A 56256-nucleotide genomic window follows, 5' to 3' on the forward strand; every position below is an offset into this window, starting at 1 on the left:
AAGAGAATCTAACTCTTCCTTATTGGCGCGCGCGAAACGCGGTCCTGGTGCCGGTGCCGCCGGAAGGCGGACGCCATGATCATCGCGCTCCTCAATCAGAAGGGTGGCGTCGGCAAGACGACGCTGGCACTGCATCTGGCCGGTGAATGGGCCGGGAGGGGCAAGCGTGTCACCCTGATCGATGCGGACCCGCAGGGTTCGGCGTTGGACTGGTCGCAACAGCGCGCGCGTGAGAACGGCGTCCGGCTGTTCGGCGTCGTTGGTCTGGCGCGCGATACCCTGCACCGGGAAGCGCCGGAGCTGGCACGCGACGCCGATCACATCGTGATCGATGGGCCGCCACGTATTGCCGGGCTGATGCGTTCCGCGTTGCTGGCCGCGGACCTGGTGCTGATCCCGGTGCAACCATCGCCGTTCGACGGCTGGGCCTCGGCCGAGATGCTGGCGCTCGTCGCCGAAGCGCGCATCTACCGGCCGGCCTTGGCGGCGCGCTTCGTCCTCAACCGCTGCGGTGCGCGCACTGTCATCGCCCGTGAGACCGCCGAGACGCTCGCCGATCATGACCCGCCGGTGCTGGCGACAACCATCGGCCAGCGCGTCGTCTTCGCCGATGCCGCACAGTCCGGTCGGCTCGCCTCCGAAATCGATCCCGACAGTCAGGCCGCGCGCGAGATCGCGGCACTCGCTGCGGAGATCGGACGGCTGGTGACGGGAAGGACATTGCCATGAGCGCCCACCCGATCCGTCGCCGTTTTGCGGCCCGGCCCGCTGATCCCGAAAGCTGGATCAAGGCAGCCGACGCCCCGCGTACCGACGAGGAGGCCCGCTTCACCGCGCGGCTGACCATCGACATCACGCCCGAGCTGCGCGGCCGCATCAAGATCGTCGCCTTTCAGCGCGGCATTACCGTCGCCGACATGCTGCGCGATCTGCTCGCGCGCGAATTTCCACCGACCGCCGATGGAGATCGCCCATGACCGGCGCCACCGCTTCCCGTTCATATGTCGGTATCGCACCGCACACCCAGCCCGCCGACGCTTTCACGCAAGTCGAACTAACGCACATCGAGAAGCGGCTCGAGAACTGGATCAGGTTCGGCCGCGAGGTCCGCGAGCGAGTGCTCGACCGCAGCCACCGTGTTTTCTTCTTCCGGCCCTGTAGCCTCTTCGCCTTCGTGCGGTGGGCGTCGAACGACTTCGGCACGATCACGTCACGCATCGACATCGTGCGTGCGGTAGTGCCAGGCGAACCGTTCCAGACGCTGCCCTTCGTGCGTCCCGGCGGCGAGATCCTGCTCAGGATCGAGGGCTGGCCCAAGGTCGAACGCGTGCTTCAGCACATCGACGCCATCGAGGCGATCGGCATCGACGCGACCGAGGTGTCGCCCGATCACTGGCGGCACGTCCACAACCGATTGACCGTTGGACACGAGCCGCGCGCCTACACCGTCGATCAGCACCAGGCGTTTCTGTTGCGCCGGAGGGCCGAACCATGACCCGGTTTGGCTACGTCATGGTGACGTACTTCTCCGTGATGGGCGTTGCCGTCGCATCGTTCATTCCCACGCCGTTGCGCCTCGTCTGGAACGCATCCGCGAGTGTTCCGATCGGCCTTTACGCTCTCGCGCCGACGCCGGACCTGGAGGTCGGTGATCTCGTTGCTGTGCTTCCGGACAAACCGCTCGCCGACTTCATGGTGGAGCGTGGCTATATCGGCCGCGGCGTGCCGCTGTTGAAGCGCGTCATGGCCCTACCGGGACACGAAGTCTGTCGCACCGGGCGCACCATCACGGTCGATCATGTGCCGCTCGGTGACGCGCTCGATCGCGACCGCGCCGGCCGCGATCTGCCGGTCTGGCAAGGGTGCCGGACGGTCGCGCAAGACGCGTTCTTCCTGATGAACCCGAACGTGCCCGACAGTCTGGACGGCCGCTACTTCGGCCCGATCCCGGCGCGCACCGTCATCGGCAAGGCGACACCGATCTACACCGACGAGGAGGGCGACGGTCATTTCGTCTGGCGTGCCCCGACACGGTGAGTGCTGCACCACCGTTCACCCCACCACCAGTTCATGGAGGTTCTACATGCCGCAAATCGGCGAGTTCACGCGCGAAACCACCGGCTTTGTCGGGCGCGTCCACACCTTCACGCTCTTCCGCGAGATCACTATCGTTCCGGCAGAGCCGTCCGATGCCGACAACGCGCCGGACTACCGCGTCCACAACGGCAACGAGGAAGGGCCGGAGATCGGCGCGGGCTGGAAGCGTACAGGCGAACGGGCCGGGGATTACATCGCGCTCGTCATCGATGACCCGGCTTTGCCGCAACCGATCCGCGCGAACCTGTTTCGTGACGACGACAGTGGCGCATCCTGGTCGCTGCATTGGAACCGTGCCCCAAAGCGCGGCGAGCGGGAGTGACAACATGCGACCCGTCAGCCGGCGCGCGAGCGCGATCCTATTGCGATCGGTCATCCCTTTGTTCGCGGTAAAGCCGTCTCATCCCTTCGTCCCGCTCGACGACCGGTCGGCCGGCGCGCGCAGCGAAGGTCAAGGGCGATCGAAGATCGGCGCATTGCGCGCACCCTTGACGGCAGCGAGCACGCTGGCAGGCTGGTGTCGCAGTGGAAAAGGCGCGCCTGTTCGAATGGCGGTCATTCTTCTCTCGGGCATGCTTTACGGCGTTGCGATCCCGGCGATGGCGCTGGCGCAGCCTCTGCCTGTCGTCCAACCGTCATCGCGCGATCCCTATGGCGATCACATCGCCGAGGCGGCGCAGCGCTTCGAGCTTCCCGCCATCTGGATTCGCGCGGTGATGCGCGTCGAGAGCGACGGTGATCCACGTGCCACCTCGCCCAAAGGGGCGATCGGGCTGATGCAGATCATGCCGGAGACCTGGGCCGAGCTGCGCGCGCGTTACCGCCTGGGCGATGATCCCTATGACCCGCACGACAACATCGTGGCGGGAGCGGCCTACATCCGAGAACTGTTCGACCGCTACGGTTCGCCGGAGTGGATCTCGGCCTACAACGCCGGTCCCGGGCGCTACGAGGAGGCGCTGAAGGGCCGACCGCTTCCGCCAGAGACCCGCGCTTATGTCGCCGCCCTCGCGCCGATCATCCGCGGCAACGAGACCACCGGCGAGGACATGATCGCGTCCGCCGATCCGCCCTCCTGGACCCGTGCTCCGCTTTTCGTCGTGCAGCCTTTGAGCAAGGCGACGGTCCCTCCCGTGCAATCCGACGAGCACAAGGACGACATTCCACAGGCAGTCGACGTGCGTGATCTCTCCGCCATCGTGCCGCAGTCGGTCAGTCTGTTCGTTGCACGAGTGGGCACGGGACGGCAGCCATGAGTCTCGCGGTCGAGCCGGATGCGCAAGCGACTTCGGTGTGCAGAGGATGGCGCTGGCGTCAGTCACATCTTTGGAGAGGAGGGGCAGAACGGAAAGGCAGGCGGGAGGGCAAGATTAAAGCGGACGGCACCCCATGGGGCCGATCCGCAGGGCAAGCCCTTGTCTGCACACTGTGTGGGACGGCACCGTCGCCGGACCGCCATGGTGCCGTGACGCGTGAAAAAGCCCGCATTTCCTGCGTTTCTCGTGGCACTCCTGTCCGCAATCGGCAGTTTCAGGCGGATCGGCCATGAGCGGCGATGACGAAAACCGCTTCCGGCCGAAGCCTGGCCGCGTCCGATCTGACGGCGCGAAAGCTGGACAGGCCAAGAGCTTCCTCAGCAAGGTGCGGAAGGTCACGCGCCAGCAGCAGGCGGCGTCCGGCCGAAGCCGGTCGGCAAAGGACAGCGGCCTTGGGCGGGCGGCGAAAAACAGGAGCGTTGTCGCTTCTGGCCGGGGCGTGCAGCGCGGACGCGGCGCGGCCTTCGTGCGCGCCCGCAACCTATCGAACGGCTGGAGCCATCGCCAGCCCGGCAGCCGCCGCGTCATCGTCAAATCCCGGTCCGTCCGGGGCGCGGGCCGGAACGGCAAGGCCGCCGCCCATCTGCGCTACATCCAGCGCGACGGCACGTCCCGCGATGGCGAGCACGACCAACTCTATTCCGCCACCGAGGATCACGCCAACGGCGGCGCCTTCCTCGATCGCGGCAAGGATGATCGCCATCAGTTCCGTTTCATCGTCTCGCCCGAGGACGCCGCCGATCTCGCTGACCTCACCGGCCATATCCGCGAGTTGATGGCGCAAATGGAAGCCGACCTCGGCACCAAGCTCGATTGGGTCGCGGTCAATCACCACAACACCGGCCACCCGCATGTGCATATCATCGTCAACGGCCGCGACGATCTCCGCGAGGATCTCGTCATCAACGGCGACTATCTCGCCAATGGCATCCGCGAGCGCGCGAGCGAACTGGCAACGCTGGAACTCGGCCCCGTCACCGAGATCGAACTGCGCCGCAAGCTGATGGCGGAAATCGATCAGGATCGCTTCACCCGCATCGATCGGGCGATGATCGACGAGGCGGACGGCCAGTTCCTCGACCTGCGCCCCGAGCCGGGCGATTTCTCGGGGCAGTCGGATCGCACCATGCGGCTGCGCCGGCTCGGCAAACTGGGCGACATGGGCCTCGCCACCGAACATGCGTCTGGCGTCTGGGAGTTGAGCGAGAGGCTGGAGTCGACCCTGCGCGGGATGGGCGAGCGCGGCGACATCATCCGCACCATGCAGAAGGTGCTCCGGGCCGACGGCGCCGAGCGCGACCCGATGAGTTTTCAGATTCACGATGACGCGCCCGCGACGCTGATCGTCGGCCGCGTCATCGACAAGCATCTCACCGACGAGTTGGGCGAGAACCTGACGCTGCTGATCGATGGCATCGACGGACGCACGCACCATGTCTCCGGCGTCGACCCGGCGCGGGTCGAGGACGCCCACATCGGCAGCATCATCGAGATCGGGCCGGCGGAGAGCACCGGCCGCCCATCCGATCGCGCCATCGCCGGCATGGTCGAAGACGGCCTCTATCGGCCGAGCCGCCATCTTGAGCAGGCGCGGTTCGAAGGGCGTGTGCCGAACGGCGATTATGAGGGCTTCGTCGATGCCCATGTCCGTCGGCTGGAGGCGTTGCGCCGCGCCGGGATCACCGAGCGGATCGACGCCGATCATTGGCGCATCCCGGCAGATTTCGAGGCACGCGCCGCCGTCTATGATGCCGGGCGTAGTACCCGCGCCAATATCCGCGTCCTTTCCGCTTTCGACCTCGAACGCCAAATTGGATCAGACGGTGCAACATGGCTCGACCGGCGGCTGGTGGGCGCGGGGGAGTCGGATCTGTCAGCGTCAGGGTTCGGCGAACAGGTGCGCGAGGCGATGGATCGCCGCCGTGAAGATCATATCGAGCATGGCGATGCCGCTCCTCAGCCGGATGGCAGGATCGCGTATCGGCGCAACCTGATCGCCACGCTTCAGGAGCGCGAAGTCGCCCGCGCGGGCGAGGAGCTGGTGGCCAAGAAATCGCTGCCGTTTCGTGCCGCTGCCGACGGTGAAACCGTCACGGGCACCTTCACCGGGACCACGCAGCTATCTAGCGGTAAGTTCGCGATCGTCGAGAAGTCCCACGAGTTCACCCTTGTCCCGTGGCGGCCGGCCATCGACCGCCAGCTTGGTCGCGAGGTGTCGGGCATCGTCCGTGGCGGATCGGTTTCGTGGCAATTGGGGCGGCAGCGAGATTTAGGCGTTTGATGGTTCCGCTGGCCGTCTTCATCTCTCTGCAGTCGATGATCGAGCTTCATTGAGAAGCCAATCTGCAAATGCGTGAAGCGGTCCTTCGCTCAGCCGCATCGCCTCCGGCATGACGAGGCAAAAGGTCTTTGAGATCGACGTTCCCTCCGGCCAAGGCGCGACCAGCCGACCGTCTGCAATTTCCGCTTCGACATAGAGACGCGGCACCAGCGCGACCCCGAGGCCAGCGAGTGCGGCCTCGATCAGCATGGCGTGGAGGTCATGGCGCGCGCCGATCGCCGGGTTGGTCAGTGTGATTCCAGTCTCTTCGGCATAGAGCTGCCAGGCGTCCGGGTTCTGACGGCGATGGAGGCGCGGCAGTCTGTCGAGAGCTGTCGCCGGGTCCTGCCGCGCGATGAGCGCCGGATGGCAGACAGGAACCAGTACCTCGTGCAGCAGGCGGTGTGTCCGCATCCCCGTCCAGGCTGGGTGCTCGAAATGGATGGCGGCGTCGAACCCGCTACCGGAGAGAATGAACGGTTCCATCCGCTCGGCGAGATGCACGGTGATATTCGGATGCCGTTCCTGAAACCGCTTCAGACGCGGAATGAGCCAGCGGGTCGCAAACGTCGGCAGGGTCGCGATGTCGAGGCTCGCGCCGTCCTCCGGCTGGCCCATCAGATAGTGACTGTCGCGTTCCAGCCGGTCGAGCGTCTCGCGAACCTGCGCCGCATAACGTTCGCCGTTCGGCCGGAGCCGCACGCGATTCCCGACCCGCTCGAACAGTAGGATGCCGAGAAAGGCCTCCAGCCGGCTGATCTGGCGGCTGATCGCGCCTTCAGTCAGGGCCAACTCGTCGGCCGCCCGCGCGAAGCTGCCGTGACGGGCCGCCGCCTCGAACGCCATGAGCGCGGAATGACTGGGAATTTTGCGGCGCATAGGCGTCTCCACGGAATGATCGAAATGTGACCCTCCGAACCATGACTTATAGTCACTGAAGGATGATCCGATATCGCTATATAGCCGAGGATCGCACGCCTAACATGATCAAATATCAATGATAGGCAAGCCGGTCGCCTCCCACGCCCGGCCAAGGATGGTCCGATGATTTACACGGTGGAATGCAGCTTCGCCGATCCCGACAGCGAGGCGGAGTGGAACGACTTCTACAGCCTGGACAAGCTGCCGGCGCTCATCTCGGTGAGCGGCTTTCACACATCGCAGCGGCTCAAGGCACTGAGCGGCGGCTGCCCCGTCTATCTCGCGCTGCACACGATCGACGGCCACGACGTGCTGACAGGCGAGGAATACCGCCAGAAGGGCGGCGGCAATTTCGCGCGCTGGCAACAGCACATCACCGATTGGCACCGCAATCTCTATGACGGCCTGGACCGGGCGTTGGCTGTGGGGGCTGACGAAGTGCTGGTGGTGAGCGCCACCGGCCCGCAATCATTGATCGGGTTGGGCTTGACGCCATCCGCCATGCAGGCGGTCGAGCTGGAGAAGTTTCCGGCTCAACGCTGGCTCGCCAAGATGGACCGCACCCGGCTGCCGGCAATCGATCGGCTGCCGGACGACGTTCATGTCTATGAAGCGATGACAGCGCAGTTGACCAAGGGCGATGACAGTGCCGCCGGGCAGGGGCGCTAGATCGCGATGCCCAATGTCACGATCTTCTTGCCCGCGGACGCCATGCCGTCGGACACGCTGCTCTCGGATTTGACCGACCGCTGCACCGAGCTTTGCACCGGCACTCTCCGAGCAGAGCTCGACAACGTGCATGTCATCTACGTTCCGGTTCGGCACGGTCGCGGCCATTCGGTCTTCGTGGACATCCGCTACCGGCTCACCGCGTCCCGCACGCCGCCAGTCATGGAGCACTTCATGGAAGAACTCGACAGCGCCATCCGGCGCGCGACCGGCTTCACCGCCCGTATCCGTTGCTTCGGCTATGCGGCCGCAAGCCTGCACGCCCGCAACTGATCCACGCTTTGGAGATACGCGATGTCGCTTTCGATTTTTCCCACCCGGCAGATTGGCGATGTCGCTATCACCGCAATCAGCGATGGGTATCTGACCGCCAACCTCGATCTTCTCTCGAACATCGACCCAGCCGATGCGCTTCGAATGCAACGCGACGCGGGAGCACAAGAACCGGCTGCCATCCACATCAACTGCTATCTGATCCGTAGCCATGGCCGCACCGTGCTGATCGATGCCGGTGCCGGCGGAATCAAACACTGGGGCGGCAAGCTGGTGACAAATCTGCTACGCGCGGGCGTCGATCCCTCCGCCATCGATGCGATCCTGCTGACCCATGCTCATCCCGATCATATCGGCGGGTTGATGCGGACGTCTGGACAGGCTGCGTTCCCCAATGCTGAGCTTGTCGTCCACGAAAGCGAAGTCGCGTTCTGGCGAGACGACGGCAATTTGGCCCGCGCCAGCGAGCGAGCGCGGGGAAACTTCCTCGTCGCGCGTCGAGCGTTTGACGGCTACCGCGACAGGCTGCGCACCTTCGAGAGCGGCGAGGTAATGCCCTGCATCACGGCGATACCGTTGCCGGGACATTCGGCGGGACATTCGGGCTATCGGCTCGACTCGGGCGACGAAAGCCTGCTGGTCTGGGGCGACATCGTTCATTTCCCGCAGATTCAGGTTCCGCACCCGGAGGTGTCGATCGCGTTCGATCAGGACGCGATACTCGCAACCGCGACACGATTGAGGCTGCTGGACTGTGTGGCGGCCGACCGAATCCTGATCGCCGGCATGCACCTCGCCGAACCCGGCTTCGCGCGGATCACACGAACGGCTTCCGGCTATTCGGTCGCTTATGAATGAGCGTATGGAGCCTTGATCGAGGGCCGTGTCCGATGAAGAGTAGCAGGCTGAACGAGGTGTGTGAGACGACTTCAGGGACGCTCGGCGAAAAATCACCCGCGAGCAACTTCGCAGCGTTCCGCCCGTTTCCCTCCACCACGCCGTCGTCGTCGCGGAAATCGCGTCCGGCATCGCACGACCCGATGCTGCCATGCGCGCGGCGGGCGCAACAACGGATGGAGCAGAAGCCCGATCGGCCAAGACCGGATCATCGCACCGCACCACGCGACGATGCCGGGCAAAGCCGGTTGCGGGCCTTCGATGTCTCTCTGGGAATTTCATCAGTGGCGAGATCACCGGCCACCGAGACTCCCACCTCCGTCAACGGCCAGAACCTGACCGGTGATGAAACTCGCCTCTTCCGACAACAGAAAGCAGATCGCGACTGCAACCTCGGCCGGAGTTCCCAATCGTCCCATCGGAACCGACGACAGGACTTGCTGTTCGGCCTCGCTGCCAATCGGGCGGGTCTTGCGGAAGAGCTCTGTTTCGATCGGACCGGGCGCGACGGCATTGGCGGTGATGCCAAAAGTTGCAAGCTCGAGCGCCCATGTGCGTGTACAGCCGACGAGGGCCGCTTTGGCGGCTGCATAGGCGGTTCGATCGCGTGCCCCATGGATCGCCCGGCTGCAAATGTTGACGATACGCCCGTAGTTTCTGGCTTTCATGCCCGAGACGAGTATTTGCGTGGCTTGGATAGCGGCGCGAACGTTCAGGTCCATTACAGCCTGCAACGCGATCATGTCTATGCTACCGAGCGGTTGGGGGGAGGCGATGCCGGCATTGTTGACGATGCCGCCGATCTCGAACTCCTCGGATATGCGTGACAGCACCTCATCTGTCTGCCTCGTCTCGGTGAGATCGCAGCCCAAGAGCGTTCCCGGGAACGAAACGTCTTCGACATTGCGCGCGATCCCCACGACATGATGCCCGCGCTTGGTGAGCATATCCGAGACGGCCCTGCCGATACCTCTTGTCGCACCCGTTACGAGAATGGGAGGACGCGCCTGCGTCAAGGTAGGGCTCTTTCAGACCGCGAATGTCCGCCACGGCAATCACCGGCGGGCTCCGCTGGGGAATGGACATTTTCGCGACACGGGACAAAGCCCTTGTCCTGGCGAGTTGGTGCCCCAATAGGGGATTGGAACCATGGCCCTGCGGCTAGCACCGGAGGCAACAAAAGGGACTGCCGGATCACTGCTAACGGCCCTCCGAATAGCGCTTCAAGCGTTCATCAAGCGTTCCGGTGTGAAGTTCGAACATGTGGTTGTCGTCGCCGTAGAAATAAATCGATTGCCCTTCACCCGGTACACGCGATCGTCCTTCTCGAACTTCCAGGCCGAGCGAGTAAACACGTTGTAAATATTCGTCATATTCTTGATTTGAAATCTTGAATGCGACATGGTTGTACGTTCGCGATGGAAGCGGGTCTCCTTCCATCGTTGCGACCCATACGGGTTCAGCACCTTCTCCGATGAGGAAAAATCTCTCTCTGGACAAAGAGAATGTTTCCGCATCGCTATCATAAATCATTCGGGCATCGAAAATACGTTCGAGAATAACCTGCATGCGATCGAGGTCGCGGACGATGAATGTCATGTGACTGAGGCCCTGAACCAAGATTGTGCTCCCGGATGAGTGTGATGTTTTGGTGGAGATCCTTGTAGAACGCAGTGGATGCTCGATCCGAAGACTGCAGGTGCCGTGAGTTGGCCTTGTTCGGGTGGACCTCGATGGCGTGGCATCGCTCGCTCGCCCGAGGCCTGTGTTCGCGGCCCGCTCACCCATCGCCTCTCCCGTTGCAGGAGCTTGCGAAGCGTAGACCCCAAGCCTAATGGGCTATGCCCTCTCGATCAAAAAGCGCCATTAACGTCCCAGTCATCGTCGCGACGAGCTTTTCCTGCGTGCCCCGAACGGCATATGCCTGAGCATCGCAAACTGTAATGGTACGACCTGGCCTGAGTACGTGCGCCCGAAAAAGAAAATGGTCGCCTTGAGCCGGCGCAACCAGATTTATCTTGAATTCAACGGTCAACACCGCCGCGTCCTCAGGCATGAGCGAGTAGGCAGCATACCCACACGCCGAATCGAGGGCGGTTGCAATGACACCCGCATGCACAAAACCGTGCTGTTGAGCATATTCCGTCGAAAAAGGCATGCTGAGCTCGATTTCGCCAGCCGACAGGCTCACGATTTGAACCCCCAAGGTTGCCATCGCATTCTGGCGCTTAAACCCAGCCAGAACGCGTGCCTCAAAATTCGGGTCTTTTGGATTGAATTGAGTCATCGGATACCTCGTCGGCCGTCGTGGAATTCGCAACGACGAGATTTATCCGGCCTTGCAGATTTGGGTCTTGGAAAAATCGGACAACACTCTCGGTTAGTTGCTTTCGCGCCAAAAAGCGGAACTGCCTCGGTGACAAGCCCGTGTGGCGTCTCACCTCCGCCGACAGATGAGCCTGATCGTAGTAGCCGACCTTGAGAGCTATGGAGGCCAGATTGTCTTGCTCAAACGCAATTTCGTGCAGAGCAGCCTCCAGGCGTTGGACCGCAAGATATTGTTTGGGCGGAAGCCCGACGCATTTCCGGAAATGCCGCTGAACGGACCTCGGAGCGATACCACACTCGTCGGCAAAAGATGCCACGCGAGCGCGTTGGGCCAAAGCCGTCCGTGACAATTGACGATCGGGCAACATGGCGACACATGCATCTGGTTGCAGCCAAAGCTTTAGATAATCGATCCAGGCGTCAAGCGCGGAAACGATGGAAGCTGCCTCCCTCTCCGGCCCGATCATCGCAGCGAATTGCTCGGAGAGGCGAGTGAGTGAGGCTTCATTCAGAGTCACGTCATGGATCTGGCTGCGCACTCCCGCAATCCAGCCATGAAATTCGCGCTGCCTCGGTCGCCGACCGAAACGAGGGGAAAGTTGAACTGCCTTCCATTCCGTTACCGGACGAGAACCACCCGTCCTTTCACTCTGACACCTGTGAACGAGTGCGATTTCGGAGAACGATGAGGCGAATAGACTGCCATCGGCGCGGATCAGACCGCCACAGTCCTGCAAGATGAAAAGATGATCGATAAAGGAGCGATGCCGTGCGGTCGGCTGGAGCTCCGCATAGAACGCTCGACTCTTATCACCCCATTGAGCGAGACGGTTGTAAGGCTCATTTTTGACAGGCATTACGCTCAGACATCCCAAAATTCCGCAGCCCTTGGCGGCAATGAGGCGAGCACGCGATCGAATTCTCGTTCGTCGATGCAACTTCGTAAGGCGACCGCTACATCTCGAATGCATGTTGCGGGAGAAAAGTTATGGTCCTTGCGTAAGGACTGTGCTTCTCGGGTCATGACTGAACGATCCTCGAATGGCGCCTGCACCTCATCCACGTTCCAATCAGCGACGAAAATTGCTCGCAAGATCGGTGGGAGCACGCCCGCGAACCGAATTGCGTCCTTCAATGTGAGTCGTCGCCGAAAGGCATAGAGCACCCCTTGTACAGTCGTGTAAGCCTGATTGCGCGTGGCGAGCTCTGTCTGCTCAATGAGCTTACAAAGAAAACGATCGAAATCCTCCGACGCATGCTGATATTCGATCGGCCGCGGCATTTAGACATTCCTCCTGCTGACAATATGATACCGGGATGCATCGACTCGTCGTCGATTATCGCTTTGGATCAGGTTACAACTCGCTGCCACAAGCGAATATGGCCTCTCTAACGCTGACAACATGGGTATTCGATAGATCAGGACGCCAACGCAGACCAATGCTCCGGGACAGGTCTACGTCTGCAAACGGCACGGCTACGATGTCACCACCTGCGAAGCTTCGCGGGGCGATGACTATGCCCATTCCCTGTTCAACCAGCTTTAATGCCAGGTCGTCTCGATCCGCCCTCGCAACCACACGAAGCTTGATACCGGCGGACTGGAGCTTCCCGCTTCTCAGTTCGCACGAAGTTCGCAGGATGATGTTTTCGTTGACCAGATCGGTGATACAGATCGTCTCCCGTTGGGCCAGTCGGTGATGCCGCGCGACCAGAACGTCGAAAGGTTCCTGCCAAAGAATCTGCGCGGTCTCGGATGGCCTTTCGATCGATGTCCACGCGATATCAATGCGTCCTTGCGCAAGCCACTTGCCGACCTCCGCATTCGTTCCCTCACGGGCTTTCCAAACGGGAGAAGGGGAGCGCATGAGATAGCCGAGGACGGTCGCGACATCGTCGCTGGCGAGCGTTCGGAGAACGCCGATCCGCATGGCAGCGGGCGATTGTCCGCCTTCGGCTATGCTGGCGCGCGCGACGTCGCACCGGTCCAGAATGTCCTTCGCATGTTCATAAAATAACAGAGCCTGTTGGGTTGGGACGATGCGCTGCTTACCACCGGAACGATCGAACAACGGCGAACCAAGATCGTCTTGAAGGGCCTTCAGGCCTGCCGAAAGGGCAGGTTGCGAGATGTGCAGGCGTTCGGACGCGGCGGTGACGGACCGACTCTCGACCACCGCACAGAAAAATCTGAGCTGCTGGAGCTTCATGCCGCATGCCCCCTGTCGCTTCGACATCGAGGCAATATAGAAAAATTCGATTTGGAAGGCCACAAAAAATGAATTTCTCTTATTTAGGTGACGACGGTTAGGTTCGCACCAGTTCAGGATTTCGTTCGAGGTGCGACGTGACGGCTGAGTTGGGCACGCGAATAAAAACTCATGCCCGGCTGCCGGGGATCCTCTATGCCGGTGGCGTGGTCATCTTGTTTTCGGGCTTCGTCGTGGTGTCCCGTATGGGATTCTCGACCGCCCTCACCTTGCCCGATATAGCCGCGCTGCGCTTCGGAATTGGCGGGTTGATCCTGTCTCCGATCCTGATGCGCCATGGCCTGAATGGCTTGCGCCTTAGCGAGGCCGTCGCACTGGCGGTCTTGGGAGGGTTGGGGTTCGCCCTGTTTGCCTATGCCGGATTCGCGCTCGCGCCGGCGGCGCACGGCGCGGTGTTACTGCACGGCACCTTGTCCTTGACGACGGCCTTTCTGATTTTCACCTTCGACGGAAAAGCACCGAGCCGAGGACGGAGCATGAGCCTTGCGGTCATCGTTTCCGGCATCGCGGTTATGGCCTGGGACGGCTTCGCGAACGCTTCCTCCTCGTTGTTGATCGGCGATGCCTGTCTGTTGCTCGCGTCCGGATGCTGGTCCGGTTATGGTCTTTATGTCAGGCGTCTGGGGCTACCGGCCATCGGAGCGGCCGCGATGGTCGCGGTCTTTTCCGCATTAATGTTCCTGCCGATCTATGTGCTTCTGCCCGGCAAGATGCTGTTGAAGGCACAATGGCCGGAGCTTCTCTTGCAGGGGGCGTTCCAGGGTATTTTGGTCGGTGCTATTTCGATCTTTGTTTACACACGCGCCGTAACTTTGCTGGGAGCAAGTCGGGTTTCTCTTTTCACCGCAACCGTTCCAGTCATCACTCTTCTTGCTGCCTTCATCCTGCTTGGTGAAGTACCGAGCGCCTTTAGTTCGATTGGCGTGATGCTCGTTACGGCAGGAATGTTGATCGCATTAAGATATTCGGATTGACGCACCTGTTATCCTTCGCAACGGCGCATCGCTCGCACGGTTCGTCAGATTCCTCCTTCGGGCGGTCTCACTTGTCGATCTCTTCCGACCTCACTTTCAGTTCCGTGTCTGCAAGAACGAGCTTCAGCATATAACGATGAGCTTCAAGAAACCGTGCAGGTTCGATTGGATCGAGGTGGGCAAAGATCATCTGCCAGACGAGCGCCATGACCATAGGGCCAATGAGAGCTTCCGGCGTCTCGGTCAGCGGCGATGGTGCTATTTCACCGCGCGCGATGCCTCGCTCGATGGCTCGATGTAGTATCTCACGCCCATGGCACACCAGAAGCTGATGGTAGAGTTTTGAGATGACCGGAAATCGTCGCCCCTCGGAGATGATGATCCTTGCTAATAATTCGACATCGGATGTGAAGACGGTCGCATACAAACGCTCGATGAGTAGCGTCAGAAGATCGAAGGTCGAGCCCTCGTAGGAAACGACCACCTGCCGCAGTGTCTCGAAAGCCGGAGCGATGCCCGACGATAACGCCGCTTCAAAGAGCGCGTCCTTACTGTCGAAATAGCGATAGATCGTGCCCTTGACGATGCCGGCACGTATAGCAACGTCTTCTAGTCGGGTCGCCTCGAACCCATGTTCCGCGAATTCGGCCAGACCGGCAGCGATGATTTCCTGGGGGCGCGCCTCCTTGCGTCGCCGTCGTCCTTTCCCCGCCGGCGAAGGTGCTTGCTCACTCATTGATCCTATTTCGTCCCTTGCAGCCCGATATCTGACGGCATCCAAGCGTATGCCGAGAGGCATCATTATCAATTAATGACCTATGAGTCACTATTTCGTTGACGGGCGGCAGAGGTGTCGATAATGACTTTCCGGTCATTATTTTCCCGGTCCGCAGCGCCGCTTGCGAGAGTCTGTCCGGAAAATCGTGATCAAGGCGACTCCTATGCCCGCAAGTCCCTAGTTTGATCTCTCAGAAAAGCGCCTTGTTTCTGTCAGGTCTTTTGAAACGGTGAACTTTCTATGTTTCATCCGCGCGCATGCTAGGTCCTGAGAGAATTTGAGATCCGTCGATGATTTTATTCCATTCGCTGCGATTTATTCCGCTTTTTGCTGCTATCGCCACCAATGTCGCCGCCGCTCCGCTGCACCACACACTTAAGCGGTCAGACGGTTCGAACATCGACTGGTATCTCGACCGTCAGCACCCTTCCGATCGACAGGGTATCCTGGTGATCGCACAGGGGTCGGGCTGCGGGTCGGTCGAAAACAACCGGAATGTCGAGGTGGCGAAAGGTTTGCGCCCCGATTTCGCAGTTCTTACGGTCGAGAAATATGGAGTGGAGCCAGGCGACATCCAAGAAGGTCCGGACGATTGTTCGCCAGCCTTCTGGGCCAAACACACGATCAGCCAGCGAGTGCGCGACTATCGTACCGTCATAGATGCCCTGAAGACCGAACGGTGGTGGAATGGGCAACTCGTCCTGTTCGGTGGGTCCGAGGGCGGGGCGGTAGTTCAAATACTTGCCGCCGACGTGAATGCGAACGCAACTGTGATCTTCTCATCCGCAACTGGCATTCCGTTCCGAGACGCTTTTGTTCAGACTCTGCCGGCAGGAATGGCAGCAGAGGCGCAAGCACAAATCGAAAACGCGCTCCGCGACCCGCTTAGCACTGCGAGATGGGGTGGGAATTCGTATCGCTGGTGGGCAGATATCGCTGATCGGCCATTATGGCAGGATGCGCTCAAAGCCTCTGGATTCCTGCTGGTCGTCCAAGGCGTCCGTGACAAGTCGAATCCCATCTCCTCGGCAAGAGCTTTCCGCGAAGCGTTCGCAGCAAGAACCAATCTCACTTATTGGGAATACGAGGACTATGACCATGCGATGATCGATAGCGCCAGGATATCGCATCTTACTCAGGTATTTTCGAGAATCTCAAATTGGCTCAGCCTGAAGCTTAGCGCGAAGACGCCGGCAGAGCAGTAAGCATCAGCCCAACAGCGCACATACCGAGATCGGTCATATCGCCGGCATCTTGCGAATCTAAGAGCCTATCCCATAAAATTTGAAGGTATCCATTTTTCATGTACACCTCATGATGGTCGTGCGAGCCGTCTGACCATCAGTATGACGGCGGCGGCGTAGAGGAGGGCTCTCGCGCTTTCGGTTGTGGCCTCCAAGTCCTTTGCCAGCCTGCGACATCTTCCGAGCGAGGCGAATTCGCTCCACGCCCCAACGTAGGGGCAGTACGACGAAGCCAACTTGATCGGCGATTTTGCGCACGATTTCCACGCTGGCGTAGACTTTTGAGATAAAGGGGTAAAATCGTCTTGCAACCTCGATCACGGGACCGCCCGAGTCCCGGCCTTGAATATCGGCTGCATGCGCTTCGCTGAACAGCCGCCGCCCGCCGGTGTCGACTAGATTGGACGGCTTGCGGCCCTTGATCTTTTGGCCGCCGTCATAGCCGCACGGCCCGCCGGCTTCGGTCGTCTTGACGCTTTGGCTATCCATGATCGCCGCCGTCGGGTGCGCATCACGCCTGCATCGCTGGCGGTAACGCTCGACCAGAGCAAAGTTGATCTTCTCAAAGATCGCCTCATCCCTCATCCAGCATCTTCGGAGAATTCTGCCAACCTGATAGCGATGATTTCTTTGGGGGGGCACCTCTTTGCGTCGCCGTCGTCCTGCCACCGCGGGCGGGGGCGCTTGCTCATTGATCCTATTTCCTCCCTCTGACCGCACATTCGGGGGGGCATTCCAAAACGAATCCGCACAAGCCAGACTTATCTAATAATGACTCTTGGGTCACTAATTTGTTGACGGCACCCTCGGGCTCGATTAATGACTTGAGAGTCACTAATTAACTTGCCTTGAGGTGCACCCATGCCAGTCGATGGAATCTACCAAATCACGGTCAAGACACCGCTCGGACCACAAGATGCGCAAATGACGCTCCGTGCTGAGGGAACGGATCTGTCTGGCTTTATCGAAAACGCCAAAGGTCGATCCGAATTTTCCGGCGGAACCGTTGATGGAGCGGAGTTCCGATTTTCGGCCCGCATCGGCACGCCGATCGGACGCGTGCACGCCGACATCCAAGGAAGAGTGGACGGCGATCAACTGAGCGCCACAGCGAAACTTCCGCTTGGCACAGCCGATATCCAAGGCGCTCGGATCTGATCGTTGCGAAAGGAAAATTATGTCCGCTATTGTTCCGACCTATTCTTTCGCAGAACGCGATCGCCGCTGGTCTCTCGCCAACATGCTCATGGAAGAGCGCGGCCTCGACGCCCTGCTCATTTATGGGGATCGCGAGGGAGCGTTTCCCGCTTTCTATGCCCCCGACGCATGGTTCACCAACGAGCGTCCCGGCTCGATCGTCATCGTCCCGAAGGGCGAAGAACCCATCGTCATTGTTTTCCTGGTGACGGTCATTGAGGATCACATCCAGGCAGCGACGACCGGCCACAAGAGCTGGATCAGGTCCGAGAATATCTATGCCGGGAAGATGGGGTCCAACGTCGTCGAGATCATCGAAGATAGAGGCCTTGCGAGGTGCAAGTTCGGTGTCGTCGGCCTGGAACCTTATCCGCCATATTATTTCGATGGTGTAGTTCCCTATAATACGTGGAAGGGAATTGTCGAAGATTTACCGGATGCGCGTTTCGAAGCCGTCGGCAATGACTTCTTCGCCCGCACGGCCGCCAAGAGCGCCGAAGAAATCGCCGTCCTCAAGTGGTCGGCCGGTGTCGGTGAGAAGATGTGCGCCTCGATGCGCGATGCGACCCGACCGGGTGTCGGCGAGCATGAAATCTATGCAGCCGCTCTCGGCACAGCCGCCAGCAATATCGGCTATTGCGGCCAGATTCTACTCGGCTCCGGGCCAGAGTTCGTCGGATGGGGGCAACCGGCATGGCTCTATCGACCGCAGTTGCCGCGCACCATCCGAGAAGGCGATGTCGTCCTGTCTGAGGTCTTCTCATCGTTCGGCATGCTTGAAACCCAGCATCAGCCGGCGATCGCCGTCGGCAACGTACATTCTGACTTCCACGACGCCGCCGCTTTGGCGCGTGCTTCCTATGAGGCGGGTGTCAAGGCCCTTAGGGTCGGAGCGATCTTTGCGGATGTCGTAGAGGCGATGCGGGCACCAATGCGAGAGCAGTCTTGTTGGCAGGTACATCCCCTCATTCATTCGCTGACACCGTACACGATGATTGGAGCGGGAGAACGCCTCGCTGATCTCTCCGAAATGGCGCGCTACGGCAAGGTGTTGCCGATCCCCTCAATGGGTACTGACCGGGTGCTTGAAGCGGGAATGGTCTTCGCTCTTGAGCCGAACTGCGGCATCGGTCGTCGCATGATCAATCTCGGCGGGACCGTCCTGGTCGGCGAGAACGGCGGTATCGAACTCAACAGTAATTCGACGAGACTGATGCGCGTTTAGTTTGCAACGTAGGGGCAAAGAGTCGCAAACTATGCGGTGGAGAAAATCCAAGCATAATATAAACAGTCGGACGCCGAGCGGAGACCGACTTGATGGCATTCCGTTGACCGCCTTGCGGCAGGCCCTTGTCGTCTCCCACACGCTCAATTTCCACCATGCTGCCGCTGTTCTTGGCGTGACGCAATCCAGTGTCAGCGCCCGGATTAAGGGGCTCGAAGATGCCCTCGGCGTCCTGCTGTTCGAGCGTCGCCATCGCGGAGTGCGCTTGACCGAGGCCGGGCGCCATTTTGTTGCCGGCGTCTCCGCCGGCATCGCGCAACTCGATCACGCGGTGCGAACGGCGGGCGCGATGTTGGATGGAACCGAGGGACGCATTGCAATCGGCGTGCATAGCCCCATCACCGCCGGATTTCTCGCCGATCTTCGTCGCCAGTATCGAGCGACCTATCCCATGATCGAGCAATCTGTGCTGGAGGGCCGGTCTGCGGAGACGATTGCGATGGTTCGCGACGGCAGACTCGACGTCGCCTTCGTCGTCGCAGCCGTGAATGCACCGGATTGCCATTCCCGTCAGTTATGGTGCGAGCCGATGGTGGTTGCAGTGCCGACGGGTCATCCGTTGGGCGAACGCGAGACGATCACCTGGCTTGACCTCGCTGACGAAACCTTTCTCGTCCGGCATGATGGCACTGGCCCCCAAGTGTTCGAGCATGTCGTGCGCCGGATCAGCGAACGGGACCGTTCGCCACGTATCCACCGTTGCGATGTCGCGCGTGACACACTGATGGGTATGGTCGCGGTGGGTGACGGTATCACGCTGACCAGCGAGGCGACGACGCATGTTCCGTTTCCCGGCGTCGTGTTCCGGCTGATCGCCGATGAGACCGAACGGGCGCGATTTAGCGCCGTATGGTCGCCGCACAACCGCAATCCGGCCCTGCTCAATCTGCTTGACCTCGCCGCGCAGATGAGCCGGTCAGCGGGCGCGGTCTGACGCCTTCACCAATTCGCCCGGCTCGACCTTCAGCGCTTGGGCAATCTGTCCCAGCACTGTGACGCTCGCGGATACATCCGCGCGTTCTATCGCGCCGATATAGTGGGCGCTCAGGCGGGCGAGATCGGCCAGCTCTTCTTGCGTCATGTTCCGATCATGACGAATCCGACGCAGATTGACCGACATGACCTCCTTGAGGTCCATGACACGAGAGGAACCAGCGTCGGAATGATCATTCCAGGAACGATCAATCCGATTCTCCATTTGCTGTGGTATTCATTGCGCTGTCGGGGGCGTTTTCGCGACGGCCGGTTCGATCTTCGCGAGGAGATCGTTGGCGGCAATACCGAGGACCGCAGTAATGTCCACGAACTCGACAACATCAATCCGCCGCTCGCCGTTCTCATACTTTGCGACGAACGATTGCGGTTTGCCCAAGGCATCGGCCAACTCGGCTTGTGTCAGACCCTTGGCCTTGCGCGCTTCGACGAGGAGAGATTGCAGCAGGATTTGTCGGGGCGTGCGCAAGGATTTCTGCATTCGGGGCGGCTCTCCGTTGATAAGGGGGAGCCGATCCGGTAATCCTGATTCAGGATTATCCCATTTCGGGATTGTTCTGGACGCTAGGTCCGAGGGAGGGCTGTCCGATGCGGGTGCGACCCGAGCTTGACCCCGATGTCGATGATCTGGCGCCGACCACACCGGAGATCACGATCTACGACGAGGCGCATTTCGTGACCTATCTGCGCCTGCTCGACGCCGAGGCAGATAGTGCCGACTGGCGCGAGGTTGCCCGGATCGTGCTGCATCGCGATCCGGTGGCAGAAAGTGACCGCACGCGCCTTTGCTGGCAAAGTCATATGGCCCGCGCGCAATGGATGATGAAGACCGGCTACCGCAAGATTCTGGAACAGGCGACGGCAGAGGCGCGCTCGGCTCCGCGCTGACCATCCTATTTCTTCGCCATGGTATCCGAAACCTGCACGTTACGGATTTTCTGTTGCTTTTGACCGAAGCGGCTATTCTCTGATCGGCTCCGTCTCTTTTGCTGATTGGAGCCCTTATGTCAGGAAGCCGTGTCCTGTGGGGACAAGTCGCCCTCGTTCTGACGATCGTGTTCACCGCGATCTTGGGCGCGACGGAATGGACAGCGTGGCGGCTCGGCTTTCAGGCGCAGCTTGGGCCACCCTGGTTCGAGGTGGCCGGCTGGCCCTTCTACTATCCGCCGCTCTTCCTCTGGTGGTGGTATTGCTATGACGCCTATGCGCCGCAGATCTTCGTCGAAGGCGCCTGCATCGCGGTGTCGGGCGCGTTGGTCTCGATCGTCGTCGCCATCACGCTGTCGGTGATCCGGGCGCGGGAGGCGAAGAACGTCGCCACCTATGGATCGGCGCGCTGGGCGGAACCGAAGGAAATTCGCGCCGCCGGATTGCTTGGTCCCGATGGCGTGCTGCTCGGCAAGCTGGACAGCGACTATCTCCGCCATGACGGCCCCGAGCATGTGCTGTGCTTCGCGCCGACAAGGAGCGGCAAGGGTGTGGGCCTTGTCGTGCCGACATTGCTGACCTGGCCGGGCAGCACGATCATCCACGACATCAAGGGCGAGAATTGGGGGCTGACCGCCGGCTTCCGGGCAATACACGGCCGCGTGCTGCTGTTCGATCCGACCGATCCCACCTCATCAGCTTATAACCCGCTGCTGGAGGTGCGGTGCGGCGACAAGGAAGTTCGCGACGTGCAGAACATCGCCGACATCCTCGTCGATCCCGAAGGCGCGCTCGACAAGCGCAACCATTGGGAAAAAACCAGCCATTCATTGCTGGTCGGCGCGATCCTGCATGTTCTCTATGCGGAGAAGGACAAGACGCTCGCTGGCGTCGCCAATTTCCTTTCCGATCCGAAGCGCCCCGTCGAGGCGACGTTGCGCGCCATGATGAACACGCCACACCTAGGCGAAGCGGGCGTCCATCCGGTCATTGCGTCGTCGGCGCGCGAGCTGCTGAACAAGAGCGACAACGAACGATCGGGCGTGCTGTCCACCGCCATGTCCTTCCTCGGCCTCTACCGCGATCCTATCGTCGCGAAGGTGACGGCCCGCTGCGACTGGCGCATCGCCGATCTCGTCGCTGGCGAAAAGCCCGTCAGCCTTTATCTCGTCGTCCCGCCCTCCGACATCAACCGCACCAAACCGCTGATCCGCCTGCTGCTCAATCAGGTCGGGCGGCGGTTGACAGAAGACCTAAAGATTTCCGCCAACCGCCAAAGGTTGCTGCTGATGCTGGACGAGTTTCCGGCGCTCGGCCGGCTCGACTTCTTCGAGAGCGCGCTGGCCTTCATGGCGGGCTACGGCATCAAGTCCTTCCTGATCGCGCAATCGCTCAACCAGATCGAGAAGGCATACGGCGCGAACAACAGCGTGCTCGACAATTGCCATGTGCGCGTCGCCTTCGCCACCAATGACGAACGCACCGCCAAGCGGGTATCGGACGCACTCGGCACCGCGACCGAAATGCGCGATTCCACCAACTATGCCGGGCATCGGCTGTCGCCCTGGCTCGGGCATCTCATGGTGTCGCGGCAGGAGACGGCCCGGCCGCTGCTCACCCCCGGCGAGGTGATGCAGCTCCCGCCCGCCGACGAATTGCTACTAGTCGCGGGCGTGCCGCCGGTTCGGGCGAAGAAAGCCCGCTATTACGAGGATGCGCGGTTTCGCGAACGCATCCTGCCGCCGCCGAAGTCGAACACTACGAAGAAGCCGACAACACCGCCGGCCGACGACTGGTCGTCGTTGGCGATTCCTTCCGTCTCGACAGGGACCGCGCACGGAAATGTCGGCAGCACGATCGCCGATTCGGCCAATGCAGGCATCCGCCGCGAACCGGAACTGCCCGAGTACGAAGAGATCACGCCACCCGAACGCCCGGTGGTCGGCGAGTTCGATCTGCTCGACGACGATCCCGATGTGGACGCCGCCAAGGCCAGCCGCCTCCGCCTTCAGGTCACATCGAACGCCCGGCAGGCGACGATGGACCCGGCGGACGGCATCGATTTGTGAGGGCGACGGCCATGCAGACCAAGACCCGCATGAACGTCTATTTCGAGCCGGAGCTGCTGAAGAAGGTCGAGGCGCTGGCGCTCCGCCGCAACATCTCCAAATCGGCCGTGATCGAAGCCGCCGTCGCGTCCTTCCTCTCGGCCGATGCGTCGGAGCGGCTGGAGGCGGTGTTCGCGCGCCGGATGGACCGGATCGGCCGCCAGATCGATGGCCTCGACGAAGACCTCGCCATCCTCGGCGAGACGCTCTCGCTGTTCATCCGCTTCTGGATGACGATCACCCCGCCGCTGCCCGACAGCGCGCATCCATCGGCGCGCGCCAAGGGCACGGAGCGGTTCGAGGGCTTCCTACAATCGCTAGGCCGGAAACTCGCGACCGGCGATCGATTCCTGAGAGAGTTGTCGCGCGACATCGACCCCAACAGGAACAAGGGGCCGGACTAGGCTACCCGGATGTGCGCGACTATTCCGATCTACGCTGGCGGCACACGGTCATCGTCGTCGCGAAGCTGATGCGCATCGGCCGCAATGAGCTTCAAGCCGTAGAGATCCTTCAACATCCCGATCCGTTCGAGTGTCGCCGAGCTGAAGGCGTCCTTGCCTTCAAACGCGTTTAGCAACACGCCTTCCAGCAGATCACCAAGGCTCATGTCCAGATATTCGGCAAGGCCCTTCGCGACCTTGAGAATCCGCTTTTCGATCCGAACGCCGGTCTGGACACGCTCGACCGTCTTCTCGCTCGCCTGAGGCTTCATAGACTTTGACCTCCAATTGGGCGGCGTAGCCGTCCGCCATGCGTGTTGCCTGTCAATGGGCATTGAAGTTATTTTGGTACATTGGTACCAAAAGTGCAAGCGCTGTGCGCGAACGCGACGCCTCCACGATTCAGCCGAAAAATCTCTCGCGAAGGAAACAACCACCATGACCGTCAATGCTCACCCCGACCACGCCGAGATCGTCGAAGTCGGCGAAGGGTTTCTCGCGCGAACCTTCCCGCCCGAGCGCTATCATCACCGCGAACATCTCATTATGGCCGCCTACCTTCTGGTGCGTTATCCCGAACGCAACTGGCGGGCAGAGCTTCCCGATCTGATTCGCGCCTACAATGTCGCGGCGGGCGGTGTGAACGACGACACGCGCGGCTATCATCACACGATGACGATGGCCTTCCTGACCATCGTCGAAGAGGTGCTTGCCGAATCCGGGCGCAACGATGTCGTCGCCGCTTGTCATGCCGTGTTGAACTCGCCGGCGGCCGAGCAGAATATCCTGCTGCGCTTCTGGAGCCGTGATCTGCTATTTTCGCGCGAAGCACGTCTGGATTGGATCGAACCGGATATCAGCAAAATCGATCTGCGCGTTGCGGCGGCTTCGTAACGTTCCTCAGAAGTAACGCGGCGTATCCATCCGGCAGCCAATCCCGCCGATTGCCGCCTTTTCTCGCCGATCCCCGCACGGTTTTCGATAGTTGTTGAACAGGTCCAATTTTAGGCTCTTTTAATCGACCCCGTCTGGGGATCGTCTGACTTCTCCCCGGCGAGATCGGGGATCAGATGGCGGTTTCGCATCACAATACGGAAGGCCTGGCTCGCGGTGCGCGGATGCTGCGTACGGCGCTTGGCCCCGCCATTGCCCGGCTTCTGGAAGATGCCTCCGTCGTCGAGGTGATGCTGAACCCGGACGGGCGCATCTGGATCGACCGGCTCTCCGAGGGGCTGTCCGATACCGGCGAGCGTCTGTCGCCCGCCGATGGCGAACGCATCGTCCGTCTGGTCGCACACCATGTCGGGGCCGAGATCCATGCCGGCGCGCCGCGCGTTTCGGCCGAATTGCCCGAGACGGGGGAGCGGTTTGAGGGCTTGTTGCCGCCCGTGGTCGTCGCGCCCGCCTTCGCCATCCGCAAGCCCGCCGTCGCCGTGTTCACGCTCGACGATTACGTCCGGGCCGGGATCATGTCGGCTGCCCAGGCCAAGGCGTTGCGAGCTGGCGTCACGTCCCGCGCCAACATCCTCGTCGCCGGCGGCACATCGACCGGCAAGACGACGCTGACCAATGCGCTGCTGGCGGAGGTCGCGAAGACATCCGATCGCGTCGTCATCATCGAGGATATGCGCGAACTGCAATGCGCCGCGCCCAACCTCGTCGCGATGCGAACGAAGGACGGCGTCGCCTCGCTCTCCGATCTCGTTCGTTCCTCGCTGCGCCTGCGTCCAGACCGCATCCCGATCGGCGAAGTACGCGGCGCAGAGGCGCTCGACCTTCTGAAAGCCTGGGGCACCGGCCATCCCGGCGGCATCGGCACGATCCACGCCGGCAGCGCCATCGGCGCGCTGCGGCGGATGGAACAGCTCATCCAGGAAGCCGTCGTTACCGCCCCGCGCGCGCTGATCGCCGAGACGATCGACCTCGTCGCCGTGCTCTCCGGCCGTGGCTCCGCCCGCCGGCTCACCGAACTCGCCCGTGTCGATGGCCTTGGTCCGTACGGCGACTACCGCGTCGTGCCCGCCGTCGACGGCGCATTGAACGCGATCAGCACCAACCCGGAAGGAGCAACTCCGTGATCCAAGTCGCATGCCTCGCGCGCCAACGCCTCGCCATGACCGTATCCATCGTCGCGCTCAGCGTGGCGCTGACGGTGCCCGCCTATGCCTCCGGCTCGTCGATGCCGTGGGAACAGCCGCTGCAACAGATCCTCCAGTCGATCGAAGGCCCGGTCGCCAAGATCATCGCCGTCATCATCATTATCACCACCGGCCTGACGCTCGCGTTCGGCGACACCTCGGGTGGCTTCCGCCGCCTGATCCAGATCGTGTTTGGCCTGTCGATCGCGTTTGCCGCCAGCTCGTTCTTCCTCAGCTTCTTCTCGTTCGGCGGCGGGGCGCTGGTCTGATGGCGGGCGTCGGCGACCAGAGCGGCGAAGTGCCGGGTTTCACCGTGCCGGTTCACCGGGCGCTGACCGAGCCGATCCTGCTCGGCGGCGCCCCGCGCGCCATCGCCATCATGAACGGCACGCTCGCCGGCGCGGTCGGTCTCGGCCTGCGCCTCTGGCTGGTCGGCATCGCCATTTGGGCCATCGGCCACCTTGCGGCGGTGTGGGCGGCGAAGCGCGACCCGCTCTTCGTCGAAGTCGGCCGCCGCCATCTGCGCATCCCCGCGCACCTTTCGGTCTGAAGGGGAGCGCGGCCATGATGAACCTCGTCGAATATCGCAGCCGTAACCGCCGGCTCGCCGATTTTCTGCCTTGGGCGGCCTTGGTCGGCCCCGGTATCGTGCTCAACAAGGATGGCTGTTTCCAACGCACCGCGGGCTTCCGTGGTCCCGACCTGGATTCGGCCGTGCCCGCCGAACTGGTCGCCGTCGCGGGTCGCCTCAACAACGCCTTCCGTCGTCTCGGGAGCGGATGGGCGATCTTCGTCGAAGCGCAACGTCATGCGGCCGGCACCTATCCCGCGAGCCGCTTTCCCGATGCCGCCTCGGCGCTGGTTGATGCCGAACGGAAAGCCGACTTCGAGGAAGCGGGTAGCCATTTCGAGTCGAGCTACTTCCTGACCTTCGTCTATCTACCGCCGGCCGAGGACGCCGCCCGCGCCGAGACGTGGCTCTATGAAGGCCGCGAGAAGACCGGCATCGACGCGCACGAGGTGATGGCCAGCTTCGCCGATCGCACCGACCGGCTGCTGCATCTCATTGAAGCCTTCATGCCGGAATGCCGCTGGCTCGATGACGGTGAGACACTGACTTATCTGCACGGCTGCGTGTCCACGCACCGTCATCGCGTCCGCGTTCCCGAGACGCCGATGTATCTCGACGCGCTCTTGGCCGATCAGCCGCTCACCGGCGGGCTGGAGCCGCGGCTGGGAGCGCAGCACCTGCGCGTCCTGACCATCACCGGCTTCCCGACTACGACCACGCCGGGCCTACTCGACGAGTTGAATCGGCTCGCCTTTTCCTATCGCTGGTCCACCCGCGCGATCCTGCTCGACAAGACCGAAGCCACCAAGCTGCTCACCAAAATCCGCCGCCAATGGTTCGCCAAGCGCAAGTCGATCGCCGCGATCCTCAAGGAAGTGATGACCAACGAGCAATCCGTACTGATGGACACGGATGCCTCGAACAAGGCAGCGGACGCCGATCTCGCGCTTCAGGAGCTGGGTGCCGATTACGCCGGCATCGCCTATGTCACCGCGACGGTGACAGTGCGGGATATCGATCCGCGTGTCGCCGACGAGAAGCTGCGGCTGGTCGAGAAGGTCATCCAGGGCCGCGATTTCACAGCGATGGTGGAGACCATCAACGCGGTCGACGCCTGGCTCGGCAGCCTGCCGGGGCATGTCTACGCCAACGTCCGGCAGCCACCGATTTCCACGCTCAATCTCGCCCACATGATCCCCCTCAGTGCCGTGTGGGCGGGGCCGGAACGGGACGAGCACTTCGGCGCCGCCCCCTTGCTCTTCGGCAAGACCGACGGCTCGACCCCGTTCCGGTTTTCCCTTCATGTCGGTGATGTCGGCCATACCCTGGTTGTTGGTCCGACCGGCGCCGGCAAATCGGTGCTGCTGGCGCTGATGGCCTTGCAGTTTCGCCGTTATGCCGGGGCTCAGGTGTTCGCCTTCGATTTCGGTGGTTCGATCCGCGCCGCGGCACTCGCTATGCGTGGCGACTGGCACGACCTCGGTGGTGGATTGACGGACGGATCGGAAACCTCCGTCAGCCTGCAGCCGCTGGCGTGCATCGAAGAGACCGCCGAACGCGCCTGGGCCGGGGACTGGATCGTCGCCATCCTCACCCGCGAAGGCGTCGCCATCACGCCGGAGGTCAAAGAACATATCTGGACGGCGTTGACCTCGCTCGCCTCCGCGCCAATCGAAGAACGGACCATCACTGGCCTCTGCGTCCTCTTGCCGTCGAATGACCTGAAGCAGGCGCTGCGGCCCTACTGCATCGGTGGAGCGTGGGGCCGGTTGCTCGACGCCGAGAGCGAACATCTCGGCACGGCCAGTTGCCAAGCCTTCGAGACCGAAGGGCTGATCGGCACGGACGCCGCCCCGGCCGTTCTCGCCTATCTCTTCCATCGTATCGAGGATCGGCTCGACGGATCGCCGACGCTCATTATCGTCGATGAGGGCTGGCTCGCGCTCGACGACGAGGGCTTTGCCGGCCAGCTTCGCGAATGGTTGAAGACGCTCCGGAAGAAGAACGCCAGCGTCATCTTCGCCACGCAGAGCCTTTCGGACATCGACGGCTCGGCAATCGCGCCCGCGATCATCGAGAGTTGCCAGACGCGGCTGCTGCTGCCGAACGAGCGGGCGATCGAGCCGCAGATCACCGCCATCTATCGCCGCTTCGGCCTCAACGATCGTCAGATCGAGATCATCGCGCGCGCCATGCCGAAGCGCGACTACTACTGCCAGTCCCGGCGCGGCAACCGGCTGTTCGAGCTGGGGCTCTCCGAGGTGGCGCTGGCGCTGTGCGCCGCATCCTCGAAGACCGATCAGGCGGCCATCGCGAAGATCGTTGCCGAACATGGCCGTGACGGCTTCCTCGATGCCTGGTTGCGCCATCGCGGCGCCGGCTGGGCCGCCGACCTCATTCCCGACCTCACCAATCTGGAGACACGCTCATGACATCGCGCCGTCTGCGCGCGGCGCGCTTCGCCGCTGCCTTGCTTTCCGCCTCCGTCGCCGTCGCACCGATGCTGCCGATGCCCGCGCACGCCATTATCGTCTTCGACCCGTCGAACTATGCGCAGAACGTCCTTCAGGCTGCCCGCGCGCTCCAGCAGATCACCAATCAGATCACCTCGCTTCAGAACGAAGCGCAGATGCTGATCAACCAAGCCCGCAATCTGGCGAGCCTGCCATATTCGTCGCTCCAGCAGCTTCAGCAGTCCGTGCAACGGACGCAGCAGCTTCTCGGGCAGGCGCAGAACATCGCCTACGACGTTCAGCAGATCGATCGGGCCTTCCAGCAGAAATACTCGACCGCCTCGATGTCGGCGTCGGACCAGCAACTCGTCGCCGATGCCCGCTCGCGCTGGCAGAACACGGTCGGCGGTTTGCAGGACGCCATGCGCGTGCAGGCCGGCGTCGTCGGCAACATCGACACCAACCGTGCGCAGATGTCGACGCTTGTCGGTGCCAGCCAGTCGGCGACCGGCGCGCTCCAGGCGACGCAGGCCGGCAATCAGCTTCTCGCCCTCCAGGCGCAGCAACTCGCCGACCTCACCGCCGTCGTCGCCGCCAATGGCCGGGCACAGGCGCTCAGCGATGCCGAGCGCGCGGCCGCCGCCGAACAGGGTCGCGAGCAGCGCCGTCGCTTCCTGACGCCGGGCACGGGCTATCAGCCCGGTTCGGCCAAGATGTTCTACGGCAACAACTGAGGGCGCGGCGATGGACGGCAAGACCCTCGCACGCATCGGCGCCGTCGCCTTCGTCGCGGTCGCAATCACCGCCACGGTGATCGAACTGACGCGTACCGACGGGACGACGGAGATCCGCACGGTCAGCCGTCCTCACGTCAGCGATCCCGGATCGCTGCGCGCCACGCTCCGGCAGTGCCGCGACATGGGCGAAGCCGCCGGTCGTGATGCGATCTGCCTGAAGGCATGGGCTGAGAACCGCGACCGGTTTCTGGGCGCCACCCTGCCGGAGGCGCATTGATCATGGGCGGCTCCGGCGTCATCGACCATTTCCTGGAGGTCTTCACCCGCTACATCGACAGCGGCTTCGGCCTGCTGCAGGGCGAGGTGGCCTTCATCGCCACGACGTTGATCGTCATCGACGTGACACTGGCCGCGCTGTTCTGGTCGTGGGGCGCCGACAACGACATCATCGCGCGGCTGATCAAGAAGACCCTGTTCGTCGGTGTCTTCGCCTACATCATCGGCAACTGGAACAACCTCGCGCGCATCGTCTTCGAGAGTTTCGCGGGGCTCGGCCTGAAAGCGTCCGGCACCGGCTTCTCGGTCAGCGATCTCATGCGTCCCGGCAAGGTGGCGCAAACCGGCCTCGACGCGGGCCGGCCGCTGCTCGACTCCATCTCCGACCTGATGGGTTGGGTGTCGTTCTTCGAGAACTTCATTCAGATCGCCTGCCTGCTGTTCGCCTGGGCGCTGATCCTGCTCGCTTTCTTCATCCTCGCCGTCCAGCTCTTCGTCACCCTGATCGAGTTCAAGCTGACGACGCTGGCCGGCTTCGTGTTGATCCCCTTCGGTCTCTTCGGCAAATCCGCCTTCATGGCCGAGCGGGTGCTCGGCAACGTGATATCGTCGGGCATCAAGGTGATGGTGCTCGCGGTCATCATCGGCATCGGCTCGACCCTCTTCTCCGAGTTCACCGCCGGCTTCAACGGCGCGACGCCGACCATCGACGACGCCATGGCGATCGTGCTGGCGGCGCTGTCGCTGCTCGGCCTCGGCATCTTCGGTCCCGGTATCGCCAACGGCCTCGTCTCCGGTGGTCCGCAACTCGGCGCCGGAGCGGCGATCGGAACCGGTCTCGCCGCCGGTGGCATGGCGATGGCGGGTGCCGCGGCGGTCGGTGCGGCCGCGTCCGGTGGCACGGCATTGGCAGGAGGTGCCGCTGCGGCCGCTCGCGGCGGGGCGACGTTCGCCGGTGGGGTATCAACCGCCTACGGCCTCGGCGCTGCCGGACATACTGGCGCGACAGGCGCCGCAGCGGGTCTCGGCAATGTCGCTGGCACTGGTGCTTCCAAACTCGGCTCTGCCATCGCCAGCCCATTTCGGCGTGCCGCCGCGTCGATGAGGGAGAGCTTCGAGGCGGGCGGTCGATCGGCCGTCGGCGAGAGCGGCGCCTCCGATGCCGCCGCATCCTCATCCGCAACCACTGACGGCCCGCCCGCTTGGGCCAAGCGCATGAAGCGCTCTCAGGCGATGTCACACGGCGTCCAGGCCGCCGCCCATGCGGTCAAGTCCGGTGACAGCCATGGCGGCGGCGCTTCCGTCAATCTCTCCGAAGGCAACTGACCATGTTCAAACGACCTGCCGCGCATTACGGCAAATCTCCCGAACCCGAGACGCCCTATCAGCGCGCCGCCCAAGTCTGGGACGACCGCATCGGTTCGGCTCGTGTGCAGGCGAAGAACTGGCGCCTGATGGCTTTCGGATCGCTGGCCTTGTCGGCGGGTCTCTCCGCCGCCTTGGTCTGGCAATCGCTGAGCGGCTCGGTCGTGCCGTGGGTGGTGCAGGTCGACAAGATCGGCGCAGCACAGGCCGTCGCTCCAGCAACCGCCGATTATCGGCCAACCGATCCGCAGATCGCCTTCCATCTTGCGCGCTTCATCGAAGAGGTTCGCTCGATCCCGGCCGACGCGATCATCGTCCGCCAAAACTGGCTCAGGGCCTACGATTTCACCACGCAGGCCGGAGCATTGGCGCTCAACGACTACGCCCGCGCCAACGACCCCTTCACCAAGGTCGGCAAGACGCAGATCGCCGTCGATGTCTCGAGCGTCATCCGCGCGTCGCCCGACAGCTTCCGCGTCGCCTGGGTCCAGCGGACCTATCAGGACGGTTCGCTCGCCTCCACCGAGCGCTGGACCGCCATCCTGACCGTCGTCGTTCAGGTGCCGCGCGACGCCGAAAAGCTTCGGGCCAACCCGCTCGGAATCTACGTCACCGCCATCAACTGGTCGAAGGAGCTGACCCAATGACGCCGACCTTCCGCAAAGCCGCCCCCGGACAAGCGGGACGTCCGGCCTTCCTCACCTGCAGTTTTCAGACTTTCCGTAAATCCGCCTTGCCGCTTCTCTTGGCTTGCACATCCGTGCTCACCGGCTGTGCGACCGCGCAGAAGCCGCCTGAAATCTCCTATGACGATGCGATGCCTGCGGTTCAGACGGCCGATCCGCCGGCGCCGGTCCGGGTGGTGGAATTGCCGAAGCCGCTTCCGCTGCCCGGCCAGTTGAAGCCCGTCGGCAAAGACGGCAAGCCGACGCCCGAACTGCCGGACCCCGCCGCGCGGGTGAACGAGGCCAATGCCGCCGCGCGGATGCAGCCGGTCAGGAACGGCTTCATCAACGCCATCCAAGTCTATCCCTTCGTCGATGGCGCGCTCTATCAGGTCTACACCGCGCCTGGGCAGATCACCGATATCGCCTTGCAGCCCGGCGAAACTCTGGTCGGTGCCGGTCCGGTTGCCGCCGGCGATACGGTGCGCTGGATCATCGGCGACACCGAGAGCGGCGCAGGCGCGACGAAGCAGGTTCATATCCTCGTAAAGCCGACGCGGCCCGAGTTGATGACCAACCTCGTCATCAACACCAATGCGCGCACCTACCACATGGAGCTGCGCTCGACCGAGAAGACCTATATGGCCTCGGTGTCGTGGCAATATCCGCAGGATCAGCTCATCGCGCTGCGTCGGCAGAACGCCGAGGCGCAGGCCGTCCAGCCGGTGGCGACCAGCATCGATCTCACGCGCGTCAACTTTCGCTACGAGGTGACCGGCGATCGCGCGCCGTGGCGGCCGCTACGCGCCTTCGACGATGGCAAGCAGGTCTTCATCGAGTTCCCGCGAGGCATCGGCCAGGGCGAGATGCCGCCGCTCTTCGTCGTCGGTCCGGAGGGCGACACCTCGGAACTGGTGAACTATCGCGTGCGGGACAACTACATGATCGTCGACCGGCTGTTCGCCGCCGCCGAGCTGCGTTTCGGCGCGGACAAGAACCAGAAGCGCGTTCGCATATCCCGCACCGACGGGAGGCCGGCGTCGTGAGCGAGATCGAACCCGATCGTCAGAAGCCGGACGCGGACGACGATGCCCGGCCGCTGACCGGAGAACCGGTCGCGCCGATGCGGCTACGGCCTGAACCGCCGCGCGTGACGCGCCTGTCGCGAAAGGTGTTGATCGCCCTTGGCCTGCTTGCCGGCACCGGTATCGGTGGCACGTTGATCTACGCGCTTCAAACCCGGCACAGCGGCAAGACGAACGAGGAGCTCTATTCGACCGACAACCGGACGACGCCCGACGGCCTTGCCGCCTTGCCGAAGGACTATGCCGGCATCCCGAAGCTCGGCCCGCCGCTGCCGGGCGACCTCGGCCGCCCCATCCTCAGCGCCCAGAATGCCGGCCAGCCGGTGCCGACGCCGGGAATTGCGACGCCCAATCCGGGGATCAGCCAGGAAGAGCAACGCCGAATCCAAGAGCTGGAGGCCGCGCGGACGGCGCGTCTCTTTGCCTCGACCGAGACGCGGCCAGCCAGCACTGCTGTGGCACAGCCGCAAGCTACCGTCGCGCCGCAGGCGGACCTCGCCAGTCTCGGGCTCGCGCCACCGCCCGCGACGCCTTCCGCGCAGGATCGTCAGCTCGCGTTCCTCAATCAAGCACCCGACAAGCGCACGGTCTCGCCGGATCGTGTCGTCGCACCTGCATCGGCCAACGTGCTTCAGGCCGGGGCGGTGATCGCGGCGGCGCTCATCACCGGCATTCGGTCCGATCTACCCGGTCAGATCACTGCTCAGGTCACGGAGAACGTCTATGACAGCCCGACCGGACGCGTCCTGCTCGTGCCGCAGGGCACGCGGATCATCGGTCAGTACGACAATGGCGTCGGCTTCGGTCAGCGCCGCGTGCTGCTGGTCTGGAACCGGCTGATCTTCCCCAATGGCCGTAGCATCGTCCTTGAGCGCCAGCCCGGCGCGGACGCCGAGGGCTATGCCGGGATGGAAGATGGCGTCGATTACCATTGGGGTGAGCTGTTCAAGGCCGCGGCGCTGTCAACGCTGCTTAGCGTGGGTGCCCAATCCGGATCGTCGAGCAATGACAGCGACATCATCCGCGCGTTGCGCAACGGTGCATCCGACAGCATCAATCAGACCGGCCAGCAGATCGTGCAGCGTCAGCTCAACATCGCCCCGACGCTCACCATCCGACCGGGTTTCCCCGTCCGTGTAATCGTCACCCGCGATCTCGTGCTCGAGCCCTACGGAGGCTGACATGGCAAAGCTGAAACTCGGCCCGATCGCCGACGACAAGCCGGTGAAGGTGACACTGGAACTGCCCGCCAGCCTTCATCGCGACCTCACCGCCTATGCCGAAATCCTCGGCCGAGAGGCGGGCCAAGCCGCTGCCGATCCCGTTCGTCTGATCGTCCCCATGCTGGAGCGGTTCATGGCAACGGACCGGGGATTTGCAAAGGCGCGGCGGGGCAGGCCTGAGCCCCGTTAAGAATCCAATGTGGGCCGCCGAACCATCACAGTCCTCGCTTTCGGCTTACACGCATTCTCGACATTTCGGAGCATCCGCTTCGGAAAAAAGCTTTATATAAAGTGCCTTACAGGCAGAGCGCGTCCGGTTGCAGCATTCCCTCGACGAGTGCCGAACACTTCCATTGGTGCTTCGGGCCATCTTGTTCAGCTCATGCAGCACGGCTTCGGGCACCCTCCTGGTGAAAAGTGCATCACTTTGTTGAAGTCTGATGCGCGAGCCGGTAGGTTGATACGAGGAACCGTGAGGATGGAAATGAACGAGCGTCCGCGCAAGGCAACGCGACTGACCGTGAGTCTGGAAGAACAAGATTATCAGACTCTGTGCCAGATCGCGTTATCGAGGGACGCTTCGGTCTCGTGGGTCATCCGCCAGGCGATTCGCCAATTCATCGAAAGCTCGTCGGAAGCCCGTCATCCACCCCTTATGTCTCGGCCGCCTCGAAAGGGTGGTGAGGCATGAGGCTTGTCAGAAACAGTGGGACGGATCGTGGTGTCGACAGGTTGCGCGAATGGCTGGATCAGGGCGCTCTCATAGATATCGTTTCCCCGTCCTTTTCGCTGCTTGCTTTTGCCGAGCTTCGAGGCGTCCTCGATCGGATCGAGCGGTGCCGACTGTTGCTCGGAGACGCCAGTTCGGTTCTTCCAGGCCTTCTCGGGGGTGAAGCTGACATCGTCTTCCGGGGACAACTCCAAGGGCGTTGGCTCGCGCGCCTCGTTGCCGATTGGGCCCGGAAGCGGGTTGAAATTCGACACGCACGCCGGTCGCCGCCTCAGTCGCTGATACTCGTCAACGGCAAGCCTGACTTCCGTCGAGCCATGGTCGGCACATGCTCATTCACGTCTGATGGTCTGGGTGTCACACCGAGCGGTCGCTTGGGGTTGGTTCAGGCAACCGAGTCTGATGCCGAGACTGCTGATTTCTCGGAATGGTTTCGCTCGAACTGGGATGACATCGAGGCGAACCCATCGGCGAAGGCTCACTTTCTAAACGCGCTGGAAGAAATCGCCTCGCAGCGCGCGCCATCGCTCGTCTATTTCCAGATCCTCTATCAGGTCTTCAAGGACCTGGGTAATGAGCTAGACGAAGAGCGGATCATCAAGTCGGCGACCGGCATTCGAAACACCGTCGTGTGGAAGAAGCTGTTTCGCTTCCAACGCGATGGAGTCGTGGGTGCGATCGATAAATTGGAGAGGATCGGCGGCTGCATTATTGCTGACAGTGTTGGCCTCGGAAAGACATTCGAAGCGCTCGCAGTCATAAAGTACTATGAGCTTCGCAATGATCGTGTTCTCGTGCTTTGCCCAAAGCGCCTCCGTGATAACTGGACCCTCTATAAGGCAAATGACCGCCGTAATATTCTGTCTTCAGACCGGTTCAATTATGATGTCTTGAACCATACGGATCTGTCGCGCGATGGCGGTGTATCCGGCGACATCGACCTCACCCACGTCAACTGGGGCAACTACGACCTCGTGGTCATCGACGAGTCGCACAACTTCAGGAACAAGCCGACCCACAAGGACCGCGACAGCCGCTACGACCACCTCATGAAACGGATCATCCTGTCAGGGGTGAAGACCAAGGTGCTGATGTTGTCCGCGACGCCGGTCAACAACCGTCTTGCCGACCTCAAGAACCAAATCGCATTTGTAACAGAGGGAAATGACGTTGCTCTTGCAGCCAACGGCATTCCAAGCATCGAGGCGACGATCCGTAAAGCGCAGGGCCAGTTCAATCGTTGGCTCGACCTTCCAGAAGGCGAACGTCGGCCAGCTAGACTTATGGATATGCTCGGCTTTGACTACTTCAAGCTGCTCGACATGCTGACGATCGCCAGGTCGCGAAAGCACGTGCAACGCTATTACGGGGTCGAGGAAACGGGGCAGTTTCCTGACCGGCTGCCGCCAGTGAACATCAAGGCAGACGTTGACCTTACGGGTGAGTTTCGGCCTATTCGCGAGGTCAACAACGAAATTCGTCGCCTTACTCTCGGTGCCTACGCGCCACTGCGATACGTGTTGCCACACAAGCAGGCGGCGTATGACGAGAAGTACAGCACGAAGATTCGAGGCGGGGATCAGTTCTTCCGTCAGCTCGATCGAGAGGAGAGTCTCATCCACCTCCTGCGCGTGAATATCCTGAAGCGTATGGAGAGTTCAGTCGCGTCGTTCTCCCTGACCATCGAACGTCAGCTCGCGGACGTTGATGCTCTGCTCGCCAAGATCGACGCCCATGACGGCTCGATCGAGGAAATTCCGATCGACGACGTGGATGTGGACGATCCCGCATTCGAGCCGCTGCTCGTCGGCCGAAAGGTCAAGGTGCTTCTCCAGGACGTTGACCGTATTCGCTGGCGACAGGATCTCGTCGAGGACCATGAACGCTTGGCGGCGCTTCTAGCCGCCGCACGTCTTGTTATCCCCAAGCGTGATGCCAAGTTGGCTGCGCTCAAGCGGCTGATTGTTGAGAAAGTCCGCTATCCGATCAACCCGGATAACCGGAAGATTTTGCTGTTCACGGCGTTCGCCGATACGGCGGACTATCTCTACCGCGAGTTGGCCGATTGGGCGCGGTCGGCGCTTGGCCTGCATAGTGCAGTCGTTACCGGCGCTGGGGCGAACAGGACCACATTGCCGGGTGTTCGCGGGGACATGACCAGTATCCTCAGCTCCTTTTCACCAAGATCCAAGGAACGCCCCGCTGAGCTTGCCGCTGAGGGTGAAATCGATCTTCTGATTGCCACGGACTGCATTTCGGAAGGTCAGAACCTTCAAGACTGCGATTACCTCGTCAACTACGATATCCATTGGAATCCCGTGCGGATCATCCAACGATTTGGCCGTATCGACCGGATCGGTTCCCGCAACTCCAGAATCCAATTGGTCAATTTCTGGCCGAATATGGAGTTGGACGAGTACCTCGACCTCGAATCCCGCGTCAGCGGACGCATGATGCTTCTGGACGTGTCGGCCACGGGCGAGGAGAACGTCATCGAGTTCCAGGCAGGCAACGAAATGAACGATCTGGAATACCGTCGCGCGCAGCTTCAGAAGCTGCAGGACGCCGTGATCGATCTCGAGGACTTGTCCAGTGGCGTTTCCATCGCCGATCTTACGCTCAACGATTTTCGGATCGATCTGGCGGGCTATCTGGGGGCCAATCGGGATCGACTCGACGCGTTGCCGCTCGGCACCTACGCTGTCACTGATGCACCCGACGAGGGAGAGAACCCGGTACCGCCGGGCGTCATCTTCTGCCTGCGGGCCGTCGGCGATGCGGCTTCCTCCGTCGCCGAGCCGGGTTATCCGCTGGCACCCCATTACGTCGTTCATGTCGGAGAGGACGGAGAAGTCCTCCTTCCCTACACGCAGGCGAAGCAGGTGCTCGACCGTCTGAAGAAGCTCAGTCTCGGCCGCGACCAGCCGGATCAGGCGGCTTATGGGCGGTTCGACAAGGCGACGCGCGCAGGTCGCGACATGGAACCCTACCGCAAGCTGCTTGCCCGTGCCGTCGGCACCATTGTTGGCAAGCGCGAAGAGCGAGCGGTCGCCAGCCTGTTTCAAATGGGTGGCACCCACGCTGTGAAGGGTGAGTTTGCCGGCATCAATGACTTCGAGGTCGTCGCGTTTCTGGTCGCTCTGGCTCCGACGACGGACGTGGCGCCATGACGGAGGTGGCGGCAACTGACCCGATCATAACGGCTCTGGATTTGCCGCCGGGGGCGCGCCTTGACATGCGCGTGCCGAAAAAGACGCTGCTTGAGCAAGGTGCGCCGACGACGGCCGACAAGCGCGCCATCCAAGACGGCATCGAAGAGATGCAGTGGATCGCCGCGCTCAAGCCCAATACCGTCGCCATACCCGCCTTCGTGGACGAAGGCCGGAACTATTCGGAGATTGCTGTCCTATCCGCGATGCTTCGCCCCGAGGCCCGTTCGGCCCGTCTCACTGAACTCATTCATCGCGCCATTCCGTATCCGGTTCTGCTGGTCACACTGTCCGGCTCGCGTGCGGCCGTGTCGGTCGCCCCCAAGCGGGCGGCGCAGAACGAAGGAAACAAGGTGGTGGTGGAGCGTCTCGTGATAGCGGACGAGATTGATCCGGACGCCCCTACTGCGATGGAACAGTCATTCCTGGAAAGCCTGGCACTTGCACTGCAACCTACGCGCGATTTATCGACGGTGTACGATGGCTGGCTGGTTCGGATCGAGGCGCTGAATGCGGCGCGCTTGTCGGGTCAGTTCGTACTCGCCAACGAAGCCGATCGAATCGACCGCCGCCGCGCGGCGCTGGAGGAGCACGCGCGGCTTTTGCGCGAGATCGCGCAGTTGCGCGCGCAGGCGGGTCGCGCCAAACAGATTAATCAACGAGTTAATTTGAACCAGAAAATCAAGGCGGTCGAAGCCGCGATCGACCGCGCCAAGCGGTTGATGCTGGGGGATGTTGAATGAAGATTTCCACGATCCTGGACCATATCGACAGCGGGCACATGGCGCTACCCGAATTCCAGCGCGGTTATGTCTGGAACCGCGATCAGGTCCGGGGCCTGTTCGACTCGCTCTACCGGAGGCATCCGGTCGGCGGCCTGCTTGTGTGGGCGACGGAGGCCAAAACGGCTGCGCATCGCGGTGACGGTCCGATCGCGGCGGGCATCGTCAAGCTCCTGCTCGACGGTCAGCAACGCATGACCTCGCTCTACGGTGTGGTGCGCGGGAATCCGCCGAAATTCTTTGATGGCAACACCCAGGCCTTCAGCGGCTTACGGTTCCATCTCGGAACAGAGACCTTCGCCTTCTACCAGCCGGTCAAAATGCAGGACGATCCGCTATGGATCGATGTGACCGCCCTGATGAAGGCGGGGAACGCCGGGCTTGGGGCATTGATCGCTCAGCTCTCCGCCGATCCTGCTCATGTGACGAATGTCGGCGCTTATGTCGGCCGGCTTGGCGCTCTGCTTGGGGTCACCGAGATCGATCTGCACGTCGAGGAGGTCACCGGCCAGGACAAGACCCTCGATGTCGTCGTCGATATCTTCAACCGGGTGAACAGTGGCGGCACCAAGCTGTCGAAGGGCGACTTGGCGCTGGCCAAAATCTGTGCCGAATGGCCGGAAGCCCGCGACTCCATGAAGGCCAAGCTGAAGGAGTGGACCGCCGCCGGCTACCAGTTCAACCTCGATTGGCTGCTGCGCTCCGTCAATACGGTTCTGACCGGCGAGGCCAAGTTCAGCTATCTCCACGACAAGGGCGCGCTCGACATTCAGGACGGTTTGAAGCGCGCCGGCAAGCATATCGATGCGAGCTTGAATTTCATCGCCGGGCGCCTCGGGCTCGATCATGACCAGGTGTTCTTCGGCCGTTTCGGTGTGCCCGTCATGGTGCGCTACATGGACAAGGCGAAGGGGCCGCTGGACGCCAAGGAACGCGACAAGCTTCTGTTCTGGTTCGCCCAGGCGGGCATGTGGGGGCGCTTTTCGGGGTCGACGGAAACGTTTATCGATCAGGATCTGGCCGCCCTCGAAGGGGCGAACGGCGGCTTGGACACGCTGTTGGAACAGCTTCGGCTCTGGCATGGCGGGCTTCGAGTCGAAGCCGGTCACTTCACCGGCTGGAGCCTCGGCGCGCGGTTCTATCCAGTGCTCTACATGCTGACCCGCATGGGTGAGGCGCGGGATTGGGGGACGGGCTTGCCTCTGCGCGCCAGCCTGCTCGGGAAAATGAGCCGCCTGGAGGTGCATCACATCTTCCCCAAGGCGCAACTCTACAAGCTGAAACACCGCCGAGCCGACGTGAACGCGCTTGGCAATTTCTGCTTCCTGACCAAGGACACGAATCTCAACATCAGCGATCGCCTGCCGGAAGAGTATTTCCCGGAGATCGAGGCACGGCATCCCGGCGCGCTGGCGTCGCAGTGGATACCGGCCGACCCCGCGCTGTGGAAGATCGAGCGCTACCTCGATTTTCTCGAAGCCCGCAAGGCGTTGCTGGCCGCTGAGGCAAACCGTCGCTTCGAGGATTTGCTCCATGGCGATACGCGCTGGCTCGGCACGGCGGCGCCGGTCGCGGAAGCCCAGGCGCAGGCCGTGGGCGGCATTACGAGCGAGGTCGAGGAAGCCGAACTCGAAGCCCTCAACGATTGGGTCAACGGCCAAGGCTTGCCGCGTGGGATGCTCGGCTTCGACTACGCCGATCCGGTCACGGGTGCGCAAAAGGCGCTGTTCGATCTGGCGTGGCCGGACGGACTTCAGCCCGGCTTGAGTGCCCCCATTGCCGTATTGCTCAACGAAGGTCCGGAGATCCTCGCCTTGGCGAGCAAGGCGGGATTCCACTGCTTCACGTCCTCGGCCGATTTCCGCACCTATGTCGAAACCGAAATTCTGCACCTGGAAGCGGCGTGACCGCTGCCGTGCCTCGATTGCACCTGATTGAGTTGGAAAAAATGAAGAAACTTGATGTCGAGAGCCCCGAGACCAAGAGCGCCGATACCGTCTCCGGCAACGTCGAGGTGCTGAAGTCCCTGTTCCCCGACGCCGTAACGGAAGGGAAGATCGACTTCGAGGTGCTGAAGCAACTGCTCGGCGGCGTGGTGGACGAGCGCGAGGAGAAGTACGGGCTGGACTGGCATGGCAAGCGCCGCGCCCGGCAGATCGCGCTGACACCGTCTACTGGCACGTTGCGGCCTTGCCCGGAAGAAAGTGTTGATTGGGATACGACGCGGAACTTGATGATCGAGGGCGATAACCTCGAAGCGCTGAAACTCTTGCAGAAGAGCTACGCCGGAAAGGTGAAGCTAATTTATATTGACCCGCCTTACAACACAGGCAAGGATTTCGTCTATCCGGATGATTTTAGAGATAGTATCTCAAACTACCTGCAACTCACAGGCCAGGTAGAGGGCGGGCGCAAGATTAGCTCGAATACTGACGCATCCGGTCGTTTTCATACCGACTGGCTCAATATGATCTATCCTCGTCTAAAACTAGCCAGCTCGCTATTGAGCGGCGATGGCGTCATTTTCATAAGCATTGACGACACGGAAGTTGCACGCCTCAGAATTGTTTGCGATGAGATTTTTGGTGAAGAAAATTTCAGAGCCGATATTTCTTGGCAGAAAAGATACACCCGCAGCAACAACACTGTCGATTTCACCGACGTTGTTGAGCATATAATTACATATGCACGAAGCGACATATTTTCCGTCAATCTTTTGCCTCGAACAGAGGAGGCGGACGCAAGATATACGAATCCCGATCGTGATCCGCGGGGTGTCTGGAAAGGCGCCTCTTTTCTGAATCCCGCTTCACCATCTGAAAGACCTAATCTCTGCTACCCGCTCGTGAATCCAAAGACGGGAAGCGTTACAAAGCCGACGACGAATGCGTGGAGAAGGTCAAAAGAGGCATTTGAGCAGTTGCAGTCTGAAGGCAGGCTTTATTGGGGACCTCACGGCGATCAGGCGGTTCCATCGATAAAGATGTTTCTTTCAGAGGCACGTGGAATGACGCCTATCAACCTCTGGACTCATGATTACGCGGGGAACACTGATGAAGGCACACGTGATCTGGAGCAATTGATCCCCGGAAAAGTTTTCAATAACCCAAAGCCGGTTCAGCTTATAAGACGTGTTCTTGAACATGGCACTAATGACGACAGTATTGTTTTGGATTTTTTCGCAGGTTCCGGGACTGTCGCACAGGCAGTTATGGAATTGAATGCAATCGACAGTGGGGCCAGGCGCTTCATCGCAGTTCAGCTTCCAGAGCCAATTGAAGACGGAAACTTCAGGACGATATCCGAAATCACGAAAGAGCGGATGAGGTGTGCGGGCAAAAAGGTCAAGGAAGCTAACCCAATGTTCAATGGCGACGTTGGCTTTCGCGTCTTCAAGCTAGCCTCGTCAAACATCCGCGCGTGGGAGCCCGATGCCTCGGATATCGAAGACAGTCTTCTGAAGAATGCCGAGCACCTCGTTCAGGGGCGCAAGGAGCAAGACGTGCTCTATGAGCTCTTGCTCAAGCTTGGCCTTGATCTCTGTGTGCCGATCGAGACGAAGACGATGGCCGGCAAGACAGTTCATTCCATTGGCGGTGGCACGCTGATCGTCTGTCTCGCTGACGGTCTGACCAAGGACGTCGTTGAGGAACTCGCGAAAGGCATCGTTGAATGGCGGAAGGCTTTGGCGCCGGCCGTTGATACACGTGTCGTGTTCAAGGACACCGGCTTCGCCGATGACATCGCCAAGACCAACATGGCCGCGATCCTGAACCAGGCCGGCATCTCCGACGTCCGTAGCCTGTGAGGACGGTTCGATGAAGCTTCATTTCGAACCCGATCTCGACTACCAGAAACGTGCAATCGAGGCCGTCGCGGACCTGTTCCGTGGGCAGGAGATCAACCGCACCGAGTTCACGGTCACCCGGCAGGAGGCGGGGGGGCTTCAGGGTGAACTCGGGCTGGTCGAAAGCGAACTCGGTATCGGCAATCGGCTCACGCTTCTGGATGACGAGATCATCACCAATCTGAAGGATATCCAGCTCCGCAACGGCTTGGCGCCGTCCTCCGCGCTGACCTCCGGCGATTTCACGGTGGAAATGGAGACGGGCACGGGCAAGACCTATGTCTATCTCCGCACCATTTTCGAGCTGAACAAGCTCTACGGCTTCACCAAATTCGTCATCGTCGTGCCGTCGGTCGCGATCAAGGAGGGCGTCTACAAGACGCTCCAGATCACCGAGGAGCATTTCAAGGGTCTCTATTCGGGGCAGCCCTTCGACTATTTCCTCTACGATTCCGCCAAGCTCGGACAGGTGCGCAATTTCGCAACCAGCCCCAACATCCAGATCATGGTGGTGACGGTTGGCGCCATCAACAAGAAGGATGTGAACAACCTCTACAAGGACAGCGAGAAGACGGGCGGCGAACGGCCGATCGACCTCATCCGCGCGACGCGGCCGATCCTGATCGTGGACGAACCGCAGAGCGTCGACGGCGGCCTTTCCGGTGCGGGCAAGAACGCCCTCGGCGAGATGAATCCGCTATGCACGCTGCGCTATTCGGCGACCCACGTCGACAAACATCACATGGTGTTCCGCCTCGACGCGGTCGACGCCTATGAGCGCAAGCTGGTCAAGCAGATCGAGGTCGCCTCGCTCGAAGTGGAGGGCGGCCACAACAAGGCCTACGTCCGCTTCGTCTCCGCTAGCAACGCCAAGGGGACCATCACCGCGCGCGTCGAAATCGACGTGCTCGACGGCAAGCAAGTGCGTCGCCAGGAGGTGACGGTTCAGGATGGCGACGATCTGGAGGAACTGACCAAGCGTGCGATCTATGCCGATTGCCGCATCGGGGAAATCCGCGCCGGACGCGACAGTCAGCTCCTGGAGGTGAAGCTGCCGGGCAGCGAGGAGTTTCTTCAGCCTGGCCAAGCCGTCGGCGATGTCGATGCCGACGCGCTGAAGCGCCTGATGATCCGGCGTACCATCCACGAGCATCTGGAAAAGGAAAAGCGGTTGGCGCCGCTCGGCATCAAGGTGCTGAGCCTGTTCTTCATCGACGCGGTAGAGCACTACCGGTCCTACGACGCCGATGGAAATCCCGTGAAGGGCAAATACGCCCGCATCTTCGAGGAAGAGTATCGCCGCGCGGCGAAGCTTCCCGACTTCGTCAGCCTGTTCAAGGAGGTCGACGTTACGTCGGAAGCCGAAGAAGTGCATGACGGCTATTTCTCGATCGACAAGTCGCGGCGCTGGACCGACACGGCCGACAACAATCAGGCGGGGCGCGACAATGCCGAGCGCGCCTATAACCTGATCATGAAGGACAAGGAGAAGCTGCTCAGCTTCGATACGAAGCTGAAGTTCATCTTCTCGCACTCCGCCCTGAAAGAGGGCTGGGACAATCCCAACGTCTTCCAGATTTGCGCGCTCCGCGAGATTGGCACCGAACGCGAGCGGCGGCAGACCATCGGCCGAGGTCTCAGGCTTTGTGTGAATCAGAGTGGCGAACGCCTGCGCGGCTTCGACATCAACACTCTGACGGTCATCGCCACCGAGAGCTATGAGGACTTCGCCGAGAACCTGCAGAAGGAAATCGAGAAGGACACCGGCATCAAGTTCGGCATCGTCGAGAAGCACCAGTTCGCGACAATCCCCGTGGTCAACCCGGACGGCTCGACCGGAATGCTGGGTTTCGAGGAATCCGCCGCCATCTTCGATCACCTGAAGGCCGAGGGCTTCGTCGATACCAAGGGCAAGGTGCAGGACACGCTGCGCACCGCCCTGAAGGACGGAACCCTCGCGTTGCCGACGGCGCTCGCCGCCCATCTCGGCGCGGTTCGTGACGTGCTGAAGAAGGTCGCCGGGAAGCTCGACATCAAGAATGCCGACGAGCGTGTCACCGTCAAGACACGGCAGGCCATTCTCGAAAGCGCCGAGTTCCAGGCGCTCTGGGATCGCATCAAGCATAAGACGACCTATCGCGTTCACTTCGACAACGAGAAGCTGATCACCGATTGCGCCAAGGCCATCGCCAACGGCCCGCCCGTCTCCAAGGCCCGCGTGCGGGTCAGGAAGGCCGACCTTTCCATCGGTCAAGGTGGTGTTGAGGCCAAGGAGCACGACAAGAACAGCGGAACGATCATCACGATCGAGGAAGGCGACATCGTCCTGCCCGATGTGCTGACCGATCTTCAGGACCGGACCCAGCTCACTCGCAAGAGCCTCGTCCGCATTCTCACCGCGTGTGGCCGCTTGACCGACTTCAAGCGCAATCCGCAAGCGTTCATCGAGATCGCCGGCGAGGTCATCAACCGGACCAAGCGTTTGGCCATTGTCGACGGCATCAAATATCAGCGGATCGGCGACGAGCACTATTACGCGCAGGAGCTTTTCGCTCAGGAGGAACTGACCGGATATTTGCGCAACATGCTCAAGGACGCGCAGAAGTCGGTCTTCGAGCACGTCGTCTATGATTCCGGAGGTGTCGAGCGGACATTCGCTGAGCAGCTCGAAAAGAACGAGGCTGTGAAGATCTATGCCAAGCTGCCCGGGTGGTTCAAAGTGCCGACGCCGCTCGGTACCTACAATCCCGATTGGGCGGTTCTGGTCGAAGTCAGTGGCGAAGAGCGTCTCTATTTCGTCGTAGAGACCAAAGGCAGCCTCTTCGTCGATGACCTGCGCGACATCGAAGCCGGCAAAATCGCGTGCGGCGAGGCGCACTTCAGCGCGCTCGCCTCTGGCCCAAACCCGGCTCGCTACATCAAGGCGAGGACAGTCGACGACCTGATGGATCACACGTAAGGCGGTATCGTTCGTGAGGGCTGCCGCGCGTCAATTGCCATTGCCCCTGGAGAGCGGCGAACATACGCCGGTACCAGGGGCAAGTCAGAGCCTGCATTTTGGCGGCGCCGGCGCGGAGGCGGCCACTTCGAGGAGCAATCGCATCGGATTGCCGTTTCCTGAGAATGTGATAAAACCTCTGCTGTATTCTGAATCTGCCGAGGAAATATCACATCGCTACGGCCATGGATTCTCAACGCGCTCAAGCGCTCAAGCTGCTGAAAACGTGCCCGATGATGCGGCTGAAGGACTTTGCCGCCCACGGCATCGGCCCGGAAACGCTGGCGCGTCTTGTCCGGGACGGGGCGGTCGTCCGCCCCGCGCGTGGTCTTTATCAGCTCGCGGATAGCTCGGGCGATGCCGCCCGCGTCCTTGCCGAAGCGTCGGCACTCGTTCCCAAAGGCGTCATCTGCCTGACCTCAGCGCTGCAATTCCATGAGCTGACCCTGCAAATGCCGTCGGCCGTTTGGATGGCCATCGATCGCACCGCTTGGCGTCCCAAGATCGACTATCCGCCCATTCGCTTCGTGCGCTTTACGGGTCCCTCGCTGGCGGAAGGTGTCGAGCGGCATTCCATTGATGGTGTCGAGGTGGCGATCACAAACCCAGCGCGGACGATCGTTGATTGCTTTCGTTATCGGGCGAAGGTCGGACTGGATGTCGCCCTGGAAGGTCTGCGTGAGGGACTTCGACGGCGGAAAGTCACGAGCGACCAGCTCTGGACCTATGGGACGAAGGGCAAGGTCTGGACGACCATGAAACCCTATGTGGAGGCGATGGTGTCCGATGGCGCGTGAACCCAGGAAAAACGTCGGTGCTTCCGTCCGGGCTCGCCTGCTCGACCGGTCTCGCGTCGAACGCACGGACTTTCAGATTCTGCTAACGCGCTATGCGCTGGAACGGCTTCTTTACCGGCTGAGCCAATCACCCCATCGCGACCGCTTCGTTCTGAAAGGGGCGATGCTGTTCGTGACCTGGGTGGAAGACCCGTTCCGGCCGACACGCGATCTCGATTTCCTCGGCTATGGCGAGAACAGCCCTGAGGCGATCGGCGGGGTCTTTCGCGAGATCTGCGGGCAACCGGTCGATGATGATGGTGTGGAGTTCGATATCGTCGCGATCACGGCTGTTCCGATCCGGGAAGACGTTGAATACGGTGGCATTCGTGTGCGCACCTCCGCGACGATCGCCGGTGCCCGCGTTCCGATCCAGGTCGACATCGGTTTCGGTGATGCCGTCACGCCGGGACCCGTCGAGATCGTGTATCCGCCACTGCTCGACGCGCCAGCACCCCGCCTGCGCGCTTATCCGGTGACGACGGTGGTTGCCGAGAAATTCCAGGCGCTCGTCCAACTCGGTATCGCGAACAGCCGGCTGAAGGATTTCTACGATCTCTGGTTGATCGCGCAGACGTTCGAATTTGATCGGGCATCGCTTGCAGAGGCCGTTCGCCAGACCTTTGCGCGACGCGAGACCATGCTTCCAACCGAGAAGCCGATCGGTCTGAGCGATGCTTACGCCGATGCCTGGGGGCGGCAGTGGAAGGCCTTCCTGGGGCGAGAGCGAATGGCCTCGGCGCCGACGGAGCTGGCTGCCGTGGTGTCCGACCTCGCCGGATTTCTGCTTCCCCTGATCGAGCCTACTGAAAGAGATGAGCATTGGAAGCCCGGCGAGGGCTGGAGTGCATCGAATGCGTAGCCTGCAGAACAGCGAGGAACGCGCACACGGCATCGTTATCTATCGCAGTCAATCGCGAGCTTTTGCGATCGGCTCTAGCTATTTCTCTCGCGCTTTGTATATAATGCAAACGTACAGATTGATGCCGCGCACCGCGCCACATTTATTGTGGAAAATCAATTGCGTATGAATCTGACGGTATATCTGACGGTAAATGTCGATTTTTCAGTTTTACACTCTCTGAAAATTCAAATACTTACCTCTCCGGTTAATCATCGAGTGGGCATGGCGCCGCCTTGTCCCGCATCGTGGTGCGGACCGGCTTGCCGCGGATCACGCCGGCGAGGCCCATGCCCTGCATCAGCCGCTCGATGGTACAGCGGGCGACATCGAACCCCTCCCGCACCATCTGCCGCCAGACCTTGCGTACCCCGTACACCTCGAAGTTCTCGGCGAACACGCGCTCGATCTGGGGCCGCAAGGCCGCGTCCCGCCGCACCCGTGCCGAGCACTTCGAGGGATCAAGCCGCCGGGCGACATGCGCATGATAGGTCGCATAGGATCGCGGGACGCGATCCGTTCCGGATCGCGATGGGGGCGATCGGCAGGACCTTGCAGATCGGCTCGACCCCATACGCACCGCGATGATCGTCGATGAACGCGATCATGTCTTCGACCGGCGGTCGAGCTCCGCCAGGGCGAAATACGCCGACGCCTTGCGCAGGATCTCGTTTGCCTGCCGCAGCTCCCGGTTCTCGCGCTCAAGCGCCTTCAGCTTCGCGGCCATGTCCGTCGACACGCCGGCTCGCTTGCCGGCATCCACCTCGGCCTTCTTCACCCACTCGTTCAGCGAGTGCCCCGAGCAGCCGATCTTCGCCGAGATCGACAGGATCGCCTGCCAGCGGGACGGATACTCATGCGCGTGATCCAGCACCAGCCGCACCGCCCGCTCCCGCACCTCGGGGGAGAATTTGTTCGTCGTCTTGCCCGTCATGGCTCCACCTTCTCAGGAGTTGGAGCCTCCGGCAAACCCGGGGCGGTTCAGCTTTCTTACTGGCCCGGATGCCCCCGATGTGCCGGGAGATGCCTTTCTCACTCTCGGATGGAGAATGGCCGTCGCGACCGCGCAAGCTTATGACGCGGCCCGTAAGCACCTGATTGCGCTTAAAAAAATCCTCTCCTCGTTGCCGTTTGGAAAACGAGATCATTCCAGCAAGATATGACGTGTTCGCCAATCTGTTCGCCAATCAGCGCTGGCAATCACCTGTCTAGCCTGATCAGTTCGCCAAAAACAATTGTGATATCAATGGCTTCCATATCTATCAGTCGATTCTCGCCTCTCGGGTTCGCCAATTAGTCGATTGGCACCCGTCATTTTACCGCGTTTCCAATGGCTTGCACGGAATTGAGCGACAGATAATTACGGGAAGCCGCCCGCGCTGGATCGACAAAAAGCGATCGCGCTTCCACCACCAGCGCGACGCGGCCGAGACCCCATGCAGAACATATTGCGAACATCGAACAAAACATGTACGAGTGAAGCCACTCATTTCCCCTTGCGCCAGCATTGGAGCGCGGCGATGACTCAGGCGACACTCCGACTCGTCGAAGGTTCTTCCATGGACAAGACCAAAGCTCTGGATGCCGCGCTTTCCCAGATCGAACGCCACTTCGGCAAAGGCTCGATCATGCGCCTCGGCAAGGGCGGCAAGGCGCTGGAAATCGAGAGCATTCCCTCCGGGTCCCTGGGTCTCGATATCGCCCTGGGCATCGGTGGGCTGCCCAAGGGCCGCATCGTCGAGATCTTCGGGCCTGAATCCTCGGGCAAGACCACGCTCGCGCTGCATGTGATCGCCGAATCGCAGAAGCGCGGCGGTACCTGCGCCTTCATCGATGCCGAGCATGCGCTCGACCCCGTCTACGCCCGCAAGCTCGGCGTGAATCTCGATGACCTCCTGATTTCCCAGCCTGACGCAGGTGAGCAGGCCCTTGAGATCGCCGACACGCTGGTCCGGTCCGGGGCCATCGACGTGCTGGTGGTGGATTCGGTCGCCGCCCTCACGCCCCGCGCGGAGCTGGAGGGCGAGATGGGCGACAACCAGCCGGGCATGCAGGCGCGCCTCATGAGCCAGGCGCTGCGCAAGCTCACGGCGTCCATCTCCAAGTCCAACACCATGGTGATCTTCATCAATCAGATTCGGATGAAGATCGGCGTGATGTACGGCTCGCCGGAAACCACGACGGGCGGCAACGCGCTGAAGTTCTACGCTTCGGTGCGCCTCGACATCCGCCGCTTCGGCTCCATCAAGGAGCGCGATGAGATGGTGGGCAACCAGACCCGTGTGAAGGTGGTGAAGAACAAGCTGGCGCCACCCTTCAAGCAGGTCGAGTTCGACATCATGTACGGCGAGGGTATCTCCAAGATGGGAGAGCTTCTCGACCTCGGCGTGCGCGCCGGCGTGGTGGAAAAGTCCGGTGCGTGGTTCTCCTACGACAGCCAGCGGCTGGGCCAGGGCCGGGAAAACGCCAAGACCTTCCTGCGGCAGAATGCGGAGGTGGCCGGACGCATCGAGGCCGCCATCCGCCAGAATGCCGGCCTGATCGCCGAAAAGATCCTCGCCGGCGAGCCGGAGGAGGATGCCGACGGACAGGAGCCGACGGAGGGCTGACGCCACCGCGGTCTTCCGCAAACGGCATGCGTTTCTGGACAAGCGCCGGCCCCATCGGTAAACGAAACCGGTTCCGGTTCGCCGTTCAGGTCCATCCAGGGCGGCCACGGAACCGGGCTGCCGTTGGCGGTACGTCCGAGGTGATCATCGCCGGCTGCGTCTTGCGCGTCCGGCTCTTAAGGGTAGTGGCCGGCACATGAGCGGCGTCAACGAGATCCGGTCGACTTTCATCGACTACTTCGTCAAGCACGGGCACGAGGCTGTTCCCTCATCCCCGCTGGTGCCGCAAAACGACCCCACCCTGATGTTCACCAACGCAGGGATGGTGCAGTTCAAGAATGTCTTCACCGGCATGGAGAAGCGCGCCTACTCGCGTGCCGTCACCGCACAGAAGTGTGTGCGTGCTGGCGGCAAGCACAACGATCTCGACAACGTCGGCTATACGGCGCGGCATCACACATTCTTCGAGATGCTGGGCAATTTCTCGTTCGGCGACTATTTCAAGGACCGCGCGATCGAGCTCGCCTGGAATCTCGTCACCGGGACCTTCGACCTGCCGAAGGAGCGCCTGCTCGTCACCGTCTATAACGAAGACGAGGAAGCCTTCAATCTGTGGAAGAAGATCGCCGGGCTGCCCGACGAGAAGATCATCCGCATCTCTACCTCCGACAATTTCTGGTCCATGGGCGATACCGGCCCGTGCGGACCATGCTCCGAGATCTTCTTCGACCACGGGGGCCACATCCCCGGTGGCCCTCCCGGCTCTCCGGACGAGGATGGCGACCGCTTCATTGAGATTTGGAATCTCGTGTTCATGCAGTACGAGCAGCTTCCAGGCGGGGAACGCCTGGTGCTGCCGCGTCCGTCCATCGATACCGGCATGGGGCTTGAGCGCATCTCGGCGGTGCTCCAGGGCACCCACGACAATTACGAAACCGACCTCATGCGCGCCCTTATCGGCGAGGTCGCGGAACTCACGAACGTCGATCCCGACGGCCCCCAGAAGGCCAGCCATCGCGTCATCGCCGACCATCTGCGTGCCTCGGTCTTTCTCACCGCGGATGGTGTGCTGCCTTCCAACGAAGGACGAGGCTATGTGCTGCGCCGCATCATGCGGCGCGCCATGCGCCACGCGCAGCTCCTCGGCGCGCGCGAGCCGCTGATGCACCGCCTGGTGCCGGCGCTGGTGCGGGAGATGGGGCGTGCCTACCCGGAGATCGTCCGCGCGGATGCGCTCGCGAGCGAGACCCTGCTCCTGGAAGAGACCCGTTTCCGCCGGACACTGGAGCGCGGCTTGGCCATCCTCGAAGAGGAGACTTCCGGCCTCACCACCGGTGCGAGCTTCTCGGGAGAAGTGGCGTTCAAACTTTACGACACCTATGGCTTCCCCCTCGACCTCACGCAGGATGCCCTGCGGGCGCGGGGCATTTCGGTGGATCTCCCGGCGTTCGATGTGGCGATGGCGCGACAGAAGGCCGAGGCCCGCGCCAATTGGGCCGGGTCTGGCGAGGCGGCCACTGATGCCGTCTGGTTCCAGATCCGCGACAAGGTGGGTGCCACCGAGTTCCTCGGCTACGAGACTGAGAAGGCCGAAGGCGCGATTGTCGCCGTGTTGAAGGACGGCGCTGAGGTCGCGAGCCTGCCGACCGGCGCCCGTGGCTTCGTCGTGCTGAACCAGACCCCTTTCTATGCCGAGTCCGGCGGCCAGCAAGGCGACACCGGAAGCTGGAGCGGGGAAGGCGGCGTTTCGGCGCGTGTCGTTTCCACGCAGAAGAAGCTCGGTGACCTGTTCGTGCACGAGGTGGAGGTCACCGGCGGCGAGCTGAAGGTTGGAACTGCGGTGGTGCTGGAGGTGGATCACGCTCGCCGCTCCGCGCTCCGCGCCAACCATTCTGCTACCCACCTCCTGCATGAAGCGCTGCGTCGCGTGCTCGGCGACCATGTCGCGCAGAAGGGCTCTCTGGTGGCTCCCGATCGCCTGCGATTTGATTTCTCGCACCCCAAGCCGCTGACCTCGCAGGAGATTGCGCAGGTTGAGGACATCGCCAACCGCTTCGTGCTGCGCAACGAGCCCGTGGAGACGCGTGTCATGGCGGTGGATGACGCCATAGCCTCCGGTGCGCGGGCTCTGTTCGGCGAAAAATACGGCGATGAGGTGCGCGTCGTGTCCATGGGCACGGACGACGGCAACGGAGCACCTTATTCCATTGAACTGTGCGGTGGCACGCACGTGCGCCGGACCGGGGACATCGGCCTTGTCTCCGTGCTTGCCGAGAGTGCGGTTGCTTCCGGCGTCCGCCGCCTGGAGGCGCTCACCGCCGACGCGGCGCGCCATCATCTCAATGCAGCCGATGCCGCCCTCCAGGGCGCCGCGGCGATCCTCAAGGCCCCCGTCGCCGAGGTCGAGACACGCCTTGCGGTCCTCGTGGAAGAGCGGCGCAAGCTGGAACGGGAGCTGGCGGAAGTCCGCAAGAAGCTCGCCATGTCCGGTGGCGGCGACGAAGAACGCGGCCCCCGCGTCATTGAGGTCAATGGCACGAAGTATCTCGCCATTGCCATTTCTGGCGCGGATCCGAAGGATCTCAAGGCCATCGCGGACGAAGGCAAGACCAAGATCGGCTCGGGTGTAGTTGCGGTGGCCAACAATGCGGCAGACGGCAAAGCCTCGCTCGTCGTCGGCGTCACCGCGGATCTCGTGGGGCGTTTCGATGCGGTGGCGCTGGTGCGTCGCGGTGCCGAGGCGCTGGGCGGGAAGGGCGGCGGCGGCCGGCCGGACATGGCCCAGGCCGGCGGGCCGGACGGTTCCAAGGCCGACGCCGCATTGGCCGCGATCGAATCGGCCCTCGCGGGTTGACCCTGGGCCGCGGGCGGGGCGCCGCTCGTGGCACCTCCTGCGGACGAGTGAAGCGCGGCAGAGGCCATAGCGCGCGACGCAGTTTCCCAGTTCCGCCACCGGCAAGGTAAAGGGCCTGGGGAACCGTGTATCCGTTGAGTTCGCTTCTCGTCGGACCGGCGGTCGAGACGTCGCCACGGTGCGCATGAGGCTTTGTCTTTTGAAAGAGTGCGCCGAGCGTCCGGTCATGTGCCCTATGGAGGCGCGAACTTCGGACGATGGCTGCGCGGGGAGAAGCGGCTGTGGGTGACGCCTTCCTCAAGGACGGGTTCGTCTATCTCCTGGCTGCCGGTATCTTGGTGCCCCTGTTCCACCGGGTGCGCATCGGTGCCGTGGTCGGCTTCATCATGGTGGGCGCCCTGCTCGGCCCCCATGGCTTGGGAAGCTGGGCGGCGGAACAACCCTGGCTGCGCTTCGTCACCATCACGGATCCAGAGCGCGCTGCGCCCTTCGGCGAGCTGGGCGTGATCTTTCTCCTGTTCCTGCTCGGGTTGGAATTTTCGGCAAGCCGGTTGTGGGCGCTGCGGCGCGAGGTGTTCGGCATCGGTGGCCTGCAGGTGCTGTTCTGCGGGGGCGCGCTGGCGTCGGCGGTCGGGCTGTCGGGCTTCGCGGAGCCCGATGTCGCGCTGGTCCTGGGTTTCGCCTTGGCGCTGTCCTCCACGGCGGTGGTCACGCAAATCCTCGTGGAGGAACATCGCTCCCTCGCTCCGCTGGGACAGCTGGTCATTGCGGTTCTGTTGTTTCAGGACCTGATGGTGGTTCCCATCCTGCTCGCCACTGAACTGATCGCCGGCGGCGGCAGCGTGCTGATCCTGGCGGCCACGGCGCTGGCGAAGGCGGTGGGGGCGGTGGCGCTGATCCTGGTGGCGGGGCGCTTCATCATGGCGCCGCTGGTGACCATGGCCGGCAGCACCCGATCGCGCGAGCTCATCATGGCCATCACGCTGGTGGTGGTGGTGGGCACGGCCGCATTCACCCGCGCCGCCGGACTTTCGGGCGCGCTCGGCGCCTTCCTCGCCGGCATGCTGCTTTCAGAAACCGCCTACCGCCACCAGATCGAAGTGGACCTTGAGCCTTTCAAGGGCCTGCTGATCGGCGTTTTCTTCGTCACCGTCGGCATGAGCGTGAATTTCCGCGCAGTGCTGCCCCACCTGCACCTGGTGCTGGCCGGAACGGTCGTGCTGCTCACGATCAAGACCGCGTTCAATTTCGCGGCGGCCCGCATGATGGGTGTGTCAAAGGCCGAGGCGGCCGAAGCGGCCATCCTGCTCGCGCAGACGGGCGAATTCGCGCTCGTGGTCCTGGGGCTGATGGTGGCGAAAGGCGTGCTCGGCAGCGCGGATGCCGGTCTCGTCATTGCTGCGGTCGGCCTCGGGCTGGCCGCAACACCTCTTCTTTCCGCCATCGGCCATCGGCTTGGCCTGCGGCTTGAGGTGAAGGCGCACGACCATCTCTCCACTCCCGGCAGCGAGACGCCGAGCGGGCATGTCATCATCGGCGGGTTCGGGCGCGTCGGCCGCATGGTGGCGGAGGCCCTGGAGCGGGAGAATGTTCCATTCGTCGGGGTGGACAGCAATCCCCGCCGCGTGGCGCAGGAGCGCGCGTCCGGCCGGCCCGTCTATTTCGGCGATGCCGGACGGGAGGAAATCCTGGAGCGGCTCGGCGCGGAAGGCGCCATCGCGTTCGTGCTCACGCTCGATTCGCCATCGGCGGCGGAGCGCATGGCCGAGGTGATCCATCGCCGCTGGGGGGGCATCCCCGTGCTCGCCCGCGCCAAGGATGCCGATCACGCCTGCCGCCTCGCCGGCCATGGCGTCTCCGGCGTCATCCCAGAGACCGTGGAGAGCAGCCTGCAGCTGGTGGCACGGCTCCTGGGCACCCTGGGCCTGCCGCCCGATGCGGTCGCCACGCGCACCGCCGAGGCGCGCGCGCGGGAAGCGGAGCGTTTCGGATGCCGATGATTCGCAGGCTCCTGCCCCATCGTCGGCCGCGTACCTCCCTCGCGCCAGCAGCAAGGTTCGCCCCATGACCTGGACGCAGGTGCGACAGCGTGCATTCGATGTTCTCGAGCGCGACATGCCCGGCGACCTGGCCGCCGATCTGCTCCACTATTTCCTCATTGTCATCGTGCTCCTCAGCGTGGGGGGCACGGTGCTCGCCACGGTCCCCTCCCTGGAGCTGCGCGACCAGGAATGGTTCTATTGGAGCGAGCTTGCGGCGCTCACCATCTTCGCGGCCGAATATGCGGTGCGCATATGGGTGGCACCGGAGCATCCGCTGCGTCGGCGCATGCCCGCCTGGCGCGCTCGCCTGAACTACCTCTGCACGCCGGCCGCCGTCATCGATCTGCTGGCCGTGGCGCCGGCGCTGGTGGCGGTGTTCGCGCCGCTCGATGTGCATGCCCTGCTGGTGCTGCGCCTGCTGCGTTTCCTCAAGCTGGCGCGCTATTCATCGGGCTTCAATGCCCTCTATCTCGCGGTGAAGCGCGAGCGCTACGCCCTGCTGGCATGCCTTGTCATTCTGAGCACCGGAGTGCTGCTGGCGGCAACCGCCATGTATCTGGCGGAGCGGACTGTGCAGCCGGACAAGTTCGGCTCCATTCCCGGCGCCATGTGGTGGGCCATCACCACCCTCACCACGGTGGGCTATGGCGATGTGGTGCCGGTGAGCACAGTCGGCCGCATGATCGGCGCCGTCACCATGGTGGGCGGCCTCATCATGCTGGCGCTGCCCATCGCCATCATCGCCAGCTCCTTCTCGGAGGTCATCTCGAAGCACAATTTCGTGGTGACCTTTTCCATGCTCTCGCGCCTGCCACCCTTCTCGGACCTCGATGCGCGGGTCCTGGGCGATCTCCTGCCCCTGTTCAATTCGCGCAGCTTCGATCGCGGACGACAGGTGGTGCGGCCAGGAGAGCGCGCGCGGCACATGTTCGTGGTGCTGGAAGGAGAACTGGAGGCAACCGACGCCAGCGGCTCCGTCCGTCTCGGTACCGGCGATGTGTTCGGCGTCACGCCGGGCGCCGATGGCACGTTTCCGGCAGTGCGCGCGCTGGCGAGGAGCAAGCTGCTCGCCATCGAGGAGGACGAGCTGCACATGCTCAACCTGCGCTACCCGGACATCGGCCGCCGCCTGACGGAAATCGCCGGACAGCCCACCGGAGGGGCCCATGCGACCCGCCGGCTGCGGTTTTCCCGCCCCCGCCCCCGCAAGCGGACAAGCTGAGGCGCGTAAAAGAAAACGCCGGCTCCCAGGAAGCCGGCGTTCGATCCCGCCGAAGCGGAACGCAGATCGAGAAAACCTCAGGCCGCGAGGGCCTTCTGAAGGTTCTCGGAGATCTTGTCCAGGAAGCCGGTGGTGGAGAGCCACTTCTGGTCAGCGCCCACCAGCAACGCGAGGTCCTTGGTCATGTAGCCGGACTCGACCGTGTCCACGCACACCTTTTCCAGGGTCTTGGAGAAGGCGGCCAGCTCCTCGTTGCCGTCCAGCTTGGCGCGGTGGGCGAGGCCACGGGTCCAGGCGAAGATGGAAGCGATGGAGTTGGTGGAGGTCTCCTTGCCCTTCTGGTGCTCGCGGTAGTGGCGGGTCACGGTGCCGTGGGCGGCTTCGGCCTCCACGGTCTTGCCATCGGGGGTCATGAGCACGGAGGTCATGAGGCCGAGAGAGCCGAAGCCCTGGGCCACGATGTCGGACTGCACGTCGCCGTCGTAGTTCTTGCAGGCCCACACATAGCCGCCCGACCACTTGAGGGCCGAAGCCACCATGTCGTCGATCAGGCGATGCTCGTAGGTGAGGCCGCGCTTGTCGAACTCTGCCTTGAACTCGGCCTCGTAGACCT

The 56256-nt window shown here is 62.2% G+C and carries 55 protein-coding genes, 2 pseudogenes and 1 other annotated feature (1 of these 58 only partly in view); of the genes and pseudogenes, 43 read left to right on the top strand and 14 right to left on the bottom strand.

The annotated features are described in order from the left end of the window. The first annotated feature begins 75 nt into the window (after positions 1 to 75). The 8 genes and pseudogenes from parA to V5F61_RS21270 all read left to right on the top strand — a co-directional run bounded on the left by parA (position 76) and on the right by V5F61_RS21270 (position 5694). Positions 76 to 729: a ParA family partition ATPase gene (gene parA / locus V5F61_RS17745; protein WP_393990048.1), complete on the top strand. Its 654-nt coding sequence runs from the start codon at positions 76 to 78 to the stop codon at positions 727 to 729. Beyond that, a complete protein-coding gene (locus V5F61_RS17750; RefSeq protein ID WP_393990049.1) occupies positions 726 to 977 on the top strand; it encodes a hypothetical protein in 252 nt (83 codons plus the stop codon). The genes parA and V5F61_RS17750 overlap by 4 nt, the downstream gene beginning before the upstream one ends. Continuing rightward, positions 974 to 1495: a DUF2840 domain-containing protein gene (locus V5F61_RS17755; protein ID WP_393990050.1), complete on the top strand. Its 522-nt coding sequence runs from the start codon at positions 974 to 976 to the stop codon at positions 1493 to 1495. Before V5F61_RS17750 ends, V5F61_RS17755 begins: the two co-directional genes overlap by 4 nt. Beyond that, positions 1492 to 2037, top strand: a complete 546-nt coding sequence (locus tag V5F61_RS17760) for a S26 family signal peptidase (protein WP_393990051.1) — start codon at positions 1492 to 1494, stop codon at positions 2035 to 2037. The genes V5F61_RS17755 and V5F61_RS17760 overlap by 4 nt, the downstream gene beginning before the upstream one ends. Before the next feature lie 46 nt (positions 2038 to 2083). Continuing rightward, positions 2084 to 2419 carry a DUF736 domain-containing protein gene (locus tag V5F61_RS17765; protein WP_393990052.1) on the top strand — a complete coding sequence of 112 codons (336 nt, stop codon included), beginning with the start codon at positions 2084 to 2086 and terminating at the stop codon, positions 2417 to 2419. 4 nt (positions 2420 to 2423) lie between these two features. Beyond that, positions 2424 to 3353: a lytic transglycosylase domain-containing protein gene (locus V5F61_RS17770; RefSeq protein WP_393990053.1), complete on the top strand. Its 930-nt coding sequence runs from the start codon at positions 2424 to 2426 to the stop codon at positions 3351 to 3353. A gap of 289 nt (positions 3354 to 3642) precedes the next feature. Next, positions 3643 to 4275, top strand: a pseudogene (locus V5F61_RS21265) (hypothetical protein); the annotation flags it as partial. A gap of 264 nt (positions 4276 to 4539) precedes the next feature. Further along, on the top strand, positions 4540 to 5694 hold the full coding sequence (locus V5F61_RS21270) for a DUF3363 domain-containing protein (RefSeq protein WP_445329456.1): 1155 nt from the start codon (positions 4540 to 4542) through the stop codon (positions 5692 to 5694). 18 nt (positions 5695 to 5712) lie between these two features. Here V5F61_RS21270 and V5F61_RS17780 read toward each other — a convergent pair whose 3' ends face one another. Further along, the gene (locus tag V5F61_RS17780; protein WP_393990055.1) at positions 5713 to 6612 is read right to left on the bottom strand and encodes a LysR substrate-binding domain-containing protein; all 900 of its coding nucleotides are present in this window, start codon (positions 6610 to 6612) and stop codon (positions 5713 to 5715) included. A gap of 165 nt (positions 6613 to 6777) precedes the next feature. On the opposite strand from V5F61_RS17780, the gene V5F61_RS17785 reads away from it, so the two are divergent. From V5F61_RS17785 to V5F61_RS17795, 3 genes are read left to right on the top strand one after another with little or no spacing between them, the layout of a single operon-like run. Then, on the top strand, positions 6778 to 7323 hold the full coding sequence (locus V5F61_RS17785; protein ID WP_234050591.1) for a sugar ABC transporter: 546 nt from the start codon (positions 6778 to 6780) through the stop codon (positions 7321 to 7323). Between the two features lie 6 nt (positions 7324 to 7329). Next, positions 7330 to 7656, top strand: coding sequence for a hypothetical protein (locus V5F61_RS17790; RefSeq protein WP_393990056.1), 327 nt, complete (start codon positions 7330 to 7332; stop codon positions 7654 to 7656). 21 nt (positions 7657 to 7677) lie between these two features. After that, complete coding sequence (locus V5F61_RS17795; RefSeq protein WP_393990057.1) at positions 7678 to 8514, top strand: MBL fold metallo-hydrolase; 837 nt, start codon at positions 7678 to 7680, stop codon at positions 8512 to 8514. A gap of 332 nt (positions 8515 to 8846) precedes the next feature. On the opposite strand, the gene V5F61_RS17800 is transcribed toward V5F61_RS17795, so the two are convergent. From V5F61_RS17800 to V5F61_RS17825, 6 genes are all read right to left on the bottom strand, one after another. Beyond that, entirely contained in the window at positions 8847 to 9569 is a 723-nt protein-coding gene (locus tag V5F61_RS17800) for an SDR family oxidoreductase (RefSeq protein ID WP_393990058.1), read from the bottom strand. A gap of 184 nt (positions 9570 to 9753) precedes the next feature. Further along, complete coding sequence (gene fosX / locus V5F61_RS17805; RefSeq protein ID WP_234050587.1) at positions 9754 to 10173, bottom strand: FosX/FosE/FosI family fosfomycin resistance hydrolase; 420 nt, start codon at positions 10171 to 10173, stop codon at positions 9754 to 9756. Positions 10174 to 10384: 211 nt separating this feature from the next. Further along, the gene (locus V5F61_RS17810; protein WP_234050586.1) at positions 10385 to 10840 is read right to left on the bottom strand and encodes a PaaI family thioesterase; all 456 of its coding nucleotides are present in this window, start codon (positions 10838 to 10840) and stop codon (positions 10385 to 10387) included. Continuing rightward, positions 10806 to 11738, bottom strand: coding sequence for a helix-turn-helix domain-containing protein (locus V5F61_RS17815; RefSeq protein WP_234050585.1), 933 nt, complete (start codon positions 11736 to 11738; stop codon positions 10806 to 10808). The genes V5F61_RS17810 and V5F61_RS17815 overlap by 35 nt, the downstream gene beginning before the upstream one ends. 5 nt (positions 11739 to 11743) lie before the next feature. Continuing rightward, complete coding sequence (locus tag V5F61_RS17820; protein ID WP_393990059.1) at positions 11744 to 12163, bottom strand: DUF2267 domain-containing protein; 420 nt, start codon at positions 12161 to 12163, stop codon at positions 11744 to 11746. A 73-nt stretch (positions 12164 to 12236) separates the two neighbouring features. Beyond that, positions 12237 to 13091: a LysR family transcriptional regulator gene (locus V5F61_RS17825; RefSeq protein WP_393990060.1), complete on the bottom strand. Its 855-nt coding sequence runs from the start codon at positions 13089 to 13091 to the stop codon at positions 12237 to 12239. 137 nt (positions 13092 to 13228) lie between these two features. Between V5F61_RS17825 and V5F61_RS17830 the strand changes: the two genes are divergently transcribed. Further along, a complete protein-coding gene (locus V5F61_RS17830) occupies positions 13229 to 14125 on the top strand; it encodes a DMT family transporter (RefSeq protein ID WP_393990061.1) in 897 nt (298 codons plus the stop codon). Positions 14126 to 14192: 67 nt separating this feature from the next. Here V5F61_RS17830 and V5F61_RS17835 read toward each other — a convergent pair whose 3' ends face one another. After that, the gene (locus tag V5F61_RS17835; RefSeq protein WP_393990062.1) at positions 14193 to 14861 is read right to left on the bottom strand and encodes a TetR/AcrR family transcriptional regulator; all 669 of its coding nucleotides are present in this window, start codon (positions 14859 to 14861) and stop codon (positions 14193 to 14195) included. A 332-nt stretch (positions 14862 to 15193) separates the two neighbouring features. Between V5F61_RS17835 and V5F61_RS17840 the strand changes: the two genes are divergently transcribed. Beyond that, entirely contained in the window at positions 15194 to 16108 is a 915-nt protein-coding gene (locus tag V5F61_RS17840; RefSeq protein WP_393990063.1) for an alpha/beta hydrolase, read from the top strand. A gap of 96 nt (positions 16109 to 16204) precedes the next feature. Here V5F61_RS17840 and V5F61_RS17845 read toward each other — a convergent pair whose 3' ends face one another. After that, positions 16205 to 16732, bottom strand: a complete 528-nt coding sequence (locus V5F61_RS17845; protein WP_393990064.1) for a transposase — start codon at positions 16730 to 16732, stop codon at positions 16205 to 16207. A gap of 276 nt (positions 16733 to 17008) precedes the next feature. On the opposite strand from V5F61_RS17845, the gene V5F61_RS17850 reads away from it, so the two are divergent. The 3 genes from V5F61_RS17850 (at position 17009) to V5F61_RS17860 (ending at position 19563) form a co-directional block, all read left to right on the top strand. After that, on the top strand, positions 17009 to 17305 hold the full coding sequence (locus V5F61_RS17850; protein WP_234050578.1) for a hypothetical protein: 297 nt from the start codon (positions 17009 to 17011) through the stop codon (positions 17303 to 17305). A gap of 19 nt (positions 17306 to 17324) precedes the next feature. Beyond that, positions 17325 to 18569, top strand: coding sequence for a M24 family metallopeptidase (locus V5F61_RS17855; protein WP_234050577.1), 1245 nt, complete (start codon positions 17325 to 17327; stop codon positions 18567 to 18569). 103 nt (positions 18570 to 18672) lie between these two features. Continuing rightward, a complete protein-coding gene (locus V5F61_RS17860) occupies positions 18673 to 19563 on the top strand; it encodes a LysR family transcriptional regulator (RefSeq protein WP_234050576.1) in 891 nt (296 codons plus the stop codon). Here the strand turns inward: V5F61_RS17860 and V5F61_RS17865 are convergent. Both V5F61_RS17865 and V5F61_RS17870 read right to left on the bottom strand, forming a co-directional pair. Further along, positions 19546 to 19767 carry a helix-turn-helix domain-containing protein gene (locus V5F61_RS17865; RefSeq protein WP_393990065.1) on the bottom strand — a complete coding sequence of 74 codons (222 nt, stop codon included), beginning with the start codon at positions 19765 to 19767 and terminating at the stop codon, positions 19546 to 19548. The genes V5F61_RS17860 and V5F61_RS17865 overlap by 18 nt on opposite strands. A gap of 72 nt (positions 19768 to 19839) precedes the next feature. After that, positions 19840 to 20103: a helix-turn-helix domain-containing protein gene (locus tag V5F61_RS17870; RefSeq protein ID WP_234050574.1), complete on the bottom strand. Its 264-nt coding sequence runs from the start codon at positions 20101 to 20103 to the stop codon at positions 19840 to 19842. A 107-nt stretch (positions 20104 to 20210) separates the two neighbouring features. On the opposite strand from V5F61_RS17870, the gene V5F61_RS17875 reads away from it, so the two are divergent. From V5F61_RS17875 to V5F61_RS17885, 3 genes are all read left to right on the top strand, one after another. Further along, positions 20211 to 20510 carry a DNA -binding domain-containing protein gene (locus tag V5F61_RS17875; protein WP_393990066.1) on the top strand — a complete coding sequence of 100 codons (300 nt, stop codon included), beginning with the start codon at positions 20211 to 20213 and terminating at the stop codon, positions 20508 to 20510. 116 nt (positions 20511 to 20626) lie between these two features. Beyond that, positions 20627 to 22618 (top strand): conjugal transfer protein TraG, encoded by a 1992-nt coding sequence (locus V5F61_RS17880; RefSeq protein WP_393990067.1) that lies wholly within the window; start codon positions 20627 to 20629, stop codon positions 22616 to 22618. An 11-nt stretch (positions 22619 to 22629) separates the two neighbouring features. After that, on the top strand, positions 22630 to 23061 hold the full coding sequence (locus tag V5F61_RS17885; RefSeq protein WP_393990068.1) for a ribbon-helix-helix domain-containing protein: 432 nt from the start codon (positions 22630 to 22632) through the stop codon (positions 23059 to 23061). 29 nt (positions 23062 to 23090) lie between these two features. Here V5F61_RS17885 and V5F61_RS17890 read toward each other — a convergent pair whose 3' ends face one another. Beyond that, positions 23091 to 23372: a hypothetical protein gene (locus tag V5F61_RS17890; RefSeq protein ID WP_393990069.1), complete on the bottom strand. Its 282-nt coding sequence runs from the start codon at positions 23370 to 23372 to the stop codon at positions 23091 to 23093. A 166-nt stretch (positions 23373 to 23538) separates the two neighbouring features. On the opposite strand from V5F61_RS17890, the gene V5F61_RS17895 reads away from it, so the two are divergent. From V5F61_RS17895 to V5F61_RS17990, 20 genes are all read left to right on the top strand, one after another. Continuing rightward, entirely contained in the window at positions 23539 to 23994 is a 456-nt protein-coding gene (locus tag V5F61_RS17895) for a hypothetical protein (RefSeq protein WP_393990070.1), read from the top strand. A 176-nt stretch (positions 23995 to 24170) separates the two neighbouring features. Next, positions 24171 to 25178, top strand: coding sequence for a P-type conjugative transfer ATPase TrbB (gene trbB, locus V5F61_RS17900; protein ID WP_393990071.1), 1008 nt, complete (start codon positions 24171 to 24173; stop codon positions 25176 to 25178). A gap of 35 nt (positions 25179 to 25213) precedes the next feature. Then, positions 25214 to 25507 carry a TrbC/VirB2 family type IV secretion system protein gene (locus V5F61_RS17905; protein WP_393990097.1) on the top strand — a complete coding sequence of 98 codons (294 nt, stop codon included), beginning with the start codon at positions 25214 to 25216 and terminating at the stop codon, positions 25505 to 25507. Then, on the top strand, positions 25507 to 25788 hold the full coding sequence (locus V5F61_RS17910) for a VirB3 family type IV secretion system protein (protein ID WP_088871116.1): 282 nt from the start codon (positions 25507 to 25509) through the stop codon (positions 25786 to 25788). Before V5F61_RS17905 ends, V5F61_RS17910 begins: the two co-directional genes overlap by 1 nt. 14 nt (positions 25789 to 25802) lie before the next feature. After that, complete coding sequence (trbE, locus tag V5F61_RS17915) at positions 25803 to 28241, top strand: conjugal transfer protein TrbE (RefSeq protein WP_393990072.1); 2439 nt, start codon at positions 25803 to 25805, stop codon at positions 28239 to 28241. After that, complete coding sequence (gene trbJ / locus V5F61_RS17920) at positions 28238 to 28996, top strand: P-type conjugative transfer protein TrbJ (RefSeq protein ID WP_393990073.1); 759 nt, start codon at positions 28238 to 28240, stop codon at positions 28994 to 28996. Before trbE ends, trbJ begins: the two co-directional genes overlap by 4 nt. 10 nt (positions 28997 to 29006) lie before the next feature. Next, positions 29007 to 29276: a putative entry exclusion protein TrbK-alt gene (trbK-alt, locus tag V5F61_RS17925; RefSeq protein WP_393990074.1), complete on the top strand. Its 270-nt coding sequence runs from the start codon at positions 29007 to 29009 to the stop codon at positions 29274 to 29276. Between the two features lie 2 nt (positions 29277 to 29278). Next, positions 29279 to 30601, top strand: a complete 1323-nt coding sequence (trbL, locus tag V5F61_RS17930) for a P-type conjugative transfer protein TrbL (protein WP_393990075.1) — start codon at positions 29279 to 29281, stop codon at positions 30599 to 30601. A gap of 2 nt (positions 30602 to 30603) precedes the next feature. Further along, a complete protein-coding gene (trbF, locus tag V5F61_RS17935) occupies positions 30604 to 31287 on the top strand; it encodes a conjugal transfer protein TrbF (RefSeq protein WP_393990076.1) in 684 nt (227 codons plus the stop codon). Further along, the gene (gene trbG / locus V5F61_RS17940; RefSeq protein ID WP_393990077.1) at positions 31284 to 32351 is read left to right on the top strand and encodes a P-type conjugative transfer protein TrbG; all 1068 of its coding nucleotides are present in this window, start codon (positions 31284 to 31286) and stop codon (positions 32349 to 32351) included. Before trbF ends, trbG begins: the two co-directional genes overlap by 4 nt. Then, the gene (locus V5F61_RS17945; RefSeq protein ID WP_393990078.1) at positions 32348 to 33571 is read left to right on the top strand and encodes a TraB/TrbI/VirB10 family type IV secretion system protein; all 1224 of its coding nucleotides are present in this window, start codon (positions 32348 to 32350) and stop codon (positions 33569 to 33571) included. The genes trbG and V5F61_RS17945 overlap by 4 nt, the downstream gene beginning before the upstream one ends. A gap of 1 nt (position 33572) precedes the next feature. Next, on the top strand, positions 33573 to 33803 hold the full coding sequence (locus tag V5F61_RS17950) for a DUF2274 domain-containing protein (RefSeq protein ID WP_393990079.1): 231 nt from the start codon (positions 33573 to 33575) through the stop codon (positions 33801 to 33803). Between the two features lie 294 nt (positions 33804 to 34097). Further along, entirely contained in the window at positions 34098 to 34304 is a 207-nt protein-coding gene (locus V5F61_RS17955; RefSeq protein ID WP_393990098.1) for a ribbon-helix-helix domain-containing protein, read from the top strand. Next, a complete protein-coding gene (locus V5F61_RS17960; RefSeq protein WP_393990080.1) occupies positions 34301 to 37513 on the top strand; it encodes a helicase-related protein in 3213 nt (1070 codons plus the stop codon). The genes V5F61_RS17955 and V5F61_RS17960 overlap by 4 nt, the downstream gene beginning before the upstream one ends. Then, positions 37510 to 38295: a DUF4391 domain-containing protein gene (locus V5F61_RS17965; protein ID WP_393990081.1), complete on the top strand. Its 786-nt coding sequence runs from the start codon at positions 37510 to 37512 to the stop codon at positions 38293 to 38295. The genes V5F61_RS17960 and V5F61_RS17965 overlap by 4 nt, the downstream gene beginning before the upstream one ends. Next, positions 38292 to 40241, top strand: a complete 1950-nt coding sequence (locus V5F61_RS17970; RefSeq protein WP_393990082.1) for a GmrSD restriction endonuclease domain-containing protein — start codon at positions 38292 to 38294, stop codon at positions 40239 to 40241. The genes V5F61_RS17965 and V5F61_RS17970 overlap by 4 nt, the downstream gene beginning before the upstream one ends. Then, positions 40238 to 42142 carry a site-specific DNA-methyltransferase gene (locus tag V5F61_RS17975; protein ID WP_393990083.1) on the top strand — a complete coding sequence of 635 codons (1905 nt, stop codon included), beginning with the start codon at positions 40238 to 40240 and terminating at the stop codon, positions 42140 to 42142. Before V5F61_RS17970 ends, V5F61_RS17975 begins: the two co-directional genes overlap by 4 nt. Before the next feature lie 10 nt (positions 42143 to 42152). After that, positions 42153 to 45140 carry a type III restriction-modification system endonuclease gene (locus V5F61_RS17980; protein WP_393990084.1) on the top strand — a complete coding sequence of 996 codons (2988 nt, stop codon included), beginning with the start codon at positions 42153 to 42155 and terminating at the stop codon, positions 45138 to 45140. A 224-nt stretch (positions 45141 to 45364) separates the two neighbouring features. Beyond that, positions 45365 to 45976 (top strand): type IV toxin-antitoxin system AbiEi family antitoxin domain-containing protein, encoded by a 612-nt coding sequence (locus V5F61_RS17985; RefSeq protein ID WP_393990085.1) that lies wholly within the window; start codon positions 45365 to 45367, stop codon positions 45974 to 45976. Beyond that, positions 45966 to 46877: a nucleotidyl transferase AbiEii/AbiGii toxin family protein gene (locus V5F61_RS17990; protein ID WP_393990086.1), complete on the top strand. Its 912-nt coding sequence runs from the start codon at positions 45966 to 45968 to the stop codon at positions 46875 to 46877. The genes V5F61_RS17985 and V5F61_RS17990 overlap by 11 nt, the downstream gene beginning before the upstream one ends. 253 nt (positions 46878 to 47130) lie before the next feature. Here the strand turns inward: V5F61_RS17990 and V5F61_RS17995 are convergent. Next, positions 47131 to 47850 (bottom strand): annotated as a pseudogene (locus V5F61_RS17995) (IS3 family transposase); the annotation flags it as partial. Next, positions 47450 to 47566: a sequence feature (AL1L pseudoknot), on the bottom strand. Its footprint overlaps the pseudogene before it by 117 nt. Positions 47851 to 48436: 586 nt before the next feature. Between V5F61_RS17995 and recA the strand changes: the two are divergent. The 4 genes from recA to V5F61_RS18015 all read left to right on the top strand — a co-directional run bounded on the left by recA (position 48437) and on the right by V5F61_RS18015 (position 55643). Then, positions 48437 to 49525, top strand: coding sequence for a recombinase RecA (gene recA / locus V5F61_RS18000; RefSeq protein ID WP_393990087.1), 1089 nt, complete (start codon positions 48437 to 48439; stop codon positions 49523 to 49525). Between the two features lie 196 nt (positions 49526 to 49721). Then, on the top strand, positions 49722 to 52379 hold the full coding sequence (gene alaS / locus V5F61_RS18005) for an alanine--tRNA ligase (protein WP_393990088.1): 2658 nt from the start codon (positions 49722 to 49724) through the stop codon (positions 52377 to 52379). A gap of 281 nt (positions 52380 to 52660) precedes the next feature. Then, complete coding sequence (locus V5F61_RS18010) at positions 52661 to 54379, top strand: cation:proton antiporter domain-containing protein (RefSeq protein ID WP_393990089.1); 1719 nt, start codon at positions 52661 to 52663, stop codon at positions 54377 to 54379. A gap of 64 nt (positions 54380 to 54443) precedes the next feature. Beyond that, entirely contained in the window at positions 54444 to 55643 is a 1200-nt protein-coding gene (locus tag V5F61_RS18015) for a cyclic nucleotide-gated ion channel (RefSeq protein ID WP_393990090.1), read from the top strand. A gap of 77 nt (positions 55644 to 55720) precedes the next feature. Here the strand turns inward: V5F61_RS18015 and V5F61_RS18020 are convergent, their stop codons facing one another. Beyond that, on the bottom strand, positions 55721 to 56256 hold the 3' end of the coding sequence (locus tag V5F61_RS18020; protein ID WP_393990091.1) for an NADP-dependent isocitrate dehydrogenase. The gene runs 679 nt beyond the window's last position; only the last 536 of its 1215 coding nucleotides appear in the window; its start codon lies off the right edge, out of view; its stop codon occupies positions 55721 to 55723.

Source organism: Xanthobacter sediminis (assembly GCF_043195015.1).
Taxonomy (GTDB): Bacteria; Pseudomonadota; Alphaproteobacteria; order Rhizobiales; family Xanthobacteraceae; genus Xanthobacter.

Excerpts from the sequence above, each read along its gene's own strand:
- parA (WP_393990048.1), top strand. The coding sequence starts at position 76 with ATGATCATCGCGCTCCTCAATCAGAAGGGTGGCGTCGGCAAGACGACG.
- V5F61_RS17750 (WP_393990049.1), top strand. The coding sequence starts at position 726 with ATGAGCGCCCACCCGATCCGTCGCCGTTTTGCGGCCCGGCCCGCTGAT.
- V5F61_RS17755 (WP_393990050.1), top strand. The coding sequence starts at position 974 with ATGACCGGCGCCACCGCTTCCCGTTCATATGTCGGTATCGCACCGCAC.
- V5F61_RS17760 (WP_393990051.1), top strand. The coding sequence starts at position 1,492 with ATGACCCGGTTTGGCTACGTCATGGTGACGTACTTCTCCGTGATGGGC.
- V5F61_RS17765 (WP_393990052.1), top strand. The coding sequence starts at position 2,084 with ATGCCGCAAATCGGCGAGTTCACGCGCGAAACCACCGGCTTTGTCGGG.
- V5F61_RS17770 (WP_393990053.1), top strand. The coding sequence starts at position 2,424 with ATGCGACCCGTCAGCCGGCGCGCGAGCGCGATCCTATTGCGATCGGTC.
- V5F61_RS21270 (WP_445329456.1), top strand. The coding sequence starts at position 4,540 with ATGCGGCTGCGCCGGCTCGGCAAACTGGGCGACATGGGCCTCGCCACC.
- V5F61_RS17780 (WP_393990055.1), bottom strand. The coding sequence starts at position 6,612 with ATGCGCCGCAAAATTCCCAGTCATTCCGCGCTCATGGCGTTCGAGGCG.
- V5F61_RS17785 (WP_234050591.1), top strand. The coding sequence starts at position 6,778 with ATGATTTACACGGTGGAATGCAGCTTCGCCGATCCCGACAGCGAGGCG.
- V5F61_RS17790 (WP_393990056.1), top strand. The coding sequence starts at position 7,330 with ATGCCCAATGTCACGATCTTCTTGCCCGCGGACGCCATGCCGTCGGAC.
- V5F61_RS17795 (WP_393990057.1), top strand. The coding sequence starts at position 7,678 with ATGTCGCTTTCGATTTTTCCCACCCGGCAGATTGGCGATGTCGCTATC.
- V5F61_RS17810 (WP_234050586.1), bottom strand. The coding sequence starts at position 10,840 with ATGACTCAATTCAATCCAAAAGACCCGAATTTTGAGGCACGCGTTCTG.
- V5F61_RS17815 (WP_234050585.1), bottom strand. The coding sequence starts at position 11,738 with ATGCCTGTCAAAAATGAGCCTTACAACCGTCTCGCTCAATGGGGTGAT.
- V5F61_RS17820 (WP_393990059.1), bottom strand. The coding sequence starts at position 12,163 with ATGCCGCGGCCGATCGAATATCAGCATGCGTCGGAGGATTTCGATCGT.
- V5F61_RS17825 (WP_393990060.1), bottom strand. The coding sequence starts at position 13,091 with ATGAAGCTCCAGCAGCTCAGATTTTTCTGTGCGGTGGTCGAGAGTCGG.
- V5F61_RS17835 (WP_393990062.1), bottom strand. The coding sequence starts at position 14,861 with ATGAGTGAGCAAGCACCTTCGCCGGCGGGGAAAGGACGACGGCGACGC.
- V5F61_RS17840 (WP_393990063.1), top strand. The coding sequence starts at position 15,194 with ATGATTTTATTCCATTCGCTGCGATTTATTCCGCTTTTTGCTGCTATC.
- V5F61_RS17845 (WP_393990064.1), bottom strand. The coding sequence starts at position 16,732 with ATGAGGGATGAGGCGATCTTTGAGAAGATCAACTTTGCTCTGGTCGAG.
- V5F61_RS17850 (WP_234050578.1), top strand. The coding sequence starts at position 17,009 with ATGCCAGTCGATGGAATCTACCAAATCACGGTCAAGACACCGCTCGGA.
- V5F61_RS17855 (WP_234050577.1), top strand. The coding sequence starts at position 17,325 with ATGTCCGCTATTGTTCCGACCTATTCTTTCGCAGAACGCGATCGCCGC.
- V5F61_RS17865 (WP_393990065.1), bottom strand. The coding sequence starts at position 19,767 with ATGGACCTCAAGGAGGTCATGTCGGTCAATCTGCGTCGGATTCGTCAT.
- V5F61_RS17870 (WP_234050574.1), bottom strand. The coding sequence starts at position 20,103 with ATGCAGAAATCCTTGCGCACGCCCCGACAAATCCTGCTGCAATCTCTC.
- V5F61_RS17875 (WP_393990066.1), top strand. The coding sequence starts at position 20,211 with ATGCGGGTGCGACCCGAGCTTGACCCCGATGTCGATGATCTGGCGCCG.
- V5F61_RS17880 (WP_393990067.1), top strand. The coding sequence starts at position 20,627 with ATGTCAGGAAGCCGTGTCCTGTGGGGACAAGTCGCCCTCGTTCTGACG.
- V5F61_RS17885 (WP_393990068.1), top strand. The coding sequence starts at position 22,630 with ATGCAGACCAAGACCCGCATGAACGTCTATTTCGAGCCGGAGCTGCTG.
- V5F61_RS17890 (WP_393990069.1), bottom strand. The coding sequence starts at position 23,372 with ATGAAGCCTCAGGCGAGCGAGAAGACGGTCGAGCGTGTCCAGACCGGC.
- V5F61_RS17895 (WP_393990070.1), top strand. The coding sequence starts at position 23,539 with ATGACCGTCAATGCTCACCCCGACCACGCCGAGATCGTCGAAGTCGGC.
- trbB (WP_393990071.1), top strand. The coding sequence starts at position 24,171 with ATGGCGGTTTCGCATCACAATACGGAAGGCCTGGCTCGCGGTGCGCGG.
- V5F61_RS17905 (WP_393990097.1), top strand. The coding sequence starts at position 25,214 with ATGACCGTATCCATCGTCGCGCTCAGCGTGGCGCTGACGGTGCCCGCC.
- V5F61_RS17910 (WP_088871116.1), top strand. The coding sequence starts at position 25,507 with ATGGCGGGCGTCGGCGACCAGAGCGGCGAAGTGCCGGGTTTCACCGTG.
- trbE (WP_393990072.1), top strand. The coding sequence starts at position 25,803 with ATGATGAACCTCGTCGAATATCGCAGCCGTAACCGCCGGCTCGCCGAT.
- trbJ (WP_393990073.1), top strand. The coding sequence starts at position 28,238 with ATGACATCGCGCCGTCTGCGCGCGGCGCGCTTCGCCGCTGCCTTGCTT.
- trbK-alt (WP_393990074.1), top strand. The coding sequence starts at position 29,007 with ATGGACGGCAAGACCCTCGCACGCATCGGCGCCGTCGCCTTCGTCGCG.
- trbL (WP_393990075.1), top strand. The coding sequence starts at position 29,279 with ATGGGCGGCTCCGGCGTCATCGACCATTTCCTGGAGGTCTTCACCCGC.
- trbF (WP_393990076.1), top strand. The coding sequence starts at position 30,604 with ATGTTCAAACGACCTGCCGCGCATTACGGCAAATCTCCCGAACCCGAG.
- trbG (WP_393990077.1), top strand. The coding sequence starts at position 31,284 with ATGACGCCGACCTTCCGCAAAGCCGCCCCCGGACAAGCGGGACGTCCG.
- V5F61_RS17950 (WP_393990079.1), top strand. The coding sequence starts at position 33,573 with ATGGCAAAGCTGAAACTCGGCCCGATCGCCGACGACAAGCCGGTGAAG.
- V5F61_RS17955 (WP_393990098.1), top strand. The coding sequence starts at position 34,098 with ATGAACGAGCGTCCGCGCAAGGCAACGCGACTGACCGTGAGTCTGGAA.
- V5F61_RS17960 (WP_393990080.1), top strand. The coding sequence starts at position 34,301 with ATGAGGCTTGTCAGAAACAGTGGGACGGATCGTGGTGTCGACAGGTTG.
- V5F61_RS17965 (WP_393990081.1), top strand. The coding sequence starts at position 37,510 with ATGACGGAGGTGGCGGCAACTGACCCGATCATAACGGCTCTGGATTTG.
- V5F61_RS17970 (WP_393990082.1), top strand. The coding sequence starts at position 38,292 with ATGAAGATTTCCACGATCCTGGACCATATCGACAGCGGGCACATGGCG.
- V5F61_RS17980 (WP_393990084.1), top strand. The coding sequence starts at position 42,153 with ATGAAGCTTCATTTCGAACCCGATCTCGACTACCAGAAACGTGCAATC.
- V5F61_RS17985 (WP_393990085.1), top strand. The coding sequence starts at position 45,365 with ATGGATTCTCAACGCGCTCAAGCGCTCAAGCTGCTGAAAACGTGCCCG.
- V5F61_RS17990 (WP_393990086.1), top strand. The coding sequence starts at position 45,966 with ATGGCGCGTGAACCCAGGAAAAACGTCGGTGCTTCCGTCCGGGCTCGC.
- recA (WP_393990087.1), top strand. The coding sequence starts at position 48,437 with ATGACTCAGGCGACACTCCGACTCGTCGAAGGTTCTTCCATGGACAAG.
- alaS (WP_393990088.1), top strand. The coding sequence starts at position 49,722 with ATGAGCGGCGTCAACGAGATCCGGTCGACTTTCATCGACTACTTCGTC.
- V5F61_RS18015 (WP_393990090.1), top strand. The coding sequence starts at position 54,444 with ATGACCTGGACGCAGGTGCGACAGCGTGCATTCGATGTTCTCGAGCGC.